Origin of the sequence: Cribrihabitans neustonicus, from assembly GCF_048820895.1 — a bacterium.
GTDB classification, from domain to species: domain Bacteria; phylum Pseudomonadota; class Alphaproteobacteria; order Rhodobacterales; family Rhodobacteraceae; genus Cribrihabitans_A; species Cribrihabitans_A neustonicus.
Map to the genome: position 1 here is coordinate 557,365 of NZ_JBMERQ010000001.1, position 54,688 is coordinate 612,052.

The window sequence follows — 54,688 nt, forward strand, 5'->3', positions numbered from 1 at the left end:
ACTGCCGCCAGCGCGGCATGGACGAGGAAGAGGCGGTCGCCCTGGTGGTGAACGGCTTCTGCAAGGACGTGCTGCAAGCGCTGCCGATGGAATTTGCGATGGAAGCGCAGCAGCTGGTGGCGATTTCGCTCGAAGGCTCGGTGGGCTGACCCACCGCCTCCGGACCCCGGCATGAGATCCCCTGAGGGGGCAAGGAACAAGGCGGGCCAAGCGCCCGCAACAGAACGCGAAGCGAGGAAAATAATGCTTGAGATCAAGAACCTGCACGTCAAGCTTGAAGAAGAGGAAAAGGAAATCCTGAAAGGCGTCGACCTCACCGTCGAAGCCGGCAAGGTGCATGCGATTATGGGGCCGAACGGCTCCGGCAAGTCCACGCTGTCTTATGTGCTGTCGGGCCGCGACGGCTATGAGGTTACCGAGGGTTCAGCTTCGCTGCTTGGCGAAGACATCCTGGAAATGGAGCCGGAAGAGCGGGCCGCGGCCGGCATGTTCCTGGCGTTCCAGTACCCGGTTGAAATTCCCGGCGTCGGCAACATGACCTTCCTGCGCACCGCCGTGAACGCACAGCGCAAGGCGCGCGGCGAGGAGGAGATCTCCGCGTCCGACTTCCTGAAGCTGGTCCGCGAGAAGGCCAAAAGCCTGAAGATCGACGCCGACATGCTGAAGCGCCCGGTCAACGTCGGCTTCTCCGGCGGTGAGAAGAAGCGCAACGAGATCCTGCAGATGGCGATGCTGGAGCCCAAGCTCTGCATCCTTGACGAAACCGATTCCGGACTCGATGTGGACGCGATGAAGCTGGTGGCCGAAGGCGTGAACGCACTGCGCGATGAAGGCCGTGGCTTCCTGGTGATCACCCACTACCAGCGCCTGCTGGACCACATCAAACCCGACGTGGTGCACATCCTGGCAGACGGCCGCATCGTCAAGACCGGCGGCCCCGAACTCGCGCTGGAAGTCGAGAACAACGGTTACGCCGGCATTCTGGCAGAGGAGGCGTAAATGGCTCTGCCCGAAGTCAAGCAAAACGCTACTGAGGCGCGGCTTGCCGCGCTCACCCTGCCGGAGGGCGGCTGCCTGATGAAGGCGCGCCAGGCGGCGCTGTCGCGGGTTCAGACCATGGGTTTGCCCTCGCGCCGCGATGAATACTGGAAGTACACCAAGCCCGACACTCTGGTGCAGGCCGAGACGCCCAAGGCGGCTGTTTTCGAGACCGGCGAAGCGCCGATGTTCGATGATTTTGACCGTCTGAAGATCGTGTTCGTGGATGGCGTGTTTGATGCCGAAGCGTCCGACGATCTGTCGCTGGAGGAGATCACCATCGAGCGCATTGCCGACATCTGCAGCAAGGACATCCACTGGGCCAAGGATTTGTACGGCGTTCTCGAAGCGCGCGGGCAAACGCCGGTGGAACGTCCGCTGGCGGCGCTCAACACGGCCTTCGCCGCCGACGGTGTGGTGATCCATGTGACCGGCACCCCGTCCAAGCCCGTGAACCTGGTCTACCGCCATGCGGACGAAAGCTCGGACGCTATCCTGCACCACGTGATCAAGGTCGATTCCGGTGCGGCGGCGACCATTCTGGAAAACGGCCCGGCGGCCGCACGTTTCAACAAGTGCATGGAGATTGACGTTGCCGATGGCGGCACCCTGCATCTTGTGCGCGCGCAGGGCCGTGACCATGAACGCCGGGCGGCTACCCACCTGTTTGCGCGTCTGGGTAAGGAGTCCGTGTTCAAGTCGTTCACGCTTACCGTGAATGGTGTGCTGACCCGCAATGAGGCGGTGGTTGAACTGACTGGCGACGACGCGGTGGTCCATGTCGCAGGTGCCTGTGTTGGGGATGGCGAATTCCACCACGACGACACTGTCTTTATCACCCACGACGCCGTGAACTGCGAAAGCCGGCAGGTCTTCAAGAAGGTGCTGCGCAACGGTGCGACCGGCGTGTTCCAAGGCAAGATCCTGGTGAAGGAAGGCGCGCAAAAGACTGACGGATATCAGATTTCGCAGTCTTTGCTTTTGGATGACGACAGCCAGTTCCTCGCCAAGCCCGAGCTTGAGATCTATGCCGACGATGTGGCCTGCTCGCATGGCTCCACTTCCGGCGCGATCGACGAGGAAGGCCTGTTCTATCTCCGCTCGCGCGGCGTGCCCAAGGCGGAGGCGATCGACCTGATGACCCTCGCCTTCCTCGCTGAGGCGGTGGAGGAGATCGAAAACGGCGACGTGGCGAACGCGATCATCGCCCGCCTGCAAGGCTGGCTGGCCCGGCGCCACTGATGTCCGTCACCACGGATATCCCCGCAACCTACAGGGGGCCGCGCAGGGTGTTTGCGCGGCTTCTTGGCGCGGGCCCGCGTGAAGACCGGCTGCTGGCGATGCTGATTGCGGCCTGCTCTCTCCTGTTTGTCGCGCAGATGCCAAAGCTGGCGCGGCAGGCGCATCTGGAGGGGCAGGAGCTGAACATGCTGCTGGGCGGGGCGCTGCTCGGCCTGGTGTTTATCCTGCCGCTGATGCTTTATGCGGTGTCTTGGTTTGTGCACCTGATCGCACGCGCTGCAGGGGGGCAGGGCAGCAGCTATCGCTCCCGGCTGGCGCTGGTCTGGGCGCTGCTTGCGGCGAGTCCGCTGATCCTGCTGCACGGGCTGGTGGCTGGTTTCATCGGCCCGGGCCCGGCGCAGGATCTTGTGGGCTTTTTGTGGTGCGTGGTGTTCGTGTGGTTCTGGGTATCCGGCCTGATCCAAGGCTATTGGGCGCGGGCATGAGCGTGCTGGCTGACTTCGCCCTCCTGACGGTGAGGACGCCGGGGGAAGCGGCGCGGCGCCTGTTGGAGCGCAGCTGGAGCCGTGAGGTGCTCTGGACCGCGTTCCTGCTGTCGGTGGTGCTCAACACGCTGGTCTATACGCTCCAGCAAGTCCTGTTCCCGCTGCCCGCCGAGGTGCTCGTGCCGCGGTTTTCGCCTGGCGTCTATTTTGCGCTGATGATGGCGGTGCAGATCGGCTTTATCGCCATGCTGACCACCACGGGGCGCTGGCTTGGCGGCGACGGTGATCTCAAGGCGCTGCTGGTGCTGGTGGTATGGCTGCAGCTCCTGCAGGCCGCCGCCAATGCCGTTGTCAGTTTCGTTTTCCTGGTGCTGCCGATCCTGGCTGCCTTGCTGAACCTCGGAGTCAATTTACTGGCGTTCTTCATCCTCTTGCATTTTGTCAAAGAGGCGCACAGCTTCGGCTCCGTCTGGCGGGCGCTGGGGGTTGTCCTGATGGCCAGCCTGATCCTGCTTTTCGCCGCTATTTTTCTTGCCGGTCTGATCGGGCCGGCCAATCTGGGACTGCCCGACAATGTATGACGTGGAAAAAATCCGTGCCGACTTCCCGATCCTCTCGCGCGAGGTGAACGGCAAGCCGCTGACCTACCTGGACAATGGCGCCTCGGCCCAGAAGCCGAAGGTGGTGATCGACGCTGTGAACCGTGCGTATGCCGAGGAATACTCAAACGTTCACAGGGGCTTGCATTACCTTTCTAACCTCGCGACAGAAAAGTATGAAGCGGTCCGCGGCACCATTGCGCGTTTCCTGAATGCAGCCGACGAGCGCTCGATCGTGCTGAATTCCGGCACCACCGCGGGTATCAACCTGGTAGCCTATGGCTGGGCCATGCCCCGCATCGGGCCCGGCGACGAGATCGTGCTGTCGGTGATGGAGCACCACGCCAATATCGTGCCCTGGCACTTCCTGCGCGAACGCCAGGGGGCAGTGCTGAAATGGGTCGATACCGAAGCTGACGGCAGCCTCGATCCGCAGAAGGTGATCGACGCCATCACCCCGCGGACCAAGCTGGTGGCCGTTACCCAATGCTCCAATGTGCTGGGCACCGTGGTTGACGTGAAAACCATTACCGCGGCGGCCCACGCCAAGGGCGTGCCGGTGCTGGTCGACGGCTCGCAGGGCGCGGTGCATATGCCGGTCGACCTGCAGGACATCGGCTGCGATTTCTATGCGATCACCGGCCACAAGCTCTACGGCCCCTCCGCCTCCGGCGCGATCTACATCCGCCCCGAGCGCATGGCCGAGATGCGCCCCTTCATCGGCGGCGGCGACATGATCAAGGAAGTCAGCAAGGACCAGGTGATCTACAACGACCCGCCGATGAAGTTCGAGGCCGGCACGCCGGGCATCGTGCAGATCATCGGCTTGGGCGCGGCGCTGGAATATATGATGGATCTCGGCATGGAGGACATCGCCGCTCATGAGGCTTCCTTGCGCGATTACGCGCTGGAGCGGCTTGGCGGTCTGAACTGGCTCACGCTGCAGGGCACCGCACCGGGCAAGGCGGCGATCTTCAGCTTCACCATGCAGGGCGCGGCGCACGCGCATGACGTCTCCACCATCCTCGACAAGAAGGGCGTGGCGGTGCGCGCGGGCCACCATTGCGCCGGGCCTCTGATGGATCACCTGGGCCATTCCGCAACTTGCCGCGCATCCTTCGGCCTCTACAACACCAAGGCCGAGGTCGACACTCTGGTCGACGCGCTGGAGCTGGCGCACGAGCTCTTCGCCTGATGCAAAGCTCCTCAAGGGCCTTCCAAAGCCCTTGGGTTGCGGTGAGGAGAGCGCTTATCTTGCGGAATTGCCCGCGCTCAGGTGCCTGTCGACCATCCGCTGGACCATTGGTGCAAAGTGCCAATAGTCGGGCGTCTCCATATCCGCGCGTTTCCCCGCCTCATCCAGGTAGCGCACCGCGATGATCTGCTTGAGGTTCGGGTTCTTCTCGAATTCCGCCACTTCCTCCGCGCTCATCGGCCCGCCTTGCAGGTTCAGCGAATGGATAGAGGCTTCTGAAAGGCGGTTGAAGTAGTCCGGCCTGGTTGAGCAGAGGTAGCGCTTCGCCGCCACGTGATAGCGCACGCAATCGGTGATCACCGGCGGGAAGAAGCGCTCCAGCACCTCGGCTCCGGCCTCTTCGTGGAACCGGTCCTCGGTGTCTTCCATGCTGAAGGTCCCGAATTCGCTGGTGAAATGGCCGATGTCATGCAGCAGCGCGCCGACGATGATCTCCTCCGGCTGACCGTTCGCTTCGGCAATCGTCGCGCCTTGCAGCATGTGCTCGGTCATGGTGACGGGCTCGCCGAGGTATTCCTCATCGCCGCGGCGGTCGAAAATATCGCCGATGAAGGCGACGATATTGTCCTTGGTCAGCGTGCTGAAATCCGGCTTGCTCATCCCATCAGCCCCCGAGTTGCGCGTTGAGAACGTTGAGCGTGGACAGGAGCCCGTCCTTGTCCGCGTAGGCGCCCTGCAGCCAGCGGGAACCGGACCCGGAATAGCCCAGCCGCGCGTGCAGCACGCGGGTGTTGTCGACGATGAAGCTCTCGCCGGGCTCCAGCTTGAACGAAACGCCCATCTCCGGATCGTCGATGATCTCGCCCAGGCGGCGGTAGGCGGCGTAGCAGGCTTCCATCTTCTCGAACGGCACATCCACGAAGGGCGCGGATGAGCGGTTGTTAAAGCGGATGCCAGTCATCTCCCCATCGGGCGACAGTTCGATCATCGGGCGGCGCGATGTCAGATGCACGCCGTCGCTGCCCTTGTACTCGAAGCGCGCAGGATAGCCCGCCAGCAGGGCAAAACCTTCCGGGTCGTCCTCCCGCAGCCGCTCCGCGGCGCGGAAGCCATCCACGACGATGCTGTCGCCGCCTTCGGCAGAGTTTTCCAGGCAGTAGAGGATCTGCAGCGTCGGAACCGGGTCGCGGTAAGGATTGTCGGTATGGGCCTGCAGGCCAAGCCCGGTGAAGGCGAGGTTGGTGGGGTTCACCTCAGTCCGAACCTCGAAGTGGCGGCCGTAGTTGGTCTCGCGGATGAAGCCGAACAGTTCCACGCAGTCGATCAGCGCCCCCTCGCGGACCGGACCGTTTTCCAGCTTGGCAAAACCGAGCCGGGCAATCGCGGCGAGCCAGTCGCGCTTCGCTGCGGGGTCGGACTGCACTGCCTCCCAGTCGTAGGCGGGAGCCGAAAGGCGGCTGTCCCATGTTTCGACACCCTCGGGCGAGCGGCCAAATTCCGTATCCCGATCAACGTCGTAGGCGTGGTTCTTCAGCCATGCACCGGGGAAGGTGGTGGTCTTGCCCTCGGGCGCGAAGGTGACGGTCAGCGCGCCGTCATCCACGGCGGCGGTGCTGATCCGGGTATCTTCCGGGATGTCGCCAATTGTGATCAGCCGCTGGCCGTTGCCGGGGGCGCGGGTTTCCGGATCCAGCGCATTGTCGCGCAGCCACACCGCGTGGAAGCGATGGCTGCTGCCATCGGCAAAGCTCACAGTCAGGAAGCGGCCGGATGCATCGGCAGTGACGGAACGGGGCATGGTATCTCTCCGGTTGGGCCTGGTTCACGCTTGCCTGGCTAACGGGACCTAGCCATTAATAGAATGGCGTAATTTAGGGTTTGAGGCCAAAGTTTTCTAATGGCAGAGAAGCGCACTCCGAAACGCCTGCCGCCGCTCGACTGGCTGCGCGTGTTCGAAGCCGCCGGCCGGCATGGCAATTTCACCGCAGCGGCCGAAGAATTGGGCGCGACACAGGGCGCCGTGAGCCAGCGCATCCGCAACCTGGAGGGCTGGCTCGGCCGCAAGCTGTTCCTGCGCGCGGCGCGGGGCGTGGCGCTCACCGTTGATGGGGAGAGCTATCTGCCGCTGGTGCAGGACTCGCTGCGGGCGCTGGAGCAGGGCACTGACAACCTCTTTGGCCAGGGATTGCGCGAGCTGCGCATCGCGGCGCTGCCCTCGCACCTGGAACTTCTGGTGCTGCCGCGGCTCGGCCGCTTTGCCGCTGCCTTCCCGGGCCTGCGCCTGGTCCTGGATACCGTGCCCAAACGCGGCGAGTTTGAGGCCGCGGGCGGGGCGGTCCACATCCGTTATGGCCGGGGCGAATGGCCGGGCCGCGAAACGGCGCTGGTCGCCGGAGAAGTGCTGCAGCCGATGACGGCACCGGGCTGCGGCGAGGATTGGCGCCGGCTGCCGGCAATCGGCCTGCGCGGCGAGCGGCCGGGGTGGAGCGAATGGGCGCGGCTCACCGGGGAGCCTGCGCCGGAGCATGGCTGGCTCTCGGCCGACTCGATGTCGCACGCCCTGCAAGCAGCGCGGATGGGGCAGGGCGTTGTCCTGGGCTCGCGTGTGCTGGCGCGCGATTGCCTTGATGAGGGCCGTTTGCAGGCCGCGCCCGCACTGGAGCTCGCAATTTCGGAAGGCTACTGGCTGACCTGGCCGCCGAGTATCGGCAAGTCGGCGCGGCAGAAAGCAGTGCTCAAGGCGCTCCAAGCAACGCTGGCGGACTGAACTGGCCTAGTGGCTTGCATGGGCCAGGGGAAGTGGCGCACCTGAGAGGATTCGAATGTGGTACTTAAAGTATACGAAAACAACTTCTTAAGGTGCGAAGTTGAAGTAGATGTTGCGGGATTTGTTGCGGGGATTGTAGCGGGGGCGAAGAGTGGAAATCCTCCAAGCGAGATTCGCGATGGCTGCGAGCTTTCAGGTCTCATAAGCAAAGGCGGCCGACTAGCGTTTAAGCTGAGTCCGCCAGCGGCATTTTCCTAACCTAAAGTTGCGCTGAACTTGGAACAGAGTGATCAATCTCTAAGTTCGGAGCGAAGCCAATCCTAGATATATCATCAGCATCTTGCGGTGATCCCGGATTCGCTTCATATTTGTTGTGTGACAATGCCGCCGTTCTGGAGGAGAAACTTTTGGATCAAGAACAGACCAATTTACCCGCACAAATTGCCGACGCCATCGTGGCAATTCCGAAAGGATTGACTCCAGGTGTGGTTAAAGCTCTCGATCGCTTGGTGGGCGCGGCGGTCGATGTACCGGTAGCGTGGCTCCATCAGAAAAAGGCGAAGATCGACGCCCAAACGGAGTCGTATAAGTTAGTTGAACGCAGCATCGCAAGCTCGGTGGCCTCGGGAGCAAGTGGCGATCCCGAAATAGCGGAGCGGGCAATGAACACACTTGTTAGAAAAGAGTACCGCAAGCAATCGAACAGAGAGGCGGTTGCCGCCGCAATGGTGGCGAACTTGACCGAGCACTCCGACGAAGCTAGCGGGCACAACGAAACCCCTGTCTCCGCTGCTGAGTTGGATGATGACTGGCTGAACTTGTTTGAAAGATACGCTGAAGATGCGTCGAGCGAGCGTCTTCAAGGGCTATGGGGCAAAGTACTGGCTGGCGAAATCCGCCGCCCTGGGCGATTTTCACCAAGGACACTTCGCTTCCTCTCTGAATTTTCTCAAGCCGACGCCCTGACATTTGAAGAATTCGCGAAGTGCGCGTTCGGTGATCTGGCCCCGAAGAGCGCGGTGATTAAAGACCCTACGGCCAACATCAGCCATCTGGTCAATTTGGAAGCAAGCGGGTTGGTGCAGGGAGCCAGTGGACTTGGCTTGAAGAAGACCTTCCGTTTTAATGATCAGGGTCTGGTTATCTTTCGGGAGGGAGACCTGGTGATCATCCTGAGCGGCGAACCAGGTAAGGAGTGTTCTTTCGAGGTGTTAATTCTAACACCACTCGCACAGGAGGTTCTTAGCCTGGTAGGAAGTCGAAATGCGAAGGAGTCCGCCAAGCTGGTAGCGAACGCTATAAGGACTCCGCTGATTTTTGAGGCCCATCTCGGCGTAATACCAAATTTGGATGGTAGTAATGGAGTCCGCTTGATGGAGGTGCTTTGGCAAAAGGAAACGCCTGAAGCCCAAATCGTTGAGGGAACCGCGAGCTAGACTGCGGATAGCCCAAGTTCCGACGGCACTGGCAGCCGGTCGAGTCGTTGCGCAAGGGGGCTGCGAGGGGCGAAGCGCTAAGTAACACAATATACTTATTTCGGTGCTTTTTGGACATCGCACAAAATTTGGACATCGCACAAAATAATGCGGACATAAGCACTTGCGACGGAGGCGCCGATGGCAAGCGCGGCGCTAATTTTCGACACGAATGCAGTAGCGAACTGAAAGATATCCAAACCAATATACCTGCGTTGCCCGCGCGGATGTTGCGGGATTTGTTGCGGGATATGCTGCCTCAGTTCCTCAGTTCTCGCAACGCCCAATCCTAAAAGGCGACCTTAATCCTTTGAATACACACAATATTTTGTGCATCCTGGCGGAACATGATCAAGGGGGAGAGTGGCGCACCTGATAGGATTCGAACCTATGGCCTCTGCCTTCGGAGGGCAGCGCTCTATCCAGCTGAGCTACAGGTGCCTGGATGTGCGGCGGGTATAGCGGGCAGCGCCCGTGGCTGCAACGGCAAATTTTCCCGGAACCGATTTTATTCTCAAGCGTTTTTCCGGCGAAGGGACAAAGAACGCATGAACCAGGCAGCAATCGCAGCAGATAAAAAAAACCCGTGTGCAGGAACACACGGGCCCAGGCGGGTAGATGGTACCCGTAGCTATGTCTCAGCCGTTCCAGCTGCGGACCTGGCCGCAATCCATATGCACGAAATTGGAGCGCGCGTATTTGCCGACGCCGCCGGCGCGGCAGGCTTGTGCCGCTTTAGCCATCTGCCCGACCGAGCGCGAAGCGAGGCGCAGGTCGGCAGCCTGACCGCGCATATGGAGGGAGTTCTTCGCCACCCCGCGCGACCGGCGCCTCAGCATGGCGTTGGTCTTGGGGCTGCGGTACCCCGACAGAAGCATGTAAGGCTCGTTCACGTCGAGCAGGTTGTGCGAGGCCGCCATGATGTCGATGGTGCGCAAGTCCATCTGCTTGACCTCATCGGTGCGCCAGTCCCGCATGATGTGATTAATCTCGGCTACCGCGTCTGCGATATATTCACCGTCGATCCAGTAAACCATGTCGAGCCGTTCCCCGGTGCGGCCCGAGTACATCCGGATGCGGCGAATGTCACCGCCGCCGCGAAGAAAGCCTGCCGCATTCGAGAATGTTGGGGCTGCCGCTACTGCCGTCGCTGCGAATACACCCAAAAGGGAACGCCGGGACAAGCCCGTGCTCTTGAATTCTGCCATGATTCCTGTGCCGTCCCGTAAGCAATTTCGTCCTGCCAATTTGCCCGATGTTACGGGCGCGCTAACCTTCTTAGTTAACGTGAGGTGTATATGCCACAGGCGGAATCATGAGCCAAGTTTTGATTGCTGCACTACGGGGAATGAGCCGGATTTCGGCGAAATCCTGCGCATGAGGGGAGGGCGATGGAACTTTTCCCCGCGACTGTGGCGCGGCCGCCGCATAGCAGCGGCGCGGGTGCATCACCAGCAGACTATCCGCAATGCGATAGGGCGGCATGCTCTGGCCTTTACCGGAATTTCAGGTAGCAACTGCCAAAATAGAACATCGAGCGGCTTTAAGGATTTGAAGAGATGAAGCGTGATACCGCCGGAAAATTTGTGCCGACATTGAAGGCCGGCCTGTTCGCCCTGGCCTTGGGCGGGCTTGCCGCCACCGGTGGGCGTGCGGCGGATCAGCATCCGGTGCCCCCCGCCTTCCGTCAGGCTGTGGCCGAGGCTTCAGCGGCGAGCGGCGCGGTGGCGGCTTTCTACCGGCAGAACGGCTATCAGGCGATCTGGACCGCCCCGGGCGCGGCAGCAAAAGCGCGCCGCGCGGCTCTGATTGCTGCGCTGGAGGAAGCACCCGCCCACGGGCTGCCCGAACGCTCGGCCGAGGTGCGCAATCTGCTGTCACTGCTGCGCGACGCCCGCACCACCCGCGATCTCGGCGCCGCAGAGGCGGCGCTGAGCATGGCGCTGGTCGACTTTGCTACCGATCTTCAAACCGGCATTTTGGTGCCCTCGCGCATCGACGAGGGCATGGTCCGGAAGAAGCAGACGGTCGACGGAACCGCCTTCCTGCTTGGCATCAGCACGGAGCAACCTTTCGCCTACATGCGCAGCCTGGTGCCCGCGACCCCGCAATACCGCGCGCTTCTGCGCGAAAAGACGCGGCTGGAGAAGGCTTTGGCCCGTGGCGGCTGGGGCCCGGCGGTACAGGCGGACAAGCTTGAGCCCGGCGAGGAGGGTCCGGGAGTTGTGCAGTTGCGCAACCGGCTGATGGCAATGGGCTATCTCTCCCGCAGCGCCTCCCGCCGTTATGACGCGGCGTTGGAGCAAGCGGTGCGAAGCTTTCAGGCCGCGCACGGGCTGACGGTTGATGGTGTGGCCGGTCCCGGCACGCTGGGTGAGGTCAACAAGCCGGTGCCGGAGCGGTTGAAGTCGGTGATCGTCGCGCTGGAGCGGGAACGCTGGCTGCCCGCCGACCGGGGCGCACGCCACGTGCTTGTTAACATGACCGATTTTTCCGCAAAGATCATCGACGACGGTGAAGTCACCTTCGAGACCCGCTCGGTCATCGGCAAGAACACCCATGACCGCCGCAGCCCGGAGTTCTCTGACGAGATGGAGCATATGGTCATTAACCCGAGCTGGTACGTGCCGCGCTCGATCGTGACCAAGGAATACCTCCCCCAGCTGCGTAGGAACCCAAATGCGGTGAGTCATATTCAGGTGACCGACCGCCGCGGCCGCGTAGTGAACCGCGGCTCGGTGGATTTTTCGCAGTATACCGCGCGTAACTTCCCGTTTTCGATGAAGCAGCCGCCCAGCCGCGGCAATGCACTTGGCCTGGTCAAGTTCATGTTCCCGAACAAGTACAACATCTACCTGCACGACACCCCCCAGAAGAGCCTGTTCGGCCGCGAGGTGCGCGCCTTTTCGCATGGCTGCATCCGCCTGGCGGAACCGTTCGAATTTGCCTATGCGCTGCTCGCCCGGCAGGAGGAAAACCCCGAGGAATTTTTCCACCGCGTGCTGAACACCGGGCGGGAAACCCGGGTGAACCTCGAACAGAAGGTGCCGGTGCACATCATTTACCGCACCGCCGTGGTCAGGAATGACGGGCGCGCGGAGTTCCGCCGCGATGTCTATGGCCGCGACGCCAAGGTCTGGGCCGCGCTGGAGCAGGCAGGGGTGGTGCTGGCCGGCGTTCAAGGCTAGATAGCGGGCCCAGACAGGATAAGCTGAAAGGGCCTGCCATGTTCACAATCCGCCAGATTTCCGAGCAGCTGGGCGCCGAGGCGCAGGGCGACCTCGATCTGCAAATCACCGGCGCGGCCGAGCCTCAGGATGCGGGGACGGACCAGCTGGCGATGGCGATGGCCCCGAAATACGCCGAAGGCCTCAAGGCCGGCAGTGCCCGCGCCGCGATCCTGTGGGAAGGTGCGGATTGGCGGGCTCTGGGGCTGAAGGCCGCGATTTTTGCTCCGCGCCCGCGCATGGCAATGTCCGGCGTCACTGCGATGCTGGACCGCGGCCAGGGCTTTAACAGCGGCATCCATCCTACTGCGGCGATCGACCCGACGGCTGTGCTCGGCGAAGGCGTGAGCGTGGGCCCGCTTTCCGTAATCGGCGCCGGGGCAAAGATCGGCGCGCGGTCGGTCATTGGCCCGCAGTGCCATATCGGTGCAGACACCGTGATCGGCACCGACGCCCAGCTGCGCGAGATGGTCTCCATCGGCGCCCGTGCCCGCATCGGAAACCGTTTCCGGGCCCAGCCTGGTGCGCGGGTCGGCGGCGACGGATTCTCCTATGTTACACCCGAAATTTCCGGTGCGGAAAACGCCCGCAAGACCATGGGCGACCAGGGCGAAGCGCAAGCGCAGTCCTGGGTGCGCATTCATTCGCTGGGCGCCGTGACAATTGGCGATGACGTCGAACTGGGGAGCAACTGCACCATCGACAATGGGACGATTCGGGACACGGTGATCGGGGATGGCTCCAAGCTCGACAACCTTGTGCACGTCGGCCATAACACCCGCGTCGGCCGCGATTGCCTGCTTTGCGGTCAGACCGGCGTTTCCGGCTCGGTCGAGATCGGCAACAACGTGGTCTTGGGCGGTCAGACCGGCGTAGTCGACAACATCTTTATCGGTGATGGAGTGATTGCCGGCGGCGGCACCAAGATCCTGTCCAACGTGCCCGCGGGCCGGGTCATTATGGGGTATCCGGGCGTTAAGATGGAAACCCACACCGAGATCTACAAGGCACAGCGCCGCCTGCCGCGGCTGATGCGCGACATTGAGGCGCTGAAAAAGGCGGTTTTCAAGTAACCGCCGACTGAGTACATCTGCCCCAAACCCACCGGATCAGAGGTTGCCGCATGAGTACGCAGGAAAAGGTTATCGGGATCATCGCCGAGCAAGCGGTGCTTGAACCCTCGGATGTGACCCTGGACAGCACTCTGGAAGATCTGGGGATCGACAGCCTCGGCCTGGTCGAAAGCATCTTCGCGATCGAGGAAGCCTTCGACATTACTATCCCATTCAACGCCAACGCACCGCAGGAGAGCGATTTTGACATCTCCAGTGTCGCTGCGATCGTGGCCGGCATCGAAAAGCTGCGGATGGAAAAAGCATAAACGCCGATGAAACGCGTTGTGATCACCGGGGCGGGCACCATCAACGCCCTAGGCCATTCTGTTCCATCCACGCTGGAGGCAATGCGCGAGGGGCGCTGCGGTATCGGCGCGCTGGAATTCCGCGACGTGGAGAGGCTGGCTGTCCGCATCGGCGGCCAGGTCCGCGGGTTTGAGGCCGAAGGCCGTTTCAACCGCCAGCAGATGAGCCTTTACGACCGCTTCACCCAGTTCACCCTGACCGCCGCCAAGGAGGCGATCAGCCAGGCTGGGCTGGAATTCCACGGCGAGCTGTCGGCAAAATCCGGCGTCGTACTCGGGACCGCGGGCGGTGGTGTGTCGACCTGGGATGACAATTACCGATCGGTCTATGAGGACGGCAAGAACCGGGTGCATCCCTTTGTCGTGCCGAAACTGATGAACAACGCCGCGGCCAGCCATGTCTCGATGGAGTTTAACCTTAAGGGGCCGAGCTTCACCGTCTCCACCGCCTGCGCGTCGTCGAACCACGCGATGGCACAGGCTTTCCAGCTTGTGCGCAGCGGCATGGCGCCGGTGATGGTTACAGGCGGCTCTGAATCCATGCTGTGCTTTGGCGGCGTCAAGGCCTGGGAGGGCCTGCGCGTCATGTCCAAGGACGCCTGCCGCCCATTCAGTGCCAACCGCAACGGAATGGTGCAGGGCGAGGGGGCCGGCGTTTTTGTTTTTGAGGAATATGAGCACGCCCGCGCCCGCGGCGCTGAAATTCTGTGTGAAGTCGTGGGCTTCGCGATGACTTCTGATGCGGGCGACATCGTCATGCCCAGCAAGCAGGGCGCCGCGCGCGCGATGGCTGGCGCCTTGCAGGACGCGGGCGTTGCGCGCGAGCAGGTCGGCTACATCAACGCCCACGGGACTGGCACCGCCGCCAACGACAAGACCGAATGCGCCGCGGTGGCCGATGTCTTTGGCCCCCATGCGGACGATCTGATGATCTCTTCGACAAAATCGATGCACGGGCACCTGATCGGCGGCACCGGCGCGGTGGAACTCCTGGCCTGCGTCATGGCCCTGCGCGATGGCGTCATCGCCCCCACAATCGGCTATGAAGAGCCGGACCCGGAATGCGCCCTGGATGTGGTGCCCAACGAGGCCCGCGAGGCTCAGGTCGAGGTGGCGCTTTCCAACGCTTTCGCATTTGGCGGGCTGAACGCGGTGCTGGCACTGCGCCGGATATGAGCGCCAAACCCGGCAAATGAAAAACGCCGCGGCCTGGAGAGCTGCGGCGTTTTGTTATTTAGGTCAAGATGTTGCGGCCTACTGTTTTACTACGTCCACCACGTTATAGCCCGCGGTGAACCCCTCCAGCGACAGATCCATCGTCACCACCTGGTCGGGCGCCGGGGCCGGGCGCAGCGACAGAACCGCTTTCTTGCCCTTCTTGAAGGCGTCGATATCGCCCTGGGTCAGGCCGATCTGCGCAACGCAGCCCATCTGGTTGCAGAAGGAGTAGTTGTAGCGCTTGCCCGGTGCACCATCGACAGAAATTGTCAGCGCCGCGGGCAGCAACGTCTCCAGCGGTACGATTACGGTCGCACCGGCCACGGCCTGCGCGCCTTCCTGCTCGATCCGGAACAGTGAAAACTCGGCAATCGCATTTCCCTCGGGACCTTTCATCACCTGCAAAAGCGAGCAGGGATCGGTTTCCTCCTCGGTGCGCACGCATGCCAGATCCCAGGCACCGTGCTTTTCTTTCGAGTAACGCTGGCCCATGCGCGGCTCATCATTCACGGGCTGCCCCAGGTCGAGCACGCTGTCGGCCGATTCAGCCGTCTGCCCTGCGGTCTCTGCCTCGGTCTGTGCAGCCGGTTCGTCTGCCGCGGTATCCTGCGCGGCAAGGGGCGCAGCCAGCGCGAGGACTGCGGCCAGCGTGATCGGGGTCAGGGTCTTCAACATGAAAGCCTCATTTGTCTAAGGACGTGCGCAATCGCTGTAACATGCCGTTTTCTTGCTGTCAGGGGGAAAGCGGCGCGCGGCGGGAAATCCGCGTACTGAAACTTGGCTTGGGAAACGCCTGATATCAGACCAAAAAAGGGAACCAGGCGGTCCCCTTTTTCGTGGTGCGTCTCCCCGTCGGACTGGCCGACTTAGTTATTGCGTAGGACGTTACGAAAGGGCTGGCGTCCGGTCAACAAGCAATAGAAAAAAAATGTGACGCAGTGGGCCACCGCAGGGGTTATAGGCGTATCGTAGGATAGCTGGGGCGGAAAAAAGCCGTGCCCAGGGGCACGGCCAGTCTGACAGGGAGGAAATGTCCGCCCTAGCAACCGCATGTGCAGGGCGGGCAGGATCAGTCTCCCATTTATGGGTTAAGAAACATTTTATCCACAGGCGGCGGCGCGCCGCGGGAGGGCACGGGGATGAACCAGCAGGCAGAGACAGGGCTGATCTTCATTGGCGGCGGCGGTGAAGGGTACGGCGAGGCACAGGAGTTGCGCCTGAATTTTTCGAACCGCCACGGGCTGATCGCGGGCGCCACAGGCACCGGCAAGACGGTGACGGTTCAAATCCTCGCAGAAAGTTTCTCGAACGCCGGGGTTCCGGTGTTCTTGGCAGATGTGAAGGGCGACCTCTCGGGGCTTGCAAAGGCGGGCTCGCCCGAGGCGAAATTGCACGACGCTTTCTCGGCCCGGGCGCAGCAGATCGGTTTTACCGGCTTCACCTATCACGCTTGCCCAGTCACTTTCTGGGATCTCTTGGGCGAGAACGGCCACCCGGTGCGCACCACGATCGCCGATATGGGGCCCCTGCTGCTGGGCCGCTTGCTGGAGCTGAGCGAGGCGCAGGAAGGCGTGCTCAACATTTTGTTCCGGCTTGCCGACGATGAAGGCTTGCCGCTTCTGGACTTGAAGGACCTGCAGGCGCTGCTGCTGTGGGCAGGGGAGAACCGCGCAGCGCTGGCCAGCCGTTTCGGCACCATCCCCTCGGCGTCCATCGGTGCGATCCAGCGGCGGCTTCTGGTGCTGGAGAACCAAGGCGGGGGCAATCTCTTCGGCGAACCGGCGCTGGCGCTTTCGGACCTGATGCGCCACAGCGCGGAAGGGCGCGGTATGGTCAACATTCTGGCCGCGCACAAGCTGATGGCCGCGCCCGGGCTTTATTCTGCGTTCCTTTTGTGGCTGCTGAGCGAACTGTTCGAGGAGCTGCCTGAGGCTGGCGATGCGGAAAAACCCAAGCTAGTGTTCTTCTTTGACGAGGCGCATCTGCTGTTCGACGATGCTCCCAAGGCGCTCGTTGACAAGGTGGAGCAGGTGGCGCGGCTGATCCGTTCCAAAGGAGTGGGGATCTATTTCATTACCCAGAAGCCCGCCGACATCCCCGAGGACATCCTTGGCCAGCTTGGCAACCGCATCCAGCATGCGCTGCGTGCCTTCACCGCGAAGGACCGCAAGACGCTGGCGCAGGCCGCCGCCACCTACCGCGACAATCCGCGCTTCTCGATCGAGGCGGCGATCCGCGAGGTGGGCGTGGGCGAGGCGGTGACCTCGCTTTTGGAGAAGAAAGGCGTGCCCGGCGTGGCCGAGCGCACCCTGATCCGCCCGCCAAGCTCGCAATTGGGGCCAATCAGCGATGAGGAGCGGGCGGAACTGGTGCAGGCTTCGCCGATGAAAGCTAAATACGGCACCGCGCTCGACCGGCATTCCGCCCATGAGATCCTCACCCAAAGGGCGGCGGCGGCGGCGAAGGCGGCTGAGGGTCAGGAGCCTGAGGGCCGTGCCTACGCCGAGCCGGGCCGCCATCCCCGGCCTTGGTCGGCGCCGCCAAAGAAGGAGCGCCGCAGCGACAGCCTGACCTCGGCCTTGCGCGATGCGGTGATCAAGGAGCTGAAGGGGACCAGCGGCCGGCGCCTGGTGCGGGGCATTCTAGGCAGCCTGTTCAAGGGGCGCTGATCTGCCGCCGAGGCTGAAAAAAGGGGTTGGCTGATGCCAACCCTTTGCCTCCGGCGGGGATATTTTCAGCAAGAGGAAGCAGACGGCGCCTCAATGTGAGGCGCCGTTTTTCTTTACTTTTCAGGGATCAGCCCGCGCGGGCTGAACCTCAGCACCAGGAGCAGGATCAGCCCCATGGTGAACAGGCGCATGTGCGAGGCGCTCTCCAGAAGGTGCGCCTTGAGCGCACTGCCGTCAGCAAGGCCCGCTGTGACGACCTCGATCAGCATCAGCCCCATCGGCTCCACCTTGATCCAGAAGAACCAGATCAGCAGACCGCCGAGCACGGCGCCGAAGTTGTTGCCCGAACCGCCCACGATCACCATCACCCAGATCAGGAAGGTAAAGCGCAGCGGATTGTAGGTGCCGGGCGTCAGTTGGCTGTCGAGCGTGGTCATCATCGCGCCCGCGATGCCGCAGATCGCCGAGCCGAGCACGAAAATCTGCAGGTGGCGGCGGGTCACGTCCTTGCCCATGGCTTCGGCTGCGATCTCATTGTCGCGGATCGCGCGCATCATCCGGCCCCAGGGGCTCTTCAGTGCCATCTGCGCCATCCACAGGATCACCAGCAGCACCACGGCAAAGAGCACCGCGTAGATCAGCTTCACGTAGATGGTGGAAGCCTCGACCGGGTTCAGCCCGAAGGAGGCCGCGCGCTCCACAAAGCCGGGGTCGGCCTGCAGGTCGACCTCGTATGCCATGGGACGGGGCAGGCCGACCACGTTCTTCACGCCGCGCGACAGCCAGTCCTCGTTCTTCAGAACTGCGATGATGATCTCGGCAATGCCCAGCGTTGCAATCGCCAGGTAGTCCGAGCGCAGCCCCAGCGCGGTCTTGCCAATCAGCCAGGCGGCTCCCGCCGCAAGCAGCCCGCCTGCGGGCCAGGCCAGGAGCACCGGCAGGCCCAGCCCGCCGATGTTGCCGGCCAGCGCCGGGTTGATCGCCTCGACGCCTTCAACACCGGGATCGAGCAGCGCGCGGTAGACAATGAAGCCCGCAACCAGCACCGCCACGATCAGCAGCCCGCGCAGCGTGCCCGCGGGCATCATGCGGGTGATCATGATTGCGCCCGCAACCGTGAGCGCACCCAGCACCAGAGCCATCGCGATGCTGTAGCCGCCGGCACTCCAGGCGCCGGGCGCCGGCGCGGTGGAGGTGAGCACCACGGCAAGGCCGCCAAGCGCGGTGAAGCCCATGATGCCGACGTTGAACAGCCCGGCAAAGCCCCACTGCAGGTTCACCCCCAGCGCCATGATGGCCGAGATCAGCCCCATGTTGAGGATCACCAGTGCGGTGTTCCAGGAGCCCGAGAAGAACAGGATGTCGGTCGCGCCTTCGGCCAGGATCAGCGCGGCGACAAAGACGAACAGAAGCGAATGTTTGACAGTGCCGGTCATACCGCTTTCCCTTTGAAGAGGCCCGTGGGCTTGAACAGGAGGACGACGACAAGCAGCGCGAAGGAAACCGCGAACTTGTAGTCGGTGCTCAAGAGCTGCACCAGGCCGTCCGGCGCCAGGCTTTCCGGCAGCGCGTAGGTCAGCACCTTCTTCCAGGCGTAGGTGATCATCACCTCAGAGAACGCGATGATGAAGCCGCCCGCGATCGCCCCCAGCGGGCTGCCCAGCCCGCCAACGATGGCAGAGGCGAAGATAGGCAGAAGAAGCTGGAAATAGGTGAAGGGTTTGAACGACTTGTCGAGCCCGTAGAGCACGCCTGCAATAGTTGCGAGCGCCGCGACGATCATCCAGGTGTACATCACCACGCGTTCGGGGTTGATGCCGGACAGCAGCGCCAGATCCTCGTTATCCGAATAGGCGCGCATCGACTTGCCGGTGCGGGTCTTGTTCAGGAACCAGAACAGAAGCGCCACAACGATCACCGCGGTGATCACTGTGATGGCCTGCGTCGTCTTGATCGCCAGGCCTTCGTCCAGCCCGGTCATCTGCTTGAAGGTGCGGGCGTTGATCAGGAAGCGCGCGCCATCGGCAAAGCGCTGGTCGTCCGGACCGATGATGAAGCGCACGAGGCCATTCATCATGAACATCACGCCCAGCGACACCATCACGAAGATCACCGGCTTTGCCTTCTGCGCCCGGTAAAAGCGGTAGACGGTGCGGTCAGTGAAGAGCGCGATGGCAATGGTCGCGAGGATGCCGAGGGGCAGGGCGAGCAGGGCGGTCGGCAGCGGGCCGAGGTTGATCCCCATCGACTGGAACCACCAGGTGAACAGGATCGTCACCATCGCGCCAAATGCCATGGTGTCGCCGTGGGCAAAGTTGGAAAACCGCAGGATCCCGTAGACCAGGGTCACCCCAAGCGCGCCGAGGGCGAGCTGGCTGCCATAGGCCAGCCCCGGGACCAGCACGAAATTGGTAAGCGCCACTAGGGCGTTGAGAAGGTCCATCACTCAGCCCCCCAGGAAAGATTTACGCACTTCGGGATCGGCCAGAAGCTCTTGCCCGGTGCCGGTATAGGCATTGCGGCCCTGCACGAGCACATAGCCTTTGTCCGCGATTTCAAGTGCTTGCTTGGCGTTCTGTTCCACCATCAGAATTGGCAGCCCGGTGCGGGCGACCTCGATGATGCGGTCGAACAGCTCGTCCATGACGATGGGCGAGACGCCCGCGGTGGGCTCGTCCAGCATCAGCACCTTGGGTTTGGTCATCAGCGCGCGGCCGACGGCCACCTGCTGGCGCTGGCCGCCGGACAGCTCGCCCGCGGGCTGATTGCGTTTCTCGCGCAGGATCGGGAACAGGTCATAGACCTGCTCCATCGTGCCGCGGAAATCGTCGGTGCGGATGAAGGCACCCATCTCCAGGTTCTCCTCCACCGTCATTGAGGTGAAGATGTTGCTGGTCTGCGGCACGAAGCCCATGCCCTTGACCACCCGGTCCTGGGGGGAGAGCTGGGTGATGTCCTCGCCATCGAGCCGAACGGAGCCCGCACGCACGTCGAGCATCCCGAACACCGCCTTCATCGCGGTCGACTTGCCGGCGCCGTTCGGGCCGACGATGACCGCGATCTCGCCCTTGTCGACGGCGATGGTGCAGTCGTGCAGAATGTCCGGGCCTTTGCCATAGCCGCCCGTCATCGCCTCGCCGATCAGGAACGGGCCGCCGTCCACCTTGCGTGTGGGGCCGCTCTTCATGTGCGCCGGCTGCATGGTGCCGGCACCCTGCGGGTTGGTGATCGAGGCGTCCTTGTTGCCGTGATCGTCCTGGTAGGGGTTGCCGCTCATGTTCCCGCCTCCAGCTTATTCTTATTTTTCAGACCGGTTCCGAGGTAGGCTTCAATCACCTGCTCGTTTGCCTTGATCTCGTCCAGGGTGCCTTCGGCCAGCTTCTTGCCTTCGGCCATGCAGATCACCGGGTCGCAGAGGCGGTCGATGAATTCCATGTCGTGCTCAATCACCACGAAGGTATAGCCGCGCTCCTGATTGAGCCGTTTGATGGCGTCGGCGATAGTGTAAAGCAGGGTGCGGTTTACGCCGGCGCCAACCTCGTCGAGGAAGACAATCTTGGCGTCCACCATCATGGTGCGGCCGAGTTCAAGCAGTTTCTTCTGCCCGCCGGAGATCTGGCCCGCCTTGAGGTCCGCGATATGGCTGATGGTGAGGAACTCCAGCACCTCGTCGGCCTTGGCGCGCAGCGCGCGTTCCTCGTCGGCGATGCGCTTGCGGCCGAACCAGGTGTTCCACAGCGTCTCCCCCGACTGGCCGCCCGGAACCATCATCAGGTTCTCGCGGCAGGTCATCGAGGAGAATTCATGCGCGATCTGGAAGGTGCGCAGCAGACCTTTGTGGAACAGCGTGTGCGGCGGCAGGCCGGTGATGTCCTCGCCATCCATGGTGACGCGCCCGGAGGTCGGTTCCAGAACGCCTGCGATCACGTTGAAAAGTGTGGTTTTTCCCGCACCATTGGGTCCGATCAAACCGGTTATGGAGCCCTTTGCGATTTCAAGCGAGGCGCCATCCACCGCATGGAACCCGCCGAAGTGCTTGTGCAAGTCCTCGACGACGATCATGTCATGTAATCCCCTAGCTGCATTTTGCAGCCCCTTTAATTTGGAACAGCCCGGGCGGAACCCGGGCTGATCGCTGCTAGCTGATGCGTGGCTGGATCAGCGGAAGCGGACGGTCTCGTTCTTGCCGTCCTTGACTTCGATCTCGCGGTAGGTGCCGGCGCTCTCACCCGGCTCGATCAGCTCGACGCCGGTTGCGCCCTCATAGTCGATCTCACCACCGTTCGCGAGGATCTCCAGCGCCTTGCCCAGTTCGCCCGGGTTGATCTTCTCACCCGGCGCGTTGGCGACATCCATCACCTTGCCGGCATAGTCGCCCGGCTTCATCGAGCCCGCCGCCTGCATCGCCAGCATCAGAAGCGCGGCAGCGTCATAGCTTTCGCCGGTGAAGGAGGTGGTGCCATCAAAGCCGGCTTCCTTGGCCATCTCGGCAAAGATACCCGCGCCTTCACTGTCAGAGCCCGCGATCTGGCCGAACGAGCCGTCGAGATCAGGGCCGACGTTCTTGGGCAGGGAGTCGCCAATCATGCCGTTCGGCAGGCCGAAGGTGTCGAACGCGCCGCTGTCCAGTGCCGAGCGGATGATGCCCAGTCCGCCCTGGTCGAGGTAGCCTGCAACCACCAGAATGTCGCCACCGGCCGAGGCCAGCGAGGCCACTTCAGCCGAGTAGTCGCCCTTGCCGTCTTCATGCGCGGCAACGATGGTCACTTCGCCGCCCTTGGCTTCGAACGCCTTGGAGATCGAATCCGACAGGCCCTTGCCAAAATCATTGTTGGTATAGGTGATGGCGATCGACTCGACACCACGGTCGGTCAGGATGTCGGCCATGATCTCACCTTCGCGCGCGTCCGACGGCGCGGTGCGGAAGAACAGCCCGTTGTCTTCCATCGCGCTCAGCCCCGGAGAGGTGGCGGAGGGCGAAATCATCACCATACCGTTGGCCAGAGCAACGTTCTGAAGAACAGCGCCCGTGACGCCGGAACAGTCGCTGCCCATGATGCCGCTGACGCCTTCGGCGATCAGCTTCTCGGCATTTGCAACCGCAAGGCCATTGTCGATGCAGCCGGTATCGGCGCGCACCGGGGTCACCGTGGCGCCGTCAAGCAGCTTGCCGGATTTGGTGACTTCCTCCATCGCCAGCTCCGCCGAGGCAGCCATGTTCGGGCTCAGCGATTCAATCGGGCCGGTGTAGCCAAGCAGCACCCCGATCTTCACTTCCTTGGCGTGGCCGCCGGCGAAGGCGGTGCCCGCGGTCAGCGCGGCAGCCGCGGTGGCCATCAGCAGTTTTTTCATCTGTAAACTCCCATTGTTGGAACACACGAAAATGTTCCCTTCGGACCCTAGGCAAGGCGGTTACAAAAGAAAAGTTCTTATTGAACCCGCCCGGATGCCCGGAATCCCCTCCTCCTTGGCCGCGCGGTTCTTGAATGTTGTGGCGCGGCTCCGGCAGGCGTTTATATCGAAAGCGGCATAAGGGAAAGACTTTCATGGTACGGACACTCCTCTTCCTGACGCTTGCCGTGCTGCTGGGGCCGCTGATGCGCCCTGCAATGGCCGAAACGCTTCCCAGCAGCATGGGCGAACTGCGTCTCACCCGCATGGCTGAAGGGCTGGATGTGCCCTGGGGCTTCGACTTCCTGCCCGACGGCGGTGTCCTGGTCACCGAGCGGCGAGGACGGCTTTACTACCTTCGGGACGGGCAGAAGCGGCGTGTCGAAGGGGTGCCGGCGGTGGCGGCGGAGGGCCAGGGCGGGCTGCTGGACGTGATGGTGCCGCGCGACTTTGCCCGCTCGCGGGAAGTGTTCCTTACTCTCTCCCGCCGCCAGGGCCGCGGCGCAGGCACCGCAGTCGCCAAGGGCCGGCTCGACCCGAGCAACGGCCGCCTTGATGGCGTTCGGGTCATCTTCGAGGCTGCTCCGGGCGCCCGCGGCGGGCGCCACTTCGGCTCCCGCATCATCGAAGCGCCAGACGGAACGGTATTTGTCTCCCTCGGCGAGCGCGGCGACCGCTCCAGCGCACAGAACCTGCGGCTGCATCAGGGCTCCATCGTCCGCATCAACCGGGACGGCTCAATTCCGTCCGATAACCCTTTCATCAAAAATCAGAATGCCCGGCCCGAGATCTGGTCTTACGGCCATCGCAACCCGCAGGGAATGGGGCTGGATCTGAAGGGGCGGCTGTGGATCTCGGAGCATGGCGCGCGCGGCGGCGACGAGGTGAACCTGATTGTGAAGGGCGCAAACTATGGCTGGCCGGTGATTTCCTACGGGCGCCATTACTCCGGCGCCAAGATCGGCGAGGGCGTCGCGAAGGAAGGCATGCAGCAGCCGGAGTGGTACTGGGACCCCTCCATCGCGCCCTCCGGCCTGATGGTCTATTCAGGGGCGCTCTGGCCGGAGTGGCGAGGTGATATTTTCGTGGGCTCGCTGAAGTTCAACTACATATCGCGCCTGGAAGGCACGCCCTTGAAGGAACGCGAGCGGCTGCAGAGCCCCGAAACCGGCCGCATCCGTGCGGTGAAGGAAGCGCCTGACGGCAGCATCTGGTTCGCCTCGGAAACCGAGGGGGCGCTGTTCCGGATCTCGCGCTGAGGCGCCGCCCGGCACGGAGCGCTTCCTGCCAGGCCTCTTAGGCCTTGTGCGTCGCCGCTTTACTGCCGCGCTCGCGGTAGGGAGTGGTGTCGTAATGCGCCCGGTAGCACTTGGAGAAATGCGAGGGTGACGCAAAACCGCAGGCGAGCGCCACGTTGATCACGCTCATGTCAGTTTGCATCAGGAGGTTGCGCGCTTTCTGCAGCCGTAACTCCATATAGTAACGCTTGGGCGAACGGTTCAGATAGCGGCGGAACAGGCGCTCCAGCTGGCGGGTAGACATACCGACATCCTGGGCCAGCACCGAGGGGCTGATCGGCTCTTCAATATTGGCTTCCATCATCTGGATAACCATAGACAATTTTGGATGTCTCACGCCGATGCGCGTGGGGATGGACAGCCGCTGAACGTCCTGGTCGGTGCGGATCGAGGAATAGATCAGCTGGTCCGCCACTGCATTGGCCAGTTCCTCACCGTGGTCATTGGCAATCAGCTTCAGCATCAGGTCGATAGAGGAGGTGCCGCCTGCGGTCGACAGCCGGTTGCCGTCGACCACAAACACCGACTTGGTCAGGTTCACCTCTTCGAACTCCTCGGCAAAGCTGTCGGCGTTTTCCCAGTGGATGGTGGCGCGCTTACCGTCCAGCAGCCCGGCTTTTGCCAGCGTGTAGGCCGCGGTGCACAGGCCGCCAACCATCAGCCCCTTGCGGGCCTCACGCCGCAGCCAGGCCAGCAGCTTCTTTGTGGTGGCCTCCTGCACCGCAATGCCGGAACAGACCAAGACGACATCGTCGCGCTGCAGCTCGCTGAGGTCGCCATCTACCGAAAATGTCGTGCCGGCCGAGCAGGTTACCGTCTCTCCGCCTTCACCCGCCAGCGTCCAGGTGTAGATTTCGCGACCGGCCATGCGGTTGGCAATGCGCAGGCATTCAACGGCAGAGGCAAATGACAGCATGGTGAACTTGTCGAGCAGCACAAAAACGAACCGTTTCGGCTGGCCGGCGGCAATGCTGGAAGTGGCAGGCTTGCGTTGCGTCGGCATGGCAGGCGTCCTTCAAAATGCAGTCGCACCGCGGGAGTGATCCGCGGATGTTCAGAAACCGTGTTCACAGCTTGGACGCCGGGTCAAGTAGGGCGGATTCTAAACTGGCCAGCCCAGCTGCTATTTTGTATAGAACACTCCAATTATTCCAGAAATATCCCATAGGCGGAGACAAGGTCATGAGCGAATGGCAAAAATCGGACTGGCGCAGCAAGCCGCGGGTGCAGATGCCGGAGTATACCGATGCGGCAGCGCTGCAGGCGGTTGAGGCTCAGCTGTCCAAATATCCGCCTCTGGTCTTCGCTGGCGAAGCCCGCCGGCTGAAGCAGCACCTCGCTGCCGCGGGGCGCGGCGAAGCCTTTCTGCTGCAGGGTGGCGACTGCGCCGAGAGTTTCGACCAGTTCAGTGCCGACGGCATCCGCGACACCTTCAAGGTGATGCTGCAAATGGCGATGGTGCTGACCTATGGCGCCAAGGTGCCGGTTGTGAAGGTCGGCCGCATGGCGGGCCAGTTCGCCAAGCCGCGCAGCGCGCCAACCGAGACCGTAGGCGGCGTCGAGCTGCCGAGCTACCGCGGTGACATCATCAACGACCTCGCCTTCAGCGAAGGCGCGCGCCGCCCCGATCCCGCACGCATGCTGCAGGCCTACACCCAGGCCGCGGCCACTGTGAACCTGCTGCGCGCCTTCTCCACCGGCGGTTACGCAGATGTGCATCAGGTGCATGCCTGGACCCTTGGCTTCACCGAAAGCGAGAAGGCCGAAGCCTACCGCGAGATGGCCAACCGCATCACCGACACGCTCGACTTCATGCAGGCAGCCGGCGTCAATAGCGATACCGCGCACACCCTGCATACGGTAGAGTTCTACACCAGCCATGAAGGCCTGCTTCTGGAATACGAAGAGGCACTGACACGGCTTGATTCCACCTCCGGCAAATGGCTGGCTGGTTCCGGCCACATGCTGTGGATCGGCGACCGTACCCGGCAGCCCGATGGCGCCCATGTGGAGTTCTGCCGCGGCGTGCTGAACCCGATCGGCCTGAAATGCGGGCCCACCACCACGGCCGAGGATCTGAAGGTGCTGATGGCCAAGCTGAACCCTGACAACGAGGAGGGTAAGCTCACCCTGATCGCGCGGTTCGGCGCCGGCAAGGCCGGCGAGCATTTGCCGCGACTCGTCAAGGCGGTGAAGGAAGAGGGCGCCAACGTGACCTGGGTGTGCGACCCGATGCATGGCAATACAATCAAGTCCTCCACCGGGTACAAAACCCGCCCCTTCGACTCTGTGCTGCGCGAGGTGCGCGACTTCTTCGCGGTGCATACCGCCGAGGGCACCACGCCGGGCGGTGTGCACTTCGAGATGACTGGCCAGGACGTGACCGAATGCACCGGCGGCGTGCGCGCGGTGACCGAGGAGGACCTCTCGGACCGCTACCACACTGCCTGCGACCCGCGCCTTAACGCCAGCCAGTCGCTGGAACTGGCCTTCCTGGTGGCCGAGGAGCTCTCTACATTGCGCCAGTCCCAGCAGCCGCGCCAGACCGGCTGAGCCGCGGCGGGGCGGCAGCAAGAAAAAAACGGGCCGCAGCTTCTCGTAAGGGGGCTGCGGCCTTTGTTTGTTCGGTATTCCGGTCAGCTTGCGGCCTGCAATACCTCCGCCAGCCGCTTGGCGCTTTCTACTGAAGCCCCTTTGTGCAGCGGCCAGCTCTGGGTGAGCCCTTCGAGGATGAGCAGCAGCTCGATCTCGCGCCCTGCAAGCCCGGCGGCCGCAGCCGCCGTTGTGGCGACTTCCGCCTTGTGGCGCCGCAGCAGTTGGCGCAGGACACCGTCGCCCGGAGCGGCGGCGACAGCAGCATGGAACAGGCAGCCGTGCGCGGCTTCCCGCGCCATCCAGTCGCCCACCCGTTCGATCAGCACCGGAAGCGCCGCTTTAGCATCCTCCGGCAACTCATTGAAAACATGCTCAAGATACCGCTGGTGGCGATGCACCAGCGCGGCCTGAACCATATCCGCGCGAGATGGCGTGTATTTGTAGAGCGTGCGCAGGCTGACTCCTGCGGCATCACGGAGATCTTCGACGCTTGGTTCCGCGAAACCGCGTGCTGCGAAGGCCTGCTCGAGCCCGGCGGCAATTTTCTTCTTGGTGTCACTCATTCTTGACCCTGTAGAATGATCCCTCTACCAACACAAGTAGAGGAACCATTCTACCACGCGACCTGTGAGGAAAGGGGAGAATATGACATTGCCAGAAACCATGTGCGGTGTGGTGCTGACCGGGCACGGCGGGCTCGACAAGCTTGCATGGCGGGAGGATCTGCTGGTGCCGTCGCCCGCACCCGGAGAAGTTCTTATCCGCGTCGGCGCCACGGCAGTGAACAACACAGACGTGAACACGCGCATCGGCTGGTACTCAAAAAGCGTGCGCGGCGACACGGCTTCGGGTGCTGCGGCCGGGTATGACAGGGAAGCCGAAGACGGCAGTTGGTCCGGCGCCGCGCTGCGCTTCCCGCTGATCCAAGGCGCCGATTGCTGCGGCGAGATCGTCTCGGTGGGCGAGGCCGTGCCGGAAAGCCGTATCGGTGAACGGGTTCTGGTCCGGCCCATGCACCGGCCCGCAGGGGCCGAGGACGACTACCAGCTTGTAACATTCGGTTCCGAGCGCAACGGCGGTTTTTGCGAATACACCACCGCGCAGTCGAAGGATGCAATTGCGGTGAAATCCAATCTGTCGGACGTGGAATTAGCCTCTTTTCCCTGCGCCTTTTCAACTGCGGAAGGCATGATCCAGCGCAGCGGCCTTGGCGCGGGGCGGGTGCTGATTACCGGCGCCTCCGGCGGTGTGGGTTCGGCCGCGATCCAGCTCGCCAAGCGGCGCGGCGCCCATGTCACTGCGCTTACATCGCCTGGCAAAGAAGAAGCGCTCAAGACACTCGGCGCTGACAGCGTGCTTGACCGCGACGGCCTGCTGCCCGAGCACAGCTTCGATGTGGTGCTCGACCTCGTGGGCGGGCCGCGCTGGGAAGAGCTGATCGGCGCGCTGCGAAACGGCGGTTGCTACGTGACTTCCGGGGCTATTGCCGGGCCGATCGTGGAGCTGGACCTGCGCACGCTTTACCTGCGCGACCTGTCGCTGCTTGGCAGCACCTACCAGCCGGACAGCGTCTTCACCGATCTGGTCAGCTATATCGAGGCGGGGGAAATCCGTCCGGCCCTGGCCAGGACATATCCGCTGAAGGAGATCAGGGCCGCGCAGGAGGCATTCCTAGACAAATCTCACGTGGGCAAGATAGGCCTGTGCGTGCTGCATGCTTGAATAGACCCATTCAAACCCCTGCCACATAATAAAAAAAACGCCCCCGGAGTTCTGTCTCGGGGGCGCCAAGTTTCAAGAGCTATGACCTTAGCCTTGAGTTTCGAAAATCCGTATGTGCGGTCCGCCCCGGGCGGGCGGTGCGGCTTAGTCGCGGCTGACCACCAGCCGCAGGTGTCCGCCGCGCTTGGCAGTGTCGCCCTCGGGCTTTGCTGCCGCTGTATCCTTGCCGGAGTTCCTGCCGGTGGTGCGGTCGAGAAGCGCGCGGGCCTCCTCCAGGATCGAACGTTCCGGCGCGAAGCGCGCCTGGGTTTCGGCAAATCCCGGGTTCGGGCTGTTTACGTCCCCTGGTTTCGCGGCTACGTCGGACGCTGGCAGCGGTGTGGTTCCTGCACGCGGTTTGGCCTTGAATTCCGGCGTTCCTTCGGCTTTGCCGATACTGCGCATCTCGATCGAGGAGATCGAGAACCGCTGCGAGCTGCCAGCGGTATAGTCATCGGCCACCAGCACCCCCAGTGCCCGGCTGATGTCGCCAAGGTCGCTGCGCAGCGGCAGCAGCAGCATGTGAGCGGGCCGCGAAGCGGTGCGGCGCGGGGTTTCGATCTGCAGCGACAGCTCCACGATGGCGGGCGTGTCGAACATGTGCTCCATTGCCGAGCTGAGCTGCTTGCGGGCATCGGTGGTGAAGAAAGCGGTAATTGGCATGCCGCGCACTTCCATGCCCGCCAGCTCGTTCACGTTTGAGCCCGCAAGGCGGAACCGCGAGATGCCCGGCGCGATGCGTTCAAGGATGAAAGTCTGGCTCAGGATGTTTTCCAGCCCGCGCGGATCGATCTGCGAGCGGCAGGGCACGTCGTCGCCCCGGCGCAGGGCGGTCCAGTAGGCCTCGGCCTGGCGCAGCGGCGACAGCGACCCGCGATGACGGAAGCGGTCCATCGAAACAACCTTTTCTTGACCCGTGGTCTTGCCCGTGGTGGTGCGGCCGCCAAAAATCATGTCCGTTCCCTCGTCTCTTCCGGGATTTACTCGGCCTGTCAGCAGCTTGCCTCTGCTTAACGAATAATGCCGGAATGGTTACCCTGGAGTTAATATGACACAATCTTACTAAACTTTGGACTACTTCCTTAATCAATGGTTAACGAATTGGGCAGTGGCCTCCATCCGTTTGATCTTGCGCGCTATACTTTTGAGACAGTAGAGCAGGGCAGACCCCTGCCAACAGAAAGCACCGCCTTATGACGATCCGCAGCATGACCGCCTTCGCCTCCGCCCAGGGCAGCTCCGGGGCGCATTCCTGGACCTGGGAAATCCGATCGGTGAACGCCAAGGGGCTGGATCTGCGCCTGCGGGTGCCCGACTGGCTGGAGGGGCTGGAGGCCCATATCCGCGCATATCTGGGTAAGACGCTGGCACGCGGCAATGTCTCGCTCACCCTGCGCGTCAGCCGCAGCGAGGAAAGCGCTGCGCAGCTGCAGGTGAACCGTGCCGCGCTCGACTCGGTGATGGCCGCGCTGGCTGAGGTAAAGGCGGCGGCGGACCGCAGCCACGTCGCGGTGCATCCCGCCTCCGCGGCCGAGATCCTTGCCATCCGCGGGGTTGCAGAACAGGCCTCGGGCGAAGATGACCCGGCTCCTCTGGTCGCGGTTCTGAGCAAGGAACTGGAAACCCTTGTGTCGGAATTCGTGCAAATGCGTGAAACCGAGGGCGCGGCGCTGGCCCTGTTGCTGCAGGAGCGGCTGGACGGGATCGCGACGCAGGCCAAGGAAGCGGGGATCCGCGCGGATGCCCGTAAGGACAAGGCGGCTGAGGCGCTGAAGGCAAACCTCGCCCGGGTGCTGGACAACAGTGAAGGAGCCGATCCGGACCGCGTTGCGCAGGAACTCGCGCTGATCGCGGTCAAGGCTGACGTGAGCGAGGAGCTGGACCGGCTTGGGGCTCATGTCGAAGCGGCGCGCGGGCTGCTGTCCAAGGGCGGCGCGGTGGGGCGCAAGCTGGATTTTCTGATGCAGGAGTTCAACCGCGAGGCAAATACGCTCTGCTCCAAATCGCAGGACAGCCGCCTGACTGAAATCGGGCTGGAACTCAAGACCCTGATCGACCAGATGCGCGAGCAGGTGCAGAACATTGAATGAAGGAGAGAACGCCATGGCAAACCGGCGCGGACTGCTGATCATCCTCTCGTCGCCCTCGGGCGCGGGCAAATCCACGCTGGCGCGGCGGCTGATGGCCTGGGACCCTGGGCTGAAGTTCTCGGTCTCTGCCACCACCCGCGCGCCGCGCCCGGGCGAAGAGCACGGGCGCGAGTACTACTTCATGAGCGAGGACGCCTTCAAACAGCAGGTTGCCAAGGGTGAGATGCTGGAGCACGCCCATGTCTTCGGCCATTTTTACGGCTCCCCTGCGGGGCCGGTGAGGGACACCATCGAGGCGGGGCAGGACGTGCTGTTTGACGTAGACTGGCAGGGCGAGATCCAAATCCGCAATTCCGACCTCGGCAAGCACGCGCTTTCGATCTTCATTCTGCCGCCCTCGATCAAGGAGCTGCGCCGCCGCCTCGAAACCCGCGCCCAGGACAGCGACGAGGTGATCTCCAAGCGGATGCTGAAGAGCTGGGACGAGATCAGCCACTGGGGCTACTACGACTATGTGCTGGTGAATGACGATCTGGACGAGACCGAAGCGCGCCTGAAAACCATCGTCGAGGCGGAGCGCATGCGCCGCATCCAGCAGCCAGGCCTCCAATCCCATGTGCGCGCCCTGCAAACCGAATTCGAGGAGTTGTCATGACCCTTTATGCCCTTGGCGCTCACACGCCTGATCTGCACCAAGATACCTGGGTTGCACCCGATGCCAACCTGATCGGCCAAGTGGTTCTGGAGGAGGGGGCCTCGGTCTGGTTCGGCTGCACCATCCGCGCCGATCACGAGGAAATCCGCATCTGCGCAGGCGCCAACGTGCAGGAAAACGTGGTGATGCATATCGATGCGGGCTACCCGCTCACCGTGGGCGCGGGCTGCACCATCGGCCACAAGGTGATGCTGCACGGCTGCACCATCGGCGAGAACACCCTGATCGGCATGGGCGCCACCGTTCTGAACGGCGCAAAGATCGGCAGGAACTGCCTGATTGGCGCCGGCGCGCTGATCACGGAGAACAAGGAAATCCCCGACAATTCGCTGGTGATGGGCGCGCCGGGCAAGGTTGTGCGCACGGTGGACGCCGCGCTGGAGGAAAAGCTGCGGCAGAGCGCGCTGCACTACCAGGAAAACATGCGCCGCTTCCGCAGCGGGCTGAAGCCGCTGTAAACGGAGGCGCAGGCGGAGCGGCAGGCGGCCCGGCGGCGGGAGCCTGTCACGCTCCGGTTGCAATCTGTCCTTACACGGGGCGGAACCGGTGAGCCAGCGGCAGGAGGCGCCATGACCAAGCAGTTGATCGACGGCTTTCTGGCCGCGGTGCCGATGCCCGCGGTGATGGTCGACCAGACCGAGCGGTTCATCGCCGCCAATGCCGAGGGCCTCACGTTGCTGGGCGAGAACATCGTCGGGCGTCATTTCGCCACAATCCTGCGCCAGCCCAGCGTCTCTGCCGCGATCGAGACCTGCCTGCGCGAGCGCCAGCCGCTCTCCGCGCGCCATCTGGCCAGCGATGGGGCGCAGGAAACCAGTTTCAACGTTACCCTGCGCTACGTGCCCGGCATTGGCGCGGTGAACGCCGGGGCGGTGCTCGTCTGTTTCGAGGACGTCTCCGAGCGCGAGCAGGCGGGCCAGATGCGCCGCGACTTCGTGGCCAATGTGAGCCACGAGCTGCGCACGCCCCTGACCGCGCTGATCGGCTTCATCGAGACCCTGCGCGGTGCCGCCCGCGACGATGCCGAGGCGCGCGACCGCTTCCTGTCCATCATGGAAGGCGAGGCGGGCCGGATGAACCGGCTGGTGGGGGACCTCTTGTCGCTGAACCGGGTAGAAAGCGAGGAGCGTATGCGCCCCAGGGAGCAGGTCGACCTGCGCGCCCACCTGGCTTCGACGCTGAAATCGCTCGGGCCAGTGGCCAAAGCTGCAAGCTGCACGTTGCATCTGGAAGCGCCGGAGGTACCGGTCACGGTGACGGGCGATCCCGACCAGCTGCAGCAGGTCTTCACCAACCTGGTTGAGAACGCGATCAAATACGGCGGCAGCGAGGTTCGGGTAATCCTTACCGGGCCTGCGCGCGATCCGGGGCTGCGCTGTGCGGCCGCAAGCGTCGCGGTGCAGGATGACGGGCCGGGAATCGACCCGCTGCATCTGCCCCGCCTGACCGAGCGGTTCTACCGCGCCGACAGCCACCGCTCGCGCGAGTTGGGCGGCACCGGGCTGGGCCTTGCGATCGTCAAACATATCGTCAACCGCCACCGCGGCCGCCTGCGGATGGAGAGCACGCCGGGGCAGGGCTCTGTTTTCACGGTAATATTGCCGAAGTGAAAGGGCGGGCGCGGGGTGCCGGGGCGGGTTTGCGCGGTTCATCGTTTGTCACAAAACCCCGGTGCCCTGCCGTCTTTGTCATGAAGCTGTTACACTGGTGTCACAAAAGCCTCATGCCAGGCTTTTAGGAGAGGCGCCAAGGTTACCGGCAGGTGACCGTAAATAGAAACTCAAGGAGACTGAGATGTCCTTTGTGAAACTGACCGCATCCGCATTGGCGATTTCCGCCGTTTCGGCCACCGCTGCCGCCGCCCGTGACCAGGTCCAGGTTGCCGGCTCCTCTACGGTGCTGCCCTATGCGTCGATCGTGGCAGAAGCCTTTGGCGAGAATTTCGACTTCCCGACCCCCGTTGTTGAATCCGGCGGCTCCTCGGCCGGCCTGAAGCGCTTCTGCGAGGGCGTCGGCGAGAACACCATCGACATCGCGAATGCCTCGCGTCAGATCAAGGACTCCGAAATGGCTGCCTGCGCCGAAAACGGCGTGACCGACATCATCGAGGTGCGCATTGGCTATGACGGCATCGTCTTTGCCTCCGACATTGAGGGCAACGCTTACGAGTTCACCCCTTCAGACTGGTTCCTGGCTCTGTCCGACAAGGTGCTGGTAGACGGCGAACTGGCAGACAACCCGAACACCACCTGGGCCGACGTGAACCCGGATTTCCCGGCCACCGACATCCAGGCCTTTATCCCCGGCACCAAACACGGCACCCGCGAAGTCTTCGAGGACAAGGTGATCCTGGCAGGCTGCGAGGAAACCGGTGCGTTTGAAGCCATCATGGAAACCAACGGCGGCGACGAGAAGGCAGCCGAGAAGGCCTGTATCGCACTGCGCACCGACGGCAAATCAGTTGACATTGACGGCGATTACACCGAAACCCTCGCCCGCATCGAATCCAACAAGGATGGCATCGGGGTCTTCGGCCTGGCCTTCTATGAGAACAACACCAACAAGCTGCAGGTTGCGACCATGTCGGGCGTGACCCCCTCGACCGAAACCATCGCCTCCGGCGAATACCCGGTTTCGCGGCCGCTGTTCTTCTACGTGAAGAAGGCCCACATTGGCGTGATCCCGGGGTTGAAGGAATATGCCGAGTTCTTCGTTGCGGACGAAGTCGCAGGTCCTGACGGCCCGCTGGCCGAATACGGCCTGGTCGCGGATCCGGAACTCGCCGAGACCCAGGAAGCCGTCGCCAATGAAACCGTGATGGGCGGCCAATCCTAATCGCCCCGCGGCACTAAGAACCGGGCCGGAGCGGATTTCGATCCGCCCCGGCATTGCTTTTGAGCGGACCCGCGCCGCGCCTATCTCTGCACCCGCCAAACGGAGCCATCCATGCCTATACTCTGGCTTGTCATCCTCTTGCTTGCGCTTGCCGCGGCCGGCTTCATGCTGGGCCGCCGCCGGGCCCTCGCGACAGCCGGGGGCGATGCGAAAGCCCTGCATTCGCTGCCGTCTTACTATGGCTCAAACGTCGCCCTGACCGCGCTGGTGCCCGCGCTGGCGGTGCTCGCGGTGTGGCTGCTGGCGCAGCCCGTCCTTGTCGACAGCCGCGTCTCCGCCATGATCCCGCCGGAGCTGATCCCCGAAAGCGCCAGCCGCGGGCTTGTGATGTCAGACGTGCGCCGCCTGGCCGACGGGCTGGACGTTGCGGTTGAGCGGGGTGTGCTGACCGGCCAGGAGGCACGTGCGCTGGACAGCGCCGAGACCGACATCCGCGCCCGCCTCGGCGAGGTTGGCGTCGCGCTTGGTTCCGAGGTGCGTCCCGAAGTGCTGCGCGCCGCCCAGGCCTACCGCAGCTTTTCCAACACCGGCGCAGTTGCCATGTCGGTGGTGGTCGTGCTGCTCGCGGTTGGAGGATTTGCCGTGGCTTACGGCAAGACCCACAAGGATTTCCGCGCCCGCAACGCGGTGGAGCGGGGCATCCTCGGCTTGCTGATCCTCGCCGCTTCGCTGGCGATCCTGACTACCGTGGGCATCGTGCTTTCGATGCTGTTTGAGACCGGCAACTTCTTCCGGCTGCATTCCTGGACCGACTTCTTCTTTGGCGGCACCTGGTCGCCGAACTTCCGCGGCGGCAGCGAACTGTCGATCCTGCCGCTGCTGTGGGGCACGCTCTACATCTCCTTCATCGCACTGCTGGTGGCGGTGCCGGTGGGGCTGTTTGCCGCCATCTACCTGTCGGAATACGCCTCGGGCGCAGTGCGCGCCGTCGCCAAGCCACTGCTGGAGATCCTCGCGGGCATCCCGACCATCGTTTATGGCTTGTTCGCCTTGCTGACCGTCGGCCCGGCGCTGGCCAACGTCTTCGCCAAGGGCGGTTTGCTGGGCGTCGAGTGGATGTCCGGCGCCACCTCGGTGCTGACCGCGGGGCTGGTGATGGGCATCATGCTGATCCCCTTTGTCTCGTCGCTGTCCGATGACATCATCAATGCGGTACCGCAGGCGCTGCGCGATGGCTCGCTCGGCCTTGGCGCCACCCGCTCGGAGACCGTGCGCCAGGTGGTGCTGCCGGCGGCGCTGCCGGGGATCGTCGGCGCGGTGCTGCTGGCGGCCTCACGCGCGATTGGCGAGACGATGATCGTGGTGATGGGGGCAGGGGCAATCGCCAAGTTCTCGCTCAACCCGCTGGAATCGATGACCACGATCACCACCCGAATCGTCAGCCAGCTGACCGGCGATACCGATTTCGCCAGCCCCGAAACTCTGGTCGCCTTTGCCCTGGGCCTGACTCTTTTTGTCCTGACCCTAGGCCTCAATATCCTGGCGCTCTACATCGTGCGCAAATACCGGGAGCAGTACGAATAATGACCGACTTCAGCCAGAACAGCGGCGGCGCAGAGCCGGCAGAGAGCTCCCGCCACGGCGGCTCGCTGCTGGAACCCACCGACCGCACCCGCAAGCGCAACGCGGCCGAGGCCCGCTTCAAGGCCTATGGCATCGCCGCCATCGCGGTCGGACTGATCATGCTGGTGATCCTGGTCACCAACATTCTTGGCCGCGGACTCGGCGCCTTTCAGCAAACCTTCGTCACGCTGGAGGTGGAGCTGTTGGCGGACAAGCTCGACAAGAAGGGCAACCGCGACATCGAGGACATCAAGAAGGTCACCACCTTCGGCTATTCGCCTATCATCAAGCAGGCGGTGGCCACCAAAGTCGAGGAACTGGGTATTGAGAACGGGCTGAAGGCCAAGGAGCTGACCGGCATTCTCTCCAAGGATGCCGCTGCACAGCTGCGCGACTACGTTCTCGCCAACCCCGATCAGATCGGCGAAACGGTAAAATTCCGCTTTCTCGCTTCCGGCCGGGTCGACGGTTATATGAAGGGCCGGGTGACCCGCGACAGCATCGCCAACGACAAGAGCATTTCCGTAGCCCAGCTCGACCTCGTGGACGCGCTGGCCGAAGCGGGTGTGCTGCAAAAGTCCTTCAACCCCGATTTCATTTTCGGTGCTGATGCCTCCGACGCGCGCCCCGAAGCGGCGGGCATGGGAGTTGCGATGGTGGGTTCGCTGTTCATGATGCTGGTGGTGCTTGTGCTGGCGCTGCCGATCGGCGTTGCGGCCTCGATCTATCTTGAGGAATTTGCGCCGCGGAACTGGATCACCGACCTGATCGAGGTGAACATCTCCAACCTCGCCGCGGTGCCGTCCATCGTTTTCGGCATCCTGGGCCTGGCGGTCTTCATCAACTACATGCATCTGCCGATGTCCGCGCCGCTGGTGGGCGGGCTGGTGCTGACGCTGATGACGCTGCCGACCATCATCATCTCCACCCGCGCGGCGCTGAAGGCGGTGCCGCCGTCGATCCGCGACGCCGCGCTTGGCGTTGGCGCCTCGAAGATGCAGTCAGTGTTCCACCACGTGCTGCCGCTGGCCGCACCCGGAATCCTGACCGGTACCATCATCGGCCTGGCGCAGGCTTTGGGTGAGACCGCGCCGCTGCTCCTGATCGGCATGGTCGGCTTCATCGCTTCCAACGCGCCGGAAAGCCTCTCCGAAGGACTGCTGTCGCCGAACTCCGCCATGCCCGCGCAGATCTACGAGTGGGCCAAACGTGCCGATCCGGCCTTTTACGAACGCGCCTGGGGCGGCATCATTATCCTGCTGGTCTTTTTGGTGACGATGAACACGATCGCGGTGATCCTGCGCCGCCGCTTTGAACGCCGCTGGTAAGAGGGGCAAGAGACATGAACGACATGACCGCGATGGGAAACACCATGGACACCCAAGACATCAAGATCTCCGCCAAGGACGTGAACGTCTATTACGCCGACTCCCATGCCATCAAGGACGTGAGCGTGGAGATCGAGGACAAGACGGTTACCGCCTTCATCGGCCCCTCGGGCTGCGGCAAGTCCACCTTCCTGCGCTGCCTCAACCGGATGAACGACACCATCGACATCTGCCGGGTGAAGGGCGACATCCTGCTCGATGGCGAGGACATCTACGACAAGCGCGTCGACCCGGTCCAGCTGCGCGCCAAGGTCGGCATGGTGTTCCAGAAGCCGAACCCGTTCCCGAAGTCGATCTATGACAACGTGGCTTATGGGCCGCGCATCCACGGCCTGGCCAAGAACAAGGCGGAACTCGATGAAATCGTTGAAAAATCCCTGCGCCGCGGCGCCATCTGGGATGAAGTGAAGGACCGCCTGGACGCGCCCGGCACGGGGCTTTCCGGCGGCCAGCAGCAGCGTCTCTGCATTGCCCGCGCAGTGGCGACCGAGCCGGAAGTGCTCCTGATGGACGAGCCGTGCTCCGCGCTCGACCCGATCGCCACCGCCCAGGTGGAAGAACTGATTGACGAGCTGCGCAGCCGCTACTCGGTGGTGATCGTCACCCACTCGATGCAGCAGGCCGCGCGCGTGAGCCAGAAAACCGCCTTCTTCCACCTTGGCAACCTGGTGGAATTCGGCCCCACCGGGCAGATCTTCACCAACCCCGAAGACCCCCGCACCGAAAGCTACATCACCGGCCGGATCGGCTGAGGCGAAGGAAACAGACATGACCGCACAACATATCGCATCCGCCTTCGACCGCGACCTGGAGGCGATCCAGGCCCGGATCATGAAGATGGGCGGCATGGTCGAAGCCGCGATCAAGGACGCGGCTCAGGCACTGGAGACCCGCGACGAGGAGCTGGCGCTGGCCACGCGCAAGGCCGACAAGGCCATCGACGCGCTGGAAGAACTCATCAACGAGGAAACAGCCCGGCTGATCGCCCTGCGCTCGCCGACCGCGTCCGACCTGCGGCTGGTTCTCTCGGTGATGAAGATCGCGGGCAACCTCGAACGCATCGGCGATTACGCCAAGAACATGGCCAAGCGTACCGGCGTGCTGGTGCAGGGCCCCAATATCTCCGAAGGCGCTGCGGCGCTGCGTCGGATGGCGCGCGAGGTGGAGCGGATGCTGAAGGATGCGCTCGACGCGTACATTCAGCGCGACGCCGAACTCGCCCGCGACGTGATCGCCCGCGACCGCGATGTGGACCAGATGTACAACGCCCTGTTCCGCGAGTTCCTCACTCACATGATGGAAGACCCGCGCAACATCTCTGCCTGCATGCACCTGCATTTCATTGCCAAGAACACCGAGCGGATGGGCGACCACGTGACCTCGATCGCGGAACAGGTGGTCTACCTCGTGACTGGCGAGAAGCCGGAAGAGGACCGCAAGAAGGCTGACACCACCTCGACCACGCCGCAGGAGCTCTGATCGATGGCTGCCGAACAGCCCACTGTTCTGGTGGTCGAGGACGAACCCGCGCAGCGCGAGGTGCTGGCCTACAACCTCGAAGCAGACGGGTTCCGCGTGCTGAAGGCCGCTGATGGTGAGGAAGCGCTGCTGAAGGTAGAGGAAGACCTTCCCGACATCCTGATCCTCGACTGGATGATGCCGCATCTCAGCGGCATCGAGGTCTGCCGCCGGCTGAAAGCGCGCAGCGAGACCCGCAACATCCCCGTGATAATGCTGTCGGCCCGGACCGAGGAAGTGGACAAGGTCCGCGGTCTTGAAACCGGCGCCGACGATTACGTGGTAAAGCCCTATTCGGTCGCCGAGCTGATGGCGCGGGTGCGCACCCAGCTGCGCCGGGTACGGCCATCCACCGTGGGGATGCGGCTGGAGTATGAGGACATCGTGCTCGATTCCGAAACCCACAAGGTCAGCCGCGCCGATCAGCCGCTGAAGCTCGGGCCGACCGAATTCCGCCTGCTCTCCACCTTCATGGAAAAGCCAGGCCGGGTCTGGAGCCGCGAGCAGCTGCTGGACCGGGTCTGGGGACGGGACATTTATGTCGATACGCGGACTGTGGACGTGCATATCGGCCGCTTGCGCAAGGCGCTGACCCAGAACGGCGGCTCCGATCCGGTGCGCACCGTGCGCGGCGCAGGCTACGCGTTGGGATAAGCCTCGGCGGGCCGGGACGCCCGGCCTCGCCGCAGATACGCCAGAGCGGTGCACTGGGGGTGTACAGGCGGTGCACGCATGTCACCCCTCGCAATCTGCGCACCAATCAGCGCGGCAGCGGGTCTTCCGGCTGCGCCTTGCCAGCCAGCCACTCGCGGAACTTTATGAGGGCAGGGGCCTTGGCCTTGGCCTCCGGCCAGACCAGGTAATAGGCGCCCGCGCTCTCCACCGGTTCCGGGTGCAGCGCCACCAGCCGCCCCGTCGCCAGGTCCTGCTCCACCAGGTAATCCGGCATCAAGGCCACGCCCAGCCCATGCAGCGCCGCCTGGGTAATGGTTGCGAATTGATCATAGAAAGTGCCGCTTGGATCGGTGCTGAGCGCAACGCCCTGGCCCTCGAACCACTCCCGCCAGGCCTTGGGCCGGGTCTGGATGTGCAAGAGCGGCAGCTTCAGGAGGTTTGCAGGCGCGCCAAGGACGTGCCCCTCCAGCAAGACAGGCGCGCAGACCGGCAAAAGCTGTTCGTGCTTGAGCAGCAGCGCCTCCGTCCCAGGCCACTCTGAATTCCCGTAATGTATCGCCGCATCAAAGGGTTCCACAGAAAAATTGAACGGTTCCAGCCGGGTCGACATGTTGATGGTCACGTCCGGGTGCAGCCGCGCGAACTCCGGCAGCCGCGGCATCAGCCAGCGCATCCCGAAGGCCGGCAGGATGGCGAGGTTCAGCGTCCCGGCCAGCGGCTCGGCCTGCAAACGCAGGGTGGACTGGACGATTTGATGCAGCGCCTGCCGGATCTCCGCGGCATAGTCGCGGGCCGCCGGGCTCAGGCCTAGCCGCTTGCCGTCCCGTTGCACCAGATCCTGGCCCAATTGCCGCTCCAGTGTCTGAATTTGACGGCTTACGGCTCCTTGCGTAAGCGACAGCTCCGCCGCCGCGGCCGACGCGCTGCCAAGCCGGTCCAGCGCCTCCAGCGCCCGGAGGGAGGAAATTGACGGAAGAAATCTGCGGGGCGCCACCATATATGAGTGAATGTCATACTTGTTTGCAAAAGTCTCGCTGTTTTTCGCGTTTACCTCCCGTTAGGGTCCGGCCAAGCAATTCTGGAGGACAACACCATGAGCGACAAACCTGCACTGCGCGCCAAGGACGCGCCCGACCTTGGCCGCTTCACCTGGGATGACCCGCTGCGGCTCGATGACCAACTTAGCGAAGACGAGCGTATGATCGCCGCTTCGGCGCGTGCCTACGCCCAGGAAAAGCTGCAGCCGCGCGTTCTAAGTGCTTATGAAAACGAAGAAACCGATCCGGAGATCTTCCGCGAGATGGGCGAAATGGGCCTCCTGGGCACCACTATCCCGGAGCAATACGGCGGACTTGGCGGCGGCTATGTCTCCTACGGCCTCGTCGCCCGTGAGGTGGAGCGCGTCGACAGCGGCTACCGCTCGATGATGTCGGTGCAAAGCTCGCTGGTGATGTATCCGATCTACGCATACGGCAGCGAAGAGCAGCGCATGAAATACCTGCCGAAGCTGGCGTCTGGCGAATGGATCGGCTGCTTCGGCCTGACCGAGCCGGATGCCGGCTCCGACCCCGCGGGCATGAAGACGCGTGCGGAAAAAACTGAAGGCGGGTATAAACTTACCGGCTCCAAAATGTGGATCTCCAACGCGCCGATCGCGGATGTCTTCGTGGTCTGGGCCAAATCTGAAGCGCACGGCGGTAAGATCCGCGGCTTCGTGCTCGACAAGGGGCTGAAGGGCCTCAGCGCGCCGAAGATCCAGAACAAGGCGTCGCTGCGTGCCTCCATCACTGGTGAAATCGTGATGGACGGCGTCGAAGTTGGCGAGGACGCGCTTCTGCCGCATGTGGAAGGTCTGAAAGGCCCGTTCGGCTGCCTCAACCGGGCCCGTTACGGCATCAGCTGGGGCGCGATGGGCGCAGCCGAGGCCTGCTGGCACGCTGCCCGCCAATATGGGCTCGACCGCAGCCAGTTTGGCCGACCGCTGGCCAACACCCAGTTGTTCCAGTTGAAACTGGCCAATATGCAGACCGAAATCACCCTTGGACTGCAGGCATCTCTTCGGGTCGGGCGCCTGATGGACGAGGCTAACGCCGCGCCGGAGATGATCTCCATCGTCAAGCGCAACAACTGCGGCAAGGCGCTGGAAATCGCCCGCATGGCGCGTGACATGCATGGTGGCAACGGCATCAGCCTGGAGTTCAACGTGATCCGCCACATGGTGAACCTGGAGACGGTGAACACCTATGAAGGCACGCACGACGTGCACGCGCTCATCCTTGGCCGGGCTCAGACTGGGCTGCAGGCATTCTTCTGATCGGTGCCCTGCGGCGCGGGCGACGACCTGCGCCGCATTTTCGCAAAATGACCACGCAATACCGCAAATCGCGTTCGCTCTGGAAAATCTGCAAATTTCCAACCAAATGAGAGCGCTCGACGGCCTCCAGATAAGGTTAACATTCCGCATCCGCCGGCGGGATTTTCCTTTTGGACTTAGATACTTGAATATCCGTTGGTTAACAGGCGTCGAACATTTTGCGCTTCTTCAGCAGGTCGGGAAATGCTCCGGACACGGCAGCATGGAAAATGCAAAGGCAGCCGAAGGCAGGCATGCAATGGCCTGTAGAGGGAATAATGCAAAGGTGAGAGCAACATGGCGTCAGCCTCCGACTGTAAAATGCACCGCTGCAAGGTCTGTATTGCAATTATGCCCGCCAGTTTGCGCAAGGCGAGCGCTGCTATCCGCAGCAGGGATTGGCAAATCTGTCCGTATTAACAGTATGTTACCGTAAGCTAAGTGGCGAGTTCAACCGTGAACTAGCGTTGGGCCACGTTTGTTCATCGGGTTTTATTCATCGGGTACCGCAGGGCACCATTTTTGAAACTTCGCAAAGTCCTGTAATCCGTATTATGTTGATAGACGGTCTTTGCGATGCATCCAAACGTCGGTAAGCCGTTTAAGATCCCGCGGCCCTGCGGATCAGCGTTTCAGAGGCCGCATCAGCCCTTCCTGCGCAACGCTGGCGACCAGACGGCCGTCTTCGCTATAGACGGCGCCCCGGTTGAAGCCGCGGCCGCCACCGGCAAAGGGTGACTCCATTGTATAGAGGTGCCAGTTTCCGAAGTTCACCGGCGCATGAAACCAGATCGCGTGGTCAAGGCTCGCTGTCATCTGCCGCGGTTTGTGGAACGTCAGCCCGTGCGGCCGCAAGGCCGAGCCCAAAAGACCGAAGTCCGAAGCATAAGCCATCAGCACGTGCTGCAGCTTGGGATTTGCGCCCTTGGCGGCCTCCATCCGGATCCACATGTGGTTGACGTCGCTCGCGGCCTCCGGATCCAGCGGGTCGCGCGGCGCGACTTCACGGATCTCGAACGGGCGCGGCCGAGTGAATTCCGCGCGCTTGGATGCCTCCACCCGGTGCGCGTTCTGCTGCAGGAGCTCATGGCGCGAGACCAGGCTGTCCGGCGGCGGCACGTCCGGCATGCCGCGCTGATGCTCCCAGCCGTCTTCTGGCGCGTGGAACGAAGCTGCAAGGTTTAGGATCTGCTTGCCGTTCTGCATCGCCACGACACGCCGCGTGGTGAAGCTGCCGCCGTCGCGGGCCGGATCGACCTCGTAGATCACCGGCCGCGCCGGGTCGCCGGGACGGATGAAGTAGGCATGCAGCGAATGGCACGGGCGGTCCGGCACGGTTTCGTAAGCGGCGGTCAGCGCCTGCGCGATGACCTGTCCGCCGTAGATGCGGGTTGGCGTTTCGCCGCCCGATCCCTGTCCGCGGTAGAGGTTGGCATCGAGCTCCTCGAGATCCAGGAGATCCAGGAGGTTTTTTGCAGTATCAACCATTTACCGGCCTTCCGTAATGTGATTGGCGTGGAGATTACTCCGTCAGCGCGCCATGCACCAGCGCCTTCAGCTCGGGGCGCGCAGGGTAGCTGCTCGAGGGTGCGAGCTGGGTCAGGAAGACAACCGAGAGGTCCAGCGCCCGGTCGACCCAGAAGAAGGTCGAGGCCATGCCGCCCCAGCTGAAATCGCCAACCGAGCCGGGGCAGCGCGCACGGGCCGGGTTCAGGACCACGGCGCCGCCGAGACCGAATCCCATGCCCTCCATCGGCTGCTCCGCAAAGCTCTGCGGGCCCATGGCTGCGATCTCACCAGGCAAATGGTTCTGCATCATGAAATCGACAGTCCCAGGGCTAAGAATATGGCCGCCGTCGCAGGCGCCCCGGCAGCGCAGCATCTCAGCAAATCGCATGTAGTCGCCGATGGTGCCGGTCAGCCCGCCGCCACCGGAATGCAAAGTGGCGTATTCAAACGGCGAGCCGCCGGGAGCATCGGCCAGCCGCAGCCGGGTGCCGCCAAGCCCGGCGCTGTTGAGCGCCATCGCATCCCCGGCCAGCGGCGTATAGAGAGACGCGAAGCGGTCGCCGGTGCCTGGCGCCACACGGAAGGCGGTCTCATGCATCCCCAGCGGCTCCAGGATTTCGGACTGGAAGAACTGCGCAAGCGGCTTGCCGGAGACCACCTCGACCACCCGGCCGATCACGTCGATGGAGACGGAATACTCCCAGCGCTTGCCGGGCTGGAACGCGAGCGGCAGATCGGCGAGGCGCCGGGTCATCGTGGACAGTTTGCCTTGGTCGGGTTTGAACAGAAGGTCCTGCTCCGCCATTGCTTCCGGCAGAACGCCGGGGTTGAACGGGTAGCTCAGGCCGGAGGTGTGGGTCAGCAGCTCGTGCAGCGTCGGGCTGCGGCTCGGTTCGGTCTGGTCGATGCATGCGGCACCCGCCACCAGTGCCCGCATATCAGAAAATTCCGGCAGGAACGCGCTCAGCGGTGCATCAAGATGCAAAAGCCCGCGTTCAACCAGCATCATCAAGGCCACAGAGGTCACTGGTTTAGTCATCGAGTAGAGCCGGACTACTGTATCGCGGGTGAACGGCAGATCCCGTTCAATATTCCGGAGGCCTGCCGTGTCGAAATAGCACTCCGCCCCGCGGCGGTGGATCAGCAAGGCGCTGCCTGCAAATTTCCCATCATCCACATAGCGTTGCTGCCATGCCTTGATGTGCTGCACCCGGTTATTGTCCATCTCTCGCCCCTGCTCGCTCGGCCGCGTATTGCCATCATGCGCCGGCGGCGGCCGCGGGTCGAGGGGAATGCGCGAGCTGGTAATGTGCATTGCGAGCCAAACCGCTCATTCGCTGAGCGCCTGTAAGCCCTGGCGCGCAAACTCCGGCACATAAGTCCCGAGGCGGAGAGCCTGTTCCGGATTGGAAGCGGCGCCGTCCAGCGCCCGCTTGCGCACCCCTTGCAGGATCGCGGCCATGCGGAAGAAGCTGAAGCCGAGGCAATAGCCGAATTGATCCACGCCCGGCAGGCCGCGGCGGCGGCAGTAGGCGTCGATGAACGCGGCATCTTCCGGCAGGCCAAGCGCGGCGCGCTCGAGCCCGGCAAGGCCCCTGCCCTCCGGCCCTGGCGGCATACGCCATTGCATAATGACGGCAGCTAAATCGGCGTATGGATGGCCGATGGTCGACAGCTCCCAATCCAGGAGCGCGCGGCAGGACGGGCCATCCGCGGCAAAGATCATGTTGTCGATGCGGAAGTCGCCATGCACAAGCCCGCGCTGGCCGTCCTGCGGAGCCCTTTCGCGCTCCAGCGCGGCGATCAGCTCCTCCATTTCCGGGATGCTGCCGGTTTCGCTCGCGCGGTACTGCCCGGTCCAGCGGCTCAGCTGACGTTGGAAGTAGTCTCCCGGCGGGCCGTAATCCGCCAGGTCAACGGTCTCGGCGTCCACGTCGTGCAACGCGGCGAGCACCCGGTTCATTTCGTCCGTGATCGCTGCCCGTTCTTCCGGGCTCGCTTCAGGGAGCGATGGGTCGAGGAAGCTGCGCCCGGCGATATGCTCCATCACGTAGAAGTCCGAGCCCAGCACGCTTTCGTCCTCGCACAAGAGATGCATCCGGGCGACGGGCACCGCACTGCCGGCCAGCGCACGCTGCACGCGAAACTCACGGTCGATCGCATGGGCCGATTTCAGAAGTACCCCTGGCGGCTTGCGGCGCAGCACGTAGTTTCCGGCTTGGGTCAGGAGCAGGAAAGTGGGATTCGACTGACCGGTTGCGAACTTCCGGGCCTCAACCGGGCCGTCAAACCCTGGCAGGCGGCCTCTCAGATAGGCGGACACTGCCTCCAGATCGAGGGTTTGGGTCGTGGCCGTCATGTCTCCTCCCGCGCTCTCCGCCTTGTTTTCCCGCAGGCTGGCATGCCGTGGCGGTTGAAGCAATGGCCGCGCCAGCCAGGCAACACGACGTCACGAGCGCGGCAAGGACCGCCCGCAAAATTGACAAATTTAAAAGCAGCTCAACGGACATGTCCGATATTGTGGACGCGCACTGGAATGCAATTTCAAGGGCTGTGCGATCCGAACCTTCCGACAGCAATTTCGCAATCCGGCCGTAAAAAATATATCTCATTTAATGACGGGGAAATCGCGCCGCTTCCCGGCAAATTGCCCACAAGTCTTGCAAGGCAATCGAGCCAAGACCGTGCCCCGTGTAATGCAAGACCCGAAGATCCGTTGCATTCTGGATGCATTTTCAGAAAGCCGGTTGCTGGCCAACAGCTGCTCCCTGCCCCCAAGCGGCGTTCCGGCTCTGCCTGACCGGCGGCTGAAGGCATCCCTAGTGAGGCAAGAGCCTTATACGCGTGGGAAGAAAGGATGCTTCTAGCCGCGCAACGGCTAAAATTCCCCCTTAGCCCTTTACCCGGAAATGGCGTAGAACAATAGAAAGAAGAACGAAAAGGAAATACCCCCGATGCACAGTATCATGGTTTTGAACGGGCCGAACTTGAACCTGCTGGGCACCCGCCAGCCAGAGGTCTACGGAACGGAAACCCTGGCCATGGTGGAGGACGCCTGCACCGCCCATGCCAGCAAGCTGGGGCTGCACGCCGTTTGCGTTCAATCCAATCACGAGGGCGCTCTGATCGATGCCATTCACGCCGCGAAGGGTGTGCATGCCGGCATCATCCTGAATGCCGGCGCCTATACCCATACGTCCATTGCCTTGATGGACGCTCTGATCTCTGTCGAGATTCCTGCGGTGGAAGTGCATCTGTCCAACATTCACGCGCGCGAAAGCTTCCGCCATCAGTCCTATATCGCGAAGGCCGCGCTTGGGCAGATTTGCGGATTCGGCTCCTACGGTTACCTGCTGGCACTGGATGCGCTGGCAGCGCACTTACGGGGCCGGACGCCTGCATGAAAGTCACGGAATACCTGAACTTTCTTTGCGGCGTGAACAGCCTTGAGGCGCTGTGGAAAGCCCATGTGCGCCAAATGAGCAGCTATGGCTTCGACCGCCTGCTGTACGGCTACACCCGCTACAAGACCGATACTTCCCTGGGCGATCCCGAAGATTTCGTGATCCTGAGCAATCACACGCCCGAGTACCTCACGGGATACCTCCATGAGGGCCTTTACTCTGATGCACCTATGCTAAGGTGGGCCTTGGAAAATGAAGGCGCCAGCAGCTGGCTGAGAGCTCAGGAGCTGGCCTCCAGCGGCGCCCTTCCACCCGAGGCAAAGCGCGTCTGTGACTTCAATGAGCGGATGAACATCACCGCCGGCTACACGATAAGCTTTCCCAGCGTGTCGACGCGGCACAAGGGCGCGATTGCCCTGGCTGCCGCAGGCGGAACTACTCAGGCGGATGCCGATGCAATCTGGCAGCGGCACGGCCACGATATCGAACTGATGAACAATGTCGCGCACCTGAAGATCCTCACCCTGCCCTATGCGCCTCCGAACCGCACACTCACCAGGCGCCAGCGCGAAGTGCTGCAATGGGTCGGCGACGGAAAGACAACGCAGGACATTGCCATGCTGATGGGGCTGACCTCCGCGACGGTTGAAAAGCACCTGCGCCTCGCGCGTGAAGCGCTGGCAGTAGAGACTACGGCGCAGGCAGTATTAAAGGCCGCAATGCACAACCAGATGTATATTGTGGAACCGTCAAGCCTTCCCTGAATTGCAAGCGTTAAGTGTCCGAAAACAGGTAAGGAATTCACTACTACCTTCTTCGTACCAAAGCCTGCATTCTACACGTGTTCCGTGAGTGGTGGCTTTAGCCTGGGAACTATTGGTTGTGACCCCCTGCGATTTCAGGGCTCTCACTGCTGTCCGGGTGCCGACGTGTATTGATCCACGCCGGCATCCGTTATTCGGAGGAGTCTCGCCTATCCCCATCGGTGGGACTCCTCCCCCCTGCCCTAGCTACACCCGCACCCTCAAAGCTGCAGGCTTGCGGGCCAGCACACCCGGAGCGCACCCCGGAACATGCGAAAGCCGGCGGAATGGCCGCCGGCTCTCCAAATCACAACGGTCCAATTGGCCCGCGGGCTCAGCCCTGAGCGGCCTTCGCCACCTCGGCTGCGAAGTCTTCCTTCTCGACTTCGATGCCTTCGCCCACTTCCACGCGGACAAAACCGGTGATGGTGGCGCCTGCTTCCTTGGCGGCGGCTTCCACTGTCAGGTCGGGGTTCACCACGAACTGCTGGTTCAGCAGGGTCGACTCGGCGACGAATTTCTTCATCCGGCCTTCGATCATCTTTTCAATCACCTGCTCCGGCTTGCCGGACTCGCGGGCGATGTCGATCTGAACCTGCTTTTCCTTCTCGACGATGGATGCATCCAGCTCGGCTTCCGACAGCGCGGCCGGGTTCACGGCTGCGATGTGCATCGCGACTTGCTTGCCGATGGTGTCGTCGCCACCGTTCATCGCAACCAGAACGCCGATTTTGCCCATGCCCTCGGCCGCAGCATTGTGGACGTAGGAGACCACGGTCTCGCCTTCCAGCTTCTCCATGCGGCGCAGCGACATGTTCTCGCCGATGGTGGCGATCTTGTCGGTCAGGGTCGCCTCGACGGACTTGCCGCCCAGGTCGGCTGCCTTCAGCGCTTCGACGTCGTCGGCGTTCAGGGCTGCCTTGGCGATGCCGGCAACCATGGACTGGAATTCGCCGTTCTTGGCAACGAAGTCAGTTTCCGAGTTCACTTCAACCGCAACACCCTTGCCGCCTTCGACGACAACGGCGACGAGGCCTTCGGCGGCGGTGCGGCCGGATTTTTTGGCAGCCTTCGCCAGACCCTTGGTGCGCAGCCAGTCTACCGCGGCTTCCATGTCGCCGTTGTTTTCGACCAGGGCTTTTTTTGCGTCCATCATGCCTGCGCCGGTGGATTCGCGCAGTTCTTTCACCATTGCTGCAGTGATTGCCATGTCAGGCTCTCCTCAATTCAGAACAGGTTCGGGGCAGGCGCTACCTGCCCCGCATGTCAAATCCGTGACGGACGGATCAGGCGTCTGCGGCTTCTTCAGCCACGGCTTCCTCGGCCGGGGCTTCTTCCAGCGCGCCGAGGTCAACACCTGCGGCACCCAGCTGAGCCGACATGCCGTCCAGCGCCGCACGGGCCACCAGATCGCAGTACAGCGAGATCGCGCGGGACGCGTCGTCGTTGCCGGGGATGATGTAGTCAACGCCATCGGGCGAGCAGTTGGTGTCGACAACCGCGACAACCGGGATGCCCAGCTTCTTGGCTTCGGCGATTGCCAGCGCTTCTTTCTTCACGTCGATGACGAACAGCAGGTCCGGCACGCCGCCCATTTCGCGGATGCCGCCCAGCGACGCTTCCAGCTTCTCCTGGTCGCGTTCCATGCCCAGACGCTCTTTCTTGGTCAGGCCTTCGGCGCCGGAGGACATCTTCTCGTCGATTTCCTTCAGGCGGTTGATCGACTGGGAGACGGTCTTCCAGTTGGTCAGCGTGCCGCCGAGCCAGCGGTGGTTCATGTAGTACTGCGCGGACTTCTCCGCGGCTTCGGCGATCGGTGCGGAAGCCTGGCGCTTGGTGCCGACGAACAGCACGCGGCCGCCTTTGGCAACGGTGTCACGCACAACCTGCAGCGCCTGGTCCAGCATCGGAACAGTCTGGGTCAGGTCCATAATGTGGATGCCGTTGCGCGCACCGTAGATGTAGGGTGCCATGCGCGGATTCCAGCGCTGAGTCTGGTGGCCGAAGTGAACGCCAGCTTCCAGCAGCTGACGCATGGAGAACTCGGGAAGAGCCATGCTATCTTATCCTTTTCCGGTTTAATCCTCGGCGGGGGTCTCAGAGCGGTCGCTCCAACCGGCGGTCCGGCGGGGATGTCTCCCCCGCACAGGCCAAACCCCGCCTGCGGGTTCGTACGCGGGCCTATAGAGCAGTTCCCCGGGCAAGGCAAGGCTGCTTGCCCGGAAAAACACACAGTCCTCAGGAATTATCTTCCCAAAAACCGCCAGCCTTCACAGTAGCAAAGGCTTTTGCGGCCAGCGCCTTGCGGTCTGGAAACTCCGACACATTCAAAGGCGCGTGCCACATCACCTCCACCACGCCCTGCCGCGGGGCGGAGAGCACCTTCAGCAGATGCGGGCCAAAGTCCATGTCGCCCCACCAGCCATAAAACCGCGGCGGCGCTCCGGCGGGCGCGGTGTACCGTAAAGTGACCGGCTGAATGTGGCTGCCATGGCGCAGTCCGTCGTTGAAGAATGGCGCAAAAAGCGTTGTCTTAAATGGTAAAATCCGAAGTCCATCGGTCGAGGTGCCTTCCGGAAAGAACAACAGCTTGTGCCCTGCCGCCAAGCGCTTGGCAAACAGCTCGGTCTGCGCACGCGCCTTCTGGCGGTCCCGCTCGATAAACACGGTGCCGGTCGCGCGCGCCAGCCAGCCGATCCCGGGCCAGCCCGCAACTTCCGCCTTGGAAACGAAATACACCCGCTTCTGCGCATTCAGCACGAAGATGTCGAGCCAGGACGCGTGGTTTGCCACGACCGCGCCGGGCTGCCGCATGATCTGCCCCCGGCTGAGGCAGCTGAGGCCGAGGATTGCCAGAGCCCCGCGGCAAACGGTTTGAGTCAGGAAGGGCGTGAGCGGCCGGCGCAAACCAAACAGCGGCCGCTCCAGAAGCCGCAGCAGCAGCAAGACCGCAAGACTGCCAAACACTAGCGTGCCGAGCAACAGCCCGCGCAGAAGTGCCCGCCCCCAGCCCGCCACGCCGATACGGACGGGATCGGGCGCCTCGCTGCTCTGCCAGCTCATCGTCATCGCGCGCCGCGCCCTTCGGTGTAGATCCGGCTCTGCCTTGTGTTCATCCTCGCCGTATCCAGGATCAGGCACACATCGGTGGTGTTGAAGTCGTGATCCACATAAGCGCCCTCACCCACGAAACCGCCGAGCCGCAGATAGGCCTTGATCAGCGCAGGCATCGCCAGCATGGCGCGGCGGCGGTCGAGCTCAGCAGCCGGCACCAGGTCCATGTTCTGAAACACCTTGGACCGCGCCCGCAGTGCAGGCGGCGCCAGGTGATTGTGGTGCAGCAGCGCCAAAGGCTCCGCCAGCGCGCGCGGATCGGTGCCGTGAAAGCTGGCAACGCCGAACAGAATTTCGATCGCATGCTCCTGCACATAGCTCGCAAGCCCGGCCCAGAGGTGATACATCGCCATGCTGCCGCGGTAGTCGGCGTGCAGGCAGGAACGCCCCAATTCCAATAGCTTGCGGCCCGAAGCTATCAACGGCTTCAGGTCATATTCGCTTTCCGAATAGAACTGCCCGGCTGCTGCGGCCTGATCGCCGCGCATCAGCCGGTAGACACCGGCAATCCGCCCCTTGCGCTCGTCGCGGAGCAGCAGGTGATCGGAGAATGGATCGAACCGGTCACGCTCCAGCCCGGCGGCATGGTCGACCATCGGCCCGCCTGCGCCCAGCTCGCGCACGAAAACCTCATAGCGCAGCGTCTGCGCCGCGCGCAGGTCTTGCTCGGTGGCAGCGATGGAGACGGAGAATTCGGACGCCGGAACGGGCATGGGCATATCCTGAAGGCTTCTGGCTTGCGCTGACCCGGCTCATACGGCACAGAGGACGCAAAGTCATAACAATTGGCGATGATCTGTTAACTTTTCGTCAACCCTTATGGATCAAAGACAGGGATCAGGGATACGCGCGATCCATCAATTACCAGCTTGCCTTGGTCGGGGAAGTTTACCGTGATCTTGCCGCCTGTGTTGGATTGCACCTGGCCGACCCCCCATTCCGGATGGTCGGGGTGCTTCACATACATGCCCGGGGCGAGAATAGCATTGAGGTCATTCATTGGCGGGTGGCCCAAGTCGGAGGAACGTCATGAGTGTAGATAACGCCAATCTCGCCGCATTGGTAGGGTCGCGGATTTGCCACGACCTGATCAGCCCGGTCGGGGCTATTAACAACGGGCTGGAACTGCTTGGAATGGCAGGAACAATGGAAGGGCCGGAACTGGACCTGATTTCCGACAGCGTTTCCAACGCCAATGCCCGCATCCGGTTTTTCCGGATTGCATTCGGTTCCGCAGGCGATCAGCAGATGGGCCGGGCCGAGGTTGTCTCGATCCTTGCGGACATCAGCAAGGCAGGCCGCGTTTCCTACCAGTGGTCGCCTTCGGAAGGCGGTACCCGCAGCGAAGTGCGCATGGCGTTTCTTGCCGCGCTCTGCTTGGAAGCCGCGCTGCCCTTCGGCGGCACCATTAGCGTGCTCTGCGCCGACGGCAGGTGGAGCGTGATCGGCGAAGGCAGCAAGCTTAGCGTCAATGACGAGCTTTGGGCCCGGGTCAGCGGCGGCACCTCCAGCGCCGAGGTCACCCCGGCGCTGGTGCAATTTGCGCTGCTGCCGGAGGCTGCCAAACAGGCTGGCCGCACCGTCCGTGTCGAACAGACGCTGGAACGGATTACGCTGCAATTTTGATATATGCAGCATTATTGCAAGGAGACGCCGGGCGTGACGCCCGGCGTTCTGCGTTTCCGCGAGAGTGTAAGTTCAGGCCCGCGTGGTGCCGTCGCCGCGCACCAGGTATTTGAAGCTGGTGAGCTGCCGCGCCCCCACCGGCCCGCGCGCATGCATTTTGCCGGTGGCAATGCCGATCTCCGCCCCCATGCCGAACTCGCCGCCGTCGGCAAACTGGGTGGAGGCGTTATGCATCAGGATCGCACTGTCAAGTTCGGCAAAGAACCGGTCGACCGCCGCAATGTCTTCGGTGATGATGCAATCGGTGTGCTGAGAGTGATGCGTGCGGATATGCCCGATCGCTTCGTCGATGCCGCTCACCTGTTTCGCGGCAATGATGGAATCGAGGTATTCCTTGCCCCAATCCTCACCTGTCGCAGTAACCATGCCCTCCGGGCCCGGCAGGCCGGCCTCAGCCCGTATCTCCACGCCGGCACCGGCCAGCGCCTCAAGAACCGCCTTGCCCAGGGTCGGCGCGATGTCCTGATGGATCAGAAGGCATTCCGCGGCGCCGCAGATGCCGGTGCGGCGGGTCTTGGCGTTCAGCACCACGTCCAGAGCCTTTTGCGGATCGGCGGCCTTATCCAGGTAAATATGAACGATGCCTTCGAGATGGGCAAAGACGGGCACCCGCGCCTCGCGCTGGACCAGCCCCACCAGCCCCTTGCCGCCGCGCGGCACGATCACGTCAACGTAATCCGTCATCGTCAGAAGCTGCTGCACCGCCACCCGGTCACGGGTCGGAACCAGCTGCACCGCATCCTCAGGCAGTCCAGCCGCACGCAAGCCCTCCGCCAGGCAGGCATGAATGGCTTGCGAGGAGTGGAAACTTTCCGAGCCGCCGCGCAGGATCACCGCGTTGCCGGACTTCAGGCAAAGCGCGCCAGCGTCGGCGGTTACATTGGGGCGGCTTTCATAGATGACACCGATCACGCCCAGGGGCGTACGCACGCGCTGGATCTTGAGGCCGCTGGGCTGCTCCCACTCTTCCATCACCTCGCCCACAGGATCAGGCTGGCCCGCCACTGCGCGCAGGCCCGCGGCAATGCCCTCGATCCGCGGCTCGTCCAGCATCAGCCGGTCCATCATCGCGGCACTCAGGCCTTTGGAGCGGCCGAAATCCAGATCCTTGGCATTGGCGGCAATGATCTCCGCGCGGCGGGACCACACCGCCTCCGCCGCCGCGTTCAACGCTTTCTCTTTGCTCTCAGCGCTAGCCGTGGCCAGCTTCTGGGCCGCCTGCTTTGCACGCATGCCGAGGTCCGCCATCAAAGCGGGGATGTCGTCGTTGTCTTTCATATGTCTCGCGCCCCTGCCGGTTCCCGTCTGGCACGCTCGAGTGCCCTCCGGCTCACATATAGTATGGGATGTTTAGGTCAAAGCGCCATATCATCGCGGTGGATCAGCGCGGCACGGCCGGGATAGCCCAGCGTGGCCTCGATCTCCCGCGACTGGCGGCCCTGGATGGCCCGGGCTTCCTCAGCGGTGTAACGCGACAGCCCCTGCCCCAGTTTGCGCCCATCTGGGCCGAGGATGGCCAGCGGTTCGCCGCGGCCGAAGTCCCCCTCCACATGCCGTACGCCTGCCGGCAGCAGACTCTTGCCAGAACGCAGCGCCTTGGCCGCGCCCTCATCTACCGTGAGCACGCCGCGGGTCTTCATTGCGGCGATCCAGCGCTTGCGCGCAACTTGCGGATCATCCTGCGCCGCAAACCAGGTGCAGGGCGCACCCTCTTCAAGCGTTTTCAACGGGTTCAGGAGGGAACCTTCAGTGATCACCATGGCGCAGCCGGCCGCCGTCGCCATCTTGGCCGCAAGCAGCTTGGTGATCATCCCGCCTTTCGACAGGCCCGAAACGCCATCGCCGGCCATCGCCTCAATCTCCGGCGTGATCGCGTCAATCCGCTCGAAGCGGCGCGCCTCCGGATCGATTGCGGGATTGGCGCTGTAGAAGCCATCAACATCGGACAAGAGGATCAGGCAATCGGCCCCGACAGTGACCGCCACCTGTGCCGCCAGCCGGTCATTGTCGCCGTAGCGGATTTCATCGGTTGCGATGGTATCGTTTTCGTTAACGATCGGCACCGCGCCCATCGCAAGAAGCGTTTCCAGCGTCGCGCGCGAGTTCAAATAGCGGCGGCGGTTTTCGCTGTCCTCCAGCGTGACCAGCACTTGCGCGGTGGTGATCCGGTGCGGCGCCAGCGCTTCCTCGTAGGCCCGGGCCAGCCGGATCTGTCCGACCGCGGCCGCGGCTTGCGACTGCTCCAGCGGCAGTTCGGCCCGCGGCAGCCCCAGTACCCCGCGGCCAAGCGCAATGGAGCCGGAAGAGACCAGGATCACGTCGATGCCTTGCGCCTTCAGCCAGGCCACGTCATTGGCAAGCGAATGCAGCCAGCCCGCGCGCAGCTCACCGCTTTCGCGATCCACCAGCAGCGCGGAACCGATCTTGACGACGAGGCGCCTGCAGGCCCTCAAGGTTGCCAAGGCGCGTCCTCCTCCGCGGGCTTGTGGCGCAGACGGTCATCGTCTATCTGGGAACGCAGCGCACGCAGCACCTCGTCCACGCCCTCGCGGCTGACACCCGACATCACCATCACGGATCCGCCCGCAGCGGCCT

54 protein-coding genes and 1 tRNA gene (2 of these 55 running past the window's edge) are annotated in these 54,688 nt (G+C 63.0%); 30 read left to right on the plus strand and 25 right to left on the minus strand.

The window, feature by feature from the left end:
* From sufB to ACOHWE_RS02665, 6 genes are all read left to right on the plus strand, one after another.
* Positions 1 to 149: the final stretch of a Fe-S cluster assembly protein SufB gene (gene sufB, locus ACOHWE_RS02640; protein WP_420663905.1), read on the plus strand. 1,375 nt of this gene lie to the left of the window's left edge; 149 of the gene's 1,524 nt are visible here — the last part of the coding sequence; the start codon falls outside the window, past its left edge; it ends in the stop codon at positions 147 to 149.
* A gap of 94 nt (positions 150 to 243) precedes the next feature.
* A complete protein-coding gene (gene sufC / locus ACOHWE_RS02645; RefSeq protein ID WP_420663907.1) occupies positions 244 to 999 on the plus strand; it encodes a Fe-S cluster assembly ATPase SufC in 756 nt (251 codons plus the stop codon).
* On the plus strand, positions 1,000 to 2,280 hold the full coding sequence (locus ACOHWE_RS02650) for a SufB/SufD family protein (protein ID WP_420663909.1): 1,281 nt from the start codon (positions 1,000 to 1,002) through the stop codon (positions 2,278 to 2,280).
* Entirely contained in the window at positions 2,280 to 2,765 is a 486-nt protein-coding gene (locus ACOHWE_RS02655) for a YIP1 family protein (protein ID WP_420663910.1), read from the plus strand. The genes ACOHWE_RS02650 and ACOHWE_RS02655 overlap by 1 nt, the downstream gene beginning before the upstream one ends.
* Positions 2,750 to 3,346: a YIP1 family protein gene (locus tag ACOHWE_RS02660; RefSeq protein WP_420663912.1), complete on the plus strand. Its 597-nt coding sequence runs from the start codon at positions 2,750 to 2,752 to the stop codon at positions 3,344 to 3,346. Before ACOHWE_RS02655 ends, ACOHWE_RS02660 begins: the two co-directional genes overlap by 16 nt.
* The gene (locus tag ACOHWE_RS02665; RefSeq protein ID WP_420663914.1) at positions 3,339 to 4,559 is read left to right on the plus strand and encodes a cysteine desulfurase; all 1,221 of its coding nucleotides are present in this window, start codon (positions 3,339 to 3,341) and stop codon (positions 4,557 to 4,559) included. The genes ACOHWE_RS02660 and ACOHWE_RS02665 overlap by 8 nt, the downstream gene beginning before the upstream one ends.
* A 54-nt stretch (positions 4,560 to 4,613) precedes the next feature.
* Here ACOHWE_RS02665 and tmpB read toward each other — a convergent pair whose 3' ends face one another.
* Both tmpB and tmpA read right to left on the minus strand, forming a co-directional pair.
* Positions 4,614 to 5,219, minus strand: a complete 606-nt coding sequence (tmpB, locus tag ACOHWE_RS02670; RefSeq protein ID WP_420663915.1) for a (R)-1-hydroxy-2-trimethylaminoethylphosphonate oxygenase — start codon at positions 5,217 to 5,219, stop codon at positions 4,614 to 4,616.
* A 4-nt stretch (positions 5,220 to 5,223) separates the two neighbouring features.
* Entirely contained in the window at positions 5,224 to 6,357 is a 1,134-nt protein-coding gene (gene tmpA / locus ACOHWE_RS02675) for a 2-trimethylaminoethylphosphonate dioxygenase (RefSeq protein WP_420663916.1), read from the minus strand.
* A 99-nt stretch (positions 6,358 to 6,456) separates the two neighbouring features.
* On the opposite strand from tmpA, the gene ACOHWE_RS02680 reads away from it, so the two are divergent.
* Positions 6,457 to 7,326, plus strand: coding sequence for a LysR family transcriptional regulator (locus ACOHWE_RS02680; protein ID WP_420663918.1), 870 nt, complete (start codon positions 6,457 to 6,459; stop codon positions 7,324 to 7,326).
* A gap of 407 nt (positions 7,327 to 7,733) precedes the next feature.
* A complete protein-coding gene (locus ACOHWE_RS02685; RefSeq protein ID WP_420663920.1) occupies positions 7,734 to 8,762 on the plus strand; it encodes a DUF2806 domain-containing protein in 1,029 nt (342 codons plus the stop codon).
* Positions 8,763 to 9,165: 403 nt separating this feature from the next.
* On the opposite strand, the gene ACOHWE_RS02690 is transcribed toward ACOHWE_RS02685, so the two are convergent.
* Together ACOHWE_RS02690 and mepK are read right to left on the minus strand one after the other, a co-directional pair.
* A tRNA-Arg gene (locus ACOHWE_RS02690) sits at positions 9,166 to 9,242 on the minus strand.
* Positions 9,243 to 9,439: 197 nt separating this feature from the next.
* Positions 9,440 to 10,009 carry a peptidoglycan L,D-endopeptidase MepK gene (gene mepK / locus ACOHWE_RS02695; RefSeq protein ID WP_420663922.1) on the minus strand — a complete coding sequence of 190 codons (570 nt, stop codon included), beginning with the start codon at positions 10,007 to 10,009 and terminating at the stop codon, positions 9,440 to 9,442.
* A gap of 351 nt (positions 10,010 to 10,360) precedes the next feature.
* Between mepK and ACOHWE_RS02700 the strand changes: the two genes are divergently transcribed.
* The 4 genes from ACOHWE_RS02700 to ACOHWE_RS02715 are packed head-to-tail and all read left to right on the plus strand — an operon-like array spanning position 10,361 to position 14,624.
* Positions 10,361 to 11,989, plus strand: coding sequence for a L,D-transpeptidase family protein (locus ACOHWE_RS02700; protein ID WP_420663923.1), 1,629 nt, complete (start codon positions 10,361 to 10,363; stop codon positions 11,987 to 11,989).
* 38 nt (positions 11,990 to 12,027) lie between these two features.
* Positions 12,028 to 13,101 carry a UDP-3-O-(3-hydroxymyristoyl)glucosamine N-acyltransferase gene (gene lpxD, locus ACOHWE_RS02705; RefSeq protein WP_420663924.1) on the plus strand — a complete coding sequence of 358 codons (1,074 nt, stop codon included), beginning with the start codon at positions 12,028 to 12,030 and terminating at the stop codon, positions 13,099 to 13,101.
* 50 nt (positions 13,102 to 13,151) lie between these two features.
* The gene (locus tag ACOHWE_RS02710) at positions 13,152 to 13,409 is read left to right on the plus strand and encodes an acyl carrier protein (protein WP_420663925.1); all 258 of its coding nucleotides are present in this window, start codon (positions 13,152 to 13,154) and stop codon (positions 13,407 to 13,409) included.
* A 6-nt stretch (positions 13,410 to 13,415) separates the two neighbouring features.
* Positions 13,416 to 14,624 carry a beta-ketoacyl-[acyl-carrier-protein] synthase family protein gene (locus ACOHWE_RS02715; RefSeq protein ID WP_420663927.1) on the plus strand — a complete coding sequence of 403 codons (1,209 nt, stop codon included), beginning with the start codon at positions 13,416 to 13,418 and terminating at the stop codon, positions 14,622 to 14,624.
* Between the two features lie 78 nt (positions 14,625 to 14,702).
* Here the strand turns inward: ACOHWE_RS02715 and ACOHWE_RS02720 are convergent, their stop codons facing one another.
* The gene (locus tag ACOHWE_RS02720) at positions 14,703 to 15,341 is read right to left on the minus strand and encodes an invasion associated locus B family protein (RefSeq protein WP_420663929.1); all 639 of its coding nucleotides are present in this window, start codon (positions 15,339 to 15,341) and stop codon (positions 14,703 to 14,705) included.
* 464 nt (positions 15,342 to 15,805) lie between these two features.
* On the opposite strand from ACOHWE_RS02720, the gene ACOHWE_RS02725 reads away from it, so the two are divergent.
* Entirely contained in the window at positions 15,806 to 17,335 is a 1,530-nt protein-coding gene (locus tag ACOHWE_RS02725; RefSeq protein WP_420663931.1) for a helicase HerA-like domain-containing protein, read from the plus strand.
* Between the two features lie 113 nt (positions 17,336 to 17,448).
* Here ACOHWE_RS02725 and ACOHWE_RS02730 read toward each other — a convergent pair whose 3' ends face one another.
* The 5 genes from ACOHWE_RS02730 to ACOHWE_RS02750 form a co-directional block, all read right to left on the minus strand.
* Positions 17,449 to 18,771 (minus strand): branched-chain amino acid ABC transporter permease, encoded by a 1,323-nt coding sequence (locus tag ACOHWE_RS02730; RefSeq protein ID WP_420663932.1) that lies wholly within the window; start codon positions 18,769 to 18,771, stop codon positions 17,449 to 17,451.
* Positions 18,768 to 19,778 carry a branched-chain amino acid ABC transporter permease gene (locus ACOHWE_RS02735; protein ID WP_420663934.1) on the minus strand — a complete coding sequence of 337 codons (1,011 nt, stop codon included), beginning with the start codon at positions 19,776 to 19,778 and terminating at the stop codon, positions 18,768 to 18,770. Before ACOHWE_RS02735 ends, ACOHWE_RS02730 begins: the two co-directional genes overlap by 4 nt.
* Before the next feature lie 3 nt (positions 19,779 to 19,781).
* Positions 19,782 to 20,612 (minus strand): ABC transporter ATP-binding protein, encoded by an 831-nt coding sequence (locus tag ACOHWE_RS02740; protein ID WP_420663935.1) that lies wholly within the window; start codon positions 20,610 to 20,612, stop codon positions 19,782 to 19,784.
* Positions 20,609 to 21,397, minus strand: coding sequence for an ABC transporter ATP-binding protein (locus ACOHWE_RS02745; protein ID WP_420663937.1), 789 nt, complete (start codon positions 21,395 to 21,397; stop codon positions 20,609 to 20,611). Before ACOHWE_RS02745 ends, ACOHWE_RS02740 begins: the two co-directional genes overlap by 4 nt.
* Before the next feature lie 96 nt (positions 21,398 to 21,493).
* Entirely contained in the window at positions 21,494 to 22,687 is a 1,194-nt protein-coding gene (locus ACOHWE_RS02750) for an ABC transporter substrate-binding protein (protein WP_420663939.1), read from the minus strand.
* A 194-nt stretch (positions 22,688 to 22,881) separates the two neighbouring features.
* On the opposite strand from ACOHWE_RS02750, the gene ACOHWE_RS02755 reads away from it, so the two are divergent.
* Positions 22,882 to 23,985 (plus strand): PQQ-dependent sugar dehydrogenase, encoded by a 1,104-nt coding sequence (locus ACOHWE_RS02755; RefSeq protein WP_420663940.1) that lies wholly within the window; start codon positions 22,882 to 22,884, stop codon positions 23,983 to 23,985.
* A 37-nt stretch (positions 23,986 to 24,022) separates the two neighbouring features.
* On the opposite strand, the gene ACOHWE_RS02760 is transcribed toward ACOHWE_RS02755, so the two are convergent.
* A complete protein-coding gene (locus tag ACOHWE_RS02760; protein ID WP_420663942.1) occupies positions 24,023 to 25,027 on the minus strand; it encodes a GlxA family transcriptional regulator in 1,005 nt (334 codons plus the stop codon).
* A 179-nt stretch (positions 25,028 to 25,206) separates the two neighbouring features.
* Between ACOHWE_RS02760 and ACOHWE_RS02765 the strand changes: the two genes are divergently transcribed.
* Positions 25,207 to 26,577 (plus strand): class II 3-deoxy-7-phosphoheptulonate synthase, encoded by a 1,371-nt coding sequence (locus ACOHWE_RS02765; RefSeq protein ID WP_420663943.1) that lies wholly within the window; start codon positions 25,207 to 25,209, stop codon positions 26,575 to 26,577.
* Positions 26,578 to 26,660: 83 nt separating this feature from the next.
* Here the strand turns inward: ACOHWE_RS02765 and ACOHWE_RS02770 are convergent, their stop codons facing one another.
* Positions 26,661 to 27,182 (minus strand): TetR/AcrR family transcriptional regulator, encoded by a 522-nt coding sequence (locus ACOHWE_RS02770; RefSeq protein ID WP_420663945.1) that lies wholly within the window; start codon positions 27,180 to 27,182, stop codon positions 26,661 to 26,663.
* Positions 27,183 to 27,264: 82 nt separating this feature from the next.
* Here ACOHWE_RS02770 and ACOHWE_RS02775 point away from each other — a divergent pair, with 82 nt between their 5' ends.
* Positions 27,265 to 28,341: an alcohol dehydrogenase family protein gene (locus ACOHWE_RS02775; RefSeq protein WP_420663946.1), complete on the plus strand. Its 1,077-nt coding sequence runs from the start codon at positions 27,265 to 27,267 to the stop codon at positions 28,339 to 28,341.
* A gap of 144 nt (positions 28,342 to 28,485) precedes the next feature.
* On the opposite strand, the gene ACOHWE_RS02780 is transcribed toward ACOHWE_RS02775, so the two are convergent.
* Positions 28,486 to 29,334 carry a PAS domain-containing protein gene (locus ACOHWE_RS02780; protein WP_420663947.1) on the minus strand — a complete coding sequence of 283 codons (849 nt, stop codon included), beginning with the start codon at positions 29,332 to 29,334 and terminating at the stop codon, positions 28,486 to 28,488.
* Positions 29,335 to 29,573: 239 nt separating this feature from the next.
* Here ACOHWE_RS02780 and ACOHWE_RS02785 point away from each other — a divergent pair, with 239 nt between their 5' ends.
* From ACOHWE_RS02785 to phoB, 10 genes are all read left to right on the plus strand, one after another.
* The gene (locus tag ACOHWE_RS02785; protein WP_420663948.1) at positions 29,574 to 30,470 is read left to right on the plus strand and encodes a YicC/YloC family endoribonuclease; all 897 of its coding nucleotides are present in this window, start codon (positions 29,574 to 29,576) and stop codon (positions 30,468 to 30,470) included.
* Positions 30,471 to 30,483: 13 nt separating this feature from the next.
* Positions 30,484 to 31,125: a guanylate kinase gene (gene gmk / locus ACOHWE_RS02790; protein ID WP_420663949.1), complete on the plus strand. Its 642-nt coding sequence runs from the start codon at positions 30,484 to 30,486 to the stop codon at positions 31,123 to 31,125.
* Entirely contained in the window at positions 31,122 to 31,643 is a 522-nt protein-coding gene (locus tag ACOHWE_RS02795) for a gamma carbonic anhydrase family protein (protein WP_420663951.1), read from the plus strand. The genes gmk and ACOHWE_RS02795 overlap by 4 nt, the downstream gene beginning before the upstream one ends.
* A gap of 111 nt (positions 31,644 to 31,754) precedes the next feature.
* On the plus strand, positions 31,755 to 32,795 hold the full coding sequence (locus ACOHWE_RS02800; RefSeq protein ID WP_420663953.1) for a sensor histidine kinase: 1,041 nt from the start codon (positions 31,755 to 31,757) through the stop codon (positions 32,793 to 32,795).
* Between the two features lie 184 nt (positions 32,796 to 32,979).
* Positions 32,980 to 34,020 (plus strand): substrate-binding domain-containing protein, encoded by a 1,041-nt coding sequence (locus ACOHWE_RS02805; protein ID WP_420663955.1) that lies wholly within the window; start codon positions 32,980 to 32,982, stop codon positions 34,018 to 34,020.
* Positions 34,021 to 34,131: 111 nt separating this feature from the next.
* Entirely contained in the window at positions 34,132 to 35,604 is a 1,473-nt protein-coding gene (gene pstC, locus ACOHWE_RS02810) for a phosphate ABC transporter permease subunit PstC (protein WP_420663956.1), read from the plus strand.
* Positions 35,604 to 36,971: a phosphate ABC transporter permease PstA gene (gene pstA, locus ACOHWE_RS02815; protein ID WP_420663958.1), complete on the plus strand. Its 1,368-nt coding sequence runs from the start codon at positions 35,604 to 35,606 to the stop codon at positions 36,969 to 36,971. The genes pstC and pstA overlap by 1 nt, the downstream gene beginning before the upstream one ends.
* Before the next feature lie 14 nt (positions 36,972 to 36,985).
* Positions 36,986 to 37,783 (plus strand): phosphate ABC transporter ATP-binding protein PstB, encoded by a 798-nt coding sequence (gene pstB / locus ACOHWE_RS02820; protein WP_420663960.1) that lies wholly within the window; start codon positions 36,986 to 36,988, stop codon positions 37,781 to 37,783.
* 16 nt (positions 37,784 to 37,799) lie between these two features.
* Entirely contained in the window at positions 37,800 to 38,510 is a 711-nt protein-coding gene (gene phoU, locus ACOHWE_RS02825; protein WP_420663962.1) for a phosphate signaling complex protein PhoU, read from the plus strand.
* Positions 38,511 to 38,513: 3 nt separating this feature from the next.
* A complete protein-coding gene (phoB, locus tag ACOHWE_RS02830; protein WP_420663964.1) occupies positions 38,514 to 39,203 on the plus strand; it encodes a phosphate regulon transcriptional regulator PhoB in 690 nt (229 codons plus the stop codon).
* Between the two features lie 106 nt (positions 39,204 to 39,309).
* Here the strand turns inward: phoB and ACOHWE_RS02835 are convergent, their stop codons facing one another.
* The gene (locus ACOHWE_RS02835; protein ID WP_420663966.1) at positions 39,310 to 40,221 is read right to left on the minus strand and encodes a LysR family transcriptional regulator; all 912 of its coding nucleotides are present in this window, start codon (positions 40,219 to 40,221) and stop codon (positions 39,310 to 39,312) included.
* A 96-nt stretch (positions 40,222 to 40,317) separates the two neighbouring features.
* On the opposite strand from ACOHWE_RS02835, the gene ACOHWE_RS02840 reads away from it, so the two are divergent.
* Entirely contained in the window at positions 40,318 to 41,538 is a 1,221-nt protein-coding gene (locus ACOHWE_RS02840) for an acyl-CoA dehydrogenase (protein WP_420663968.1), read from the plus strand.
* 663 nt (positions 41,539 to 42,201) lie between these two features.
* Here the strand turns inward: ACOHWE_RS02840 and ACOHWE_RS02845 are convergent.
* The 3 genes from ACOHWE_RS02845 to ACOHWE_RS02855 form a co-directional block, all read right to left on the minus strand.
* Positions 42,202 to 43,065: an acyl-CoA thioesterase gene (locus tag ACOHWE_RS02845; RefSeq protein ID WP_420663970.1), complete on the minus strand. Its 864-nt coding sequence runs from the start codon at positions 43,063 to 43,065 to the stop codon at positions 42,202 to 42,204.
* A 34-nt stretch (positions 43,066 to 43,099) separates the two neighbouring features.
* Positions 43,100 to 44,311, minus strand: coding sequence for a serine hydrolase domain-containing protein (locus ACOHWE_RS02850; protein ID WP_420663972.1), 1,212 nt, complete (start codon positions 44,309 to 44,311; stop codon positions 43,100 to 43,102).
* Positions 44,312 to 44,416: 105 nt separating this feature from the next.
* Positions 44,417 to 45,445, minus strand: coding sequence for a phosphotransferase family protein (locus ACOHWE_RS02855; protein ID WP_420663974.1), 1,029 nt, complete (start codon positions 45,443 to 45,445; stop codon positions 44,417 to 44,419).
* A 595-nt stretch (positions 45,446 to 46,040) separates the two neighbouring features.
* Here ACOHWE_RS02855 and aroQ point away from each other — a divergent pair.
* Positions 46,041 to 46,490 carry a type II 3-dehydroquinate dehydratase gene (gene aroQ, locus ACOHWE_RS02860; RefSeq protein ID WP_420663976.1) on the plus strand — a complete coding sequence of 150 codons (450 nt, stop codon included), beginning with the start codon at positions 46,041 to 46,043 and terminating at the stop codon, positions 46,488 to 46,490.
* Positions 46,487 to 47,254: a helix-turn-helix transcriptional regulator gene (locus tag ACOHWE_RS02865; protein ID WP_420663978.1), complete on the plus strand. Its 768-nt coding sequence runs from the start codon at positions 46,487 to 46,489 to the stop codon at positions 47,252 to 47,254. Before aroQ ends, ACOHWE_RS02865 begins: the two co-directional genes overlap by 4 nt.
* 373 nt (positions 47,255 to 47,627) lie before the next feature.
* Here ACOHWE_RS02865 and tsf read toward each other — a convergent pair whose 3' ends face one another.
* From tsf to ACOHWE_RS02890, 5 genes are all read right to left on the minus strand, one after another.
* Complete coding sequence (gene tsf, locus ACOHWE_RS02870) at positions 47,628 to 48,503, minus strand: translation elongation factor Ts (RefSeq protein WP_420663980.1); 876 nt, start codon at positions 48,501 to 48,503, stop codon at positions 47,628 to 47,630.
* A 76-nt stretch (positions 48,504 to 48,579) separates the two neighbouring features.
* Positions 48,580 to 49,350 (minus strand): 30S ribosomal protein S2, encoded by a 771-nt coding sequence (rpsB, locus tag ACOHWE_RS02875; RefSeq protein WP_420663982.1) that lies wholly within the window; start codon positions 49,348 to 49,350, stop codon positions 48,580 to 48,582.
* A gap of 181 nt (positions 49,351 to 49,531) precedes the next feature.
* Complete coding sequence (gene olsA, locus ACOHWE_RS02880) at positions 49,532 to 50,362, minus strand: lyso-ornithine lipid O-acyltransferase (RefSeq protein WP_420663983.1); 831 nt, start codon at positions 50,360 to 50,362, stop codon at positions 49,532 to 49,534.
* Positions 50,359 to 51,126: an L-ornithine N(alpha)-acyltransferase gene (gene olsB / locus ACOHWE_RS02885; protein WP_420663985.1), complete on the minus strand. Its 768-nt coding sequence runs from the start codon at positions 51,124 to 51,126 to the stop codon at positions 50,359 to 50,361. Before olsB ends, olsA begins: the two co-directional genes overlap by 4 nt.
* Positions 51,127 to 51,224: 98 nt before the next feature.
* Positions 51,225 to 51,407, minus strand: coding sequence for a DUF3553 domain-containing protein (locus ACOHWE_RS02890; RefSeq protein WP_420663986.1), 183 nt, complete (start codon positions 51,405 to 51,407; stop codon positions 51,225 to 51,227).
* Positions 51,408 to 51,436: 29 nt separating this feature from the next.
* Here ACOHWE_RS02890 and ACOHWE_RS02895 point away from each other — a divergent pair, with 29 nt between their 5' ends.
* A complete protein-coding gene (locus tag ACOHWE_RS02895) occupies positions 51,437 to 52,033 on the plus strand; it encodes a histidine phosphotransferase family protein (protein WP_420663987.1) in 597 nt (198 codons plus the stop codon).
* Positions 52,034 to 52,105: 72 nt separating this feature from the next.
* Here ACOHWE_RS02895 and ACOHWE_RS02900 read toward each other — a convergent pair whose 3' ends face one another.
* The 3 genes from ACOHWE_RS02900 to obgE form a co-directional block, all read right to left on the minus strand.
* On the minus strand, positions 52,106 to 53,371 hold the full coding sequence (locus tag ACOHWE_RS02900; RefSeq protein ID WP_420663988.1) for a glutamate-5-semialdehyde dehydrogenase: 1,266 nt from the start codon (positions 53,369 to 53,371) through the stop codon (positions 52,106 to 52,108).
* A 77-nt stretch (positions 53,372 to 53,448) separates the two neighbouring features.
* Positions 53,449 to 54,555 (minus strand): glutamate 5-kinase, encoded by a 1,107-nt coding sequence (gene proB, locus ACOHWE_RS02905; RefSeq protein WP_420663990.1) that lies wholly within the window; start codon positions 54,553 to 54,555, stop codon positions 53,449 to 53,451.
* On the minus strand, positions 54,543 to 54,688 hold the end of the coding sequence (obgE, locus tag ACOHWE_RS02910) for a GTPase ObgE (RefSeq protein ID WP_420663991.1). The gene runs 889 nt beyond the window's last position; 146 of the gene's 1,035 nt are visible here — the last part of the coding sequence; its start codon lies beyond the right edge, outside the window — the gene reads right to left on this strand; it ends in the stop codon at positions 54,543 to 54,545. The genes proB and obgE overlap by 13 nt, the downstream gene beginning before the upstream one ends.

What these genes read in the sequence shown, in the direction of transcription:
- sufC (WP_420663907.1), top strand. Translation starts at nt 244, where the DNA reads ATGCTTGAGATCAAGAACCTGCACGTCAAGCTTGAAGAAGAGGAAAAG.
- ACOHWE_RS02650 (WP_420663909.1), top strand. Translation starts at nt 1,000, where the DNA reads ATGGCTCTGCCCGAAGTCAAGCAAAACGCTACTGAGGCGCGGCTTGCC.
- ACOHWE_RS02655 (WP_420663910.1), top strand. Translation starts at nt 2,280, where the DNA reads ATGTCCGTCACCACGGATATCCCCGCAACCTACAGGGGGCCGCGCAGG.
- ACOHWE_RS02665 (WP_420663914.1), top strand. Translation starts at nt 3,339, where the DNA reads ATGTATGACGTGGAAAAAATCCGTGCCGACTTCCCGATCCTCTCGCGC.
- tmpB (WP_420663915.1), bottom strand. Translation starts at nt 5,219, where the DNA reads ATGAGCAAGCCGGATTTCAGCACGCTGACCAAGGACAATATCGTCGCC.
- tmpA (WP_420663916.1), bottom strand. Translation starts at nt 6,357, where the DNA reads ATGCCCCGTTCCGTCACTGCCGATGCATCCGGCCGCTTCCTGACTGTG.
- ACOHWE_RS02680 (WP_420663918.1), top strand. Translation starts at nt 6,457, where the DNA reads ATGGCAGAGAAGCGCACTCCGAAACGCCTGCCGCCGCTCGACTGGCTG.
- mepK (WP_420663922.1), bottom strand. Translation starts at nt 10,009, where the DNA reads ATGGCAGAATTCAAGAGCACGGGCTTGTCCCGGCGTTCCCTTTTGGGT.
- ACOHWE_RS02700 (WP_420663923.1), top strand. Translation starts at nt 10,361, where the DNA reads ATGAAGCGTGATACCGCCGGAAAATTTGTGCCGACATTGAAGGCCGGC.
- lpxD (WP_420663924.1), top strand. Translation starts at nt 12,028, where the DNA reads ATGTTCACAATCCGCCAGATTTCCGAGCAGCTGGGCGCCGAGGCGCAG.
- ACOHWE_RS02710 (WP_420663925.1), top strand. Translation starts at nt 13,152, where the DNA reads ATGAGTACGCAGGAAAAGGTTATCGGGATCATCGCCGAGCAAGCGGTG.
- ACOHWE_RS02715 (WP_420663927.1), top strand. Translation starts at nt 13,416, where the DNA reads ATGAAACGCGTTGTGATCACCGGGGCGGGCACCATCAACGCCCTAGGC.
- ACOHWE_RS02720 (WP_420663929.1), bottom strand. Translation starts at nt 15,341, where the DNA reads ATGTTGAAGACCCTGACCCCGATCACGCTGGCCGCAGTCCTCGCGCTG.
- ACOHWE_RS02725 (WP_420663931.1), top strand. Translation starts at nt 15,806, where the DNA reads ATGAACCAGCAGGCAGAGACAGGGCTGATCTTCATTGGCGGCGGCGGT.
- ACOHWE_RS02730 (WP_420663932.1), bottom strand. Translation starts at nt 18,771, where the DNA reads ATGACCGGCACTGTCAAACATTCGCTTCTGTTCGTCTTTGTCGCCGCG.
- ACOHWE_RS02735 (WP_420663934.1), bottom strand. Translation starts at nt 19,778, where the DNA reads ATGGACCTTCTCAACGCCCTAGTGGCGCTTACCAATTTCGTGCTGGTC.
- ACOHWE_RS02740 (WP_420663935.1), bottom strand. Translation starts at nt 20,612, where the DNA reads ATGAGCGGCAACCCCTACCAGGACGATCACGGCAACAAGGACGCCTCG.
- ACOHWE_RS02745 (WP_420663937.1), bottom strand. Translation starts at nt 21,397, where the DNA reads ATGATCGTCGTCGAGGACTTGCACAAGCACTTCGGCGGGTTCCATGCG.
- ACOHWE_RS02750 (WP_420663939.1), bottom strand. Translation starts at nt 22,687, where the DNA reads ATGAAAAAACTGCTGATGGCCACCGCGGCTGCCGCGCTGACCGCGGGC.
- ACOHWE_RS02755 (WP_420663940.1), top strand. Translation starts at nt 22,882, where the DNA reads ATGGTACGGACACTCCTCTTCCTGACGCTTGCCGTGCTGCTGGGGCCG.
- ACOHWE_RS02760 (WP_420663942.1), bottom strand. Translation starts at nt 25,027, where the DNA reads ATGCCGACGCAACGCAAGCCTGCCACTTCCAGCATTGCCGCCGGCCAG.
- ACOHWE_RS02765 (WP_420663943.1), top strand. Translation starts at nt 25,207, where the DNA reads ATGAGCGAATGGCAAAAATCGGACTGGCGCAGCAAGCCGCGGGTGCAG.
- ACOHWE_RS02770 (WP_420663945.1), bottom strand. Translation starts at nt 27,182, where the DNA reads ATGAGTGACACCAAGAAGAAAATTGCCGCCGGGCTCGAGCAGGCCTTC.
- ACOHWE_RS02775 (WP_420663946.1), top strand. Translation starts at nt 27,265, where the DNA reads ATGACATTGCCAGAAACCATGTGCGGTGTGGTGCTGACCGGGCACGGC.
- ACOHWE_RS02780 (WP_420663947.1), bottom strand. Translation starts at nt 29,334, where the DNA reads ATGATTTTTGGCGGCCGCACCACCACGGGCAAGACCACGGGTCAAGAA.
- ACOHWE_RS02785 (WP_420663948.1), top strand. Translation starts at nt 29,574, where the DNA reads ATGACGATCCGCAGCATGACCGCCTTCGCCTCCGCCCAGGGCAGCTCC.
- gmk (WP_420663949.1), top strand. Translation starts at nt 30,484, where the DNA reads ATGGCAAACCGGCGCGGACTGCTGATCATCCTCTCGTCGCCCTCGGGC.
- ACOHWE_RS02795 (WP_420663951.1), top strand. Translation starts at nt 31,122, where the DNA reads ATGACCCTTTATGCCCTTGGCGCTCACACGCCTGATCTGCACCAAGAT.
- ACOHWE_RS02800 (WP_420663953.1), top strand. Translation starts at nt 31,755, where the DNA reads ATGACCAAGCAGTTGATCGACGGCTTTCTGGCCGCGGTGCCGATGCCC.
- ACOHWE_RS02805 (WP_420663955.1), top strand. Translation starts at nt 32,980, where the DNA reads ATGTCCTTTGTGAAACTGACCGCATCCGCATTGGCGATTTCCGCCGTT.
- pstC (WP_420663956.1), top strand. Translation starts at nt 34,132, where the DNA reads ATGCCTATACTCTGGCTTGTCATCCTCTTGCTTGCGCTTGCCGCGGCC.
- pstA (WP_420663958.1), top strand. Translation starts at nt 35,604, where the DNA reads ATGACCGACTTCAGCCAGAACAGCGGCGGCGCAGAGCCGGCAGAGAGC.
- pstB (WP_420663960.1), top strand. Translation starts at nt 36,986, where the DNA reads ATGAACGACATGACCGCGATGGGAAACACCATGGACACCCAAGACATC.
- phoU (WP_420663962.1), top strand. Translation starts at nt 37,800, where the DNA reads ATGACCGCACAACATATCGCATCCGCCTTCGACCGCGACCTGGAGGCG.
- phoB (WP_420663964.1), top strand. Translation starts at nt 38,514, where the DNA reads ATGGCTGCCGAACAGCCCACTGTTCTGGTGGTCGAGGACGAACCCGCG.
- ACOHWE_RS02835 (WP_420663966.1), bottom strand. Translation starts at nt 40,221, where the DNA reads ATGGTGGCGCCCCGCAGATTTCTTCCGTCAATTTCCTCCCTCCGGGCG.
- ACOHWE_RS02840 (WP_420663968.1), top strand. Translation starts at nt 40,318, where the DNA reads ATGAGCGACAAACCTGCACTGCGCGCCAAGGACGCGCCCGACCTTGGC.
- ACOHWE_RS02845 (WP_420663970.1), bottom strand. Translation starts at nt 43,065, where the DNA reads ATGGTTGATACTGCAAAAAACCTCCTGGATCTCCTGGATCTCGAGGAG.
- ACOHWE_RS02850 (WP_420663972.1), bottom strand. Translation starts at nt 44,311, where the DNA reads ATGGACAATAACCGGGTGCAGCACATCAAGGCATGGCAGCAACGCTAT.
- ACOHWE_RS02855 (WP_420663974.1), bottom strand. Translation starts at nt 45,445, where the DNA reads ATGACGGCCACGACCCAAACCCTCGATCTGGAGGCAGTGTCCGCCTAT.
- aroQ (WP_420663976.1), top strand. Translation starts at nt 46,041, where the DNA reads ATGCACAGTATCATGGTTTTGAACGGGCCGAACTTGAACCTGCTGGGC.
- ACOHWE_RS02865 (WP_420663978.1), top strand. Translation starts at nt 46,487, where the DNA reads ATGAAAGTCACGGAATACCTGAACTTTCTTTGCGGCGTGAACAGCCTT.
- tsf (WP_420663980.1), bottom strand. Translation starts at nt 48,503, where the DNA reads ATGGCAATCACTGCAGCAATGGTGAAAGAACTGCGCGAATCCACCGGC.
- rpsB (WP_420663982.1), bottom strand. Translation starts at nt 49,350, where the DNA reads ATGGCTCTTCCCGAGTTCTCCATGCGTCAGCTGCTGGAAGCTGGCGTT.
- olsA (WP_420663983.1), bottom strand. Translation starts at nt 50,362, where the DNA reads ATGACGATGAGCTGGCAGAGCAGCGAGGCGCCCGATCCCGTCCGTATC.
- olsB (WP_420663985.1), bottom strand. Translation starts at nt 51,126, where the DNA reads ATGCCCATGCCCGTTCCGGCGTCCGAATTCTCCGTCTCCATCGCTGCC.
- ACOHWE_RS02890 (WP_420663986.1), bottom strand. Translation starts at nt 51,407, where the DNA reads ATGAATGACCTCAATGCTATTCTCGCCCCGGGCATGTATGTGAAGCAC.
- ACOHWE_RS02895 (WP_420663987.1), top strand. Translation starts at nt 51,437, where the DNA reads ATGAGTGTAGATAACGCCAATCTCGCCGCATTGGTAGGGTCGCGGATT.
- ACOHWE_RS02900 (WP_420663988.1), bottom strand. Translation starts at nt 53,371, where the DNA reads ATGAAAGACAACGACGACATCCCCGCTTTGATGGCGGACCTCGGCATG.